This window comes from Massilia sp. LXY-6, from assembly GCF_051233485.1.
Taxonomy (GTDB): Bacteria; Pseudomonadota; Gammaproteobacteria; order Burkholderiales; family Burkholderiaceae_D; genus Telluria.
Genome location: NZ_JBKFGF010000042.1, coordinates 1 through 56,384, shown reverse-complemented (window position 1 = coordinate 56,384; position 56,384 = coordinate 1). Strand labels below are relative to the sequence as shown.

Annotated in this window: 49 protein-coding genes and 1 pseudogene (1 of these 50 running past the window's edge); 22 read left to right on the top strand and 28 right to left on the bottom strand. The window is 65.5% G+C overall.

Going from position 1 to position 56,384, the window contains the following annotated elements:
- On the bottom strand, positions 1-263 hold the 5' portion of the coding sequence (gene murB, locus ACI48D_RS18980) for a UDP-N-acetylmuramate dehydrogenase (protein ID WP_435572804.1). Its footprint begins 766 nt before the window's first position; only the first 263 of its 1,029 coding nucleotides appear in the window; it begins with the start codon at positions 261-263; its stop codon lies beyond the left edge, outside the window.
- A 120-nt stretch (positions 264-383) separates the two neighbouring features.
- On the opposite strand from murB, the gene ACI48D_RS18975 reads away from it, so the two are divergent.
- The 3 genes from ACI48D_RS18975 to ACI48D_RS18965 all read left to right on the top strand — a co-directional run bounded on the left by ACI48D_RS18975 (position 384) and on the right by ACI48D_RS18965 (position 4,698).
- Positions 384-869, top strand: coding sequence for a YajQ family cyclic di-GMP-binding protein (locus ACI48D_RS18975; RefSeq protein WP_435572803.1), 486 nt, complete (start codon positions 384-386; stop codon positions 867-869).
- 104 nt (positions 870-973) lie between these two features.
- Entirely contained in the window at positions 974-2,239 is a 1,266-nt protein-coding gene (locus ACI48D_RS18970) for a nitronate monooxygenase (protein ID WP_435572802.1), read from the top strand.
- Positions 2,240-2,304: 65 nt separating this feature from the next.
- On the top strand, positions 2,305-4,698 hold the full coding sequence (locus ACI48D_RS18965; protein ID WP_435572801.1) for a sensor domain-containing protein: 2,394 nt from the start codon (positions 2,305-2,307) through the stop codon (positions 4,696-4,698).
- 94 nt (positions 4,699-4,792) lie between these two features.
- Here ACI48D_RS18965 and ACI48D_RS18960 read toward each other — a convergent pair whose 3' ends face one another.
- A complete protein-coding gene (locus ACI48D_RS18960; RefSeq protein WP_435572800.1) occupies positions 4,793-5,746 on the bottom strand; it encodes an exopolyphosphatase in 954 nt (317 codons plus the stop codon).
- Between the two features lie 264 nt (positions 5,747-6,010).
- Between ACI48D_RS18960 and ACI48D_RS18955 the strand changes: the two genes are divergently transcribed.
- The 4 genes from ACI48D_RS18955 to ACI48D_RS18940 all read left to right on the top strand — a co-directional run bounded on the left by ACI48D_RS18955 (position 6,011) and on the right by ACI48D_RS18940 (position 10,707).
- Complete coding sequence (locus ACI48D_RS18955; RefSeq protein ID WP_435572799.1) at positions 6,011-7,420, top strand: sensor histidine kinase; 1,410 nt, start codon at positions 6,011-6,013, stop codon at positions 7,418-7,420.
- 57 nt (positions 7,421-7,477) lie between these two features.
- Positions 7,478-8,257: a LytR/AlgR family response regulator transcription factor gene (locus ACI48D_RS18950; protein WP_435572798.1), complete on the top strand. Its 780-nt coding sequence runs from the start codon at positions 7,478-7,480 to the stop codon at positions 8,255-8,257.
- Between the two features lie 75 nt (positions 8,258-8,332).
- The gene (locus ACI48D_RS18945) at positions 8,333-9,517 is read left to right on the top strand and encodes a PAS domain-containing sensor histidine kinase (protein WP_435572797.1); all 1,185 of its coding nucleotides are present in this window, start codon (positions 8,333-8,335) and stop codon (positions 9,515-9,517) included.
- A 152-nt stretch (positions 9,518-9,669) separates the two neighbouring features.
- Positions 9,670-10,707, top strand: a complete 1,038-nt coding sequence (locus tag ACI48D_RS18940) for a porin (RefSeq protein ID WP_435572796.1) — start codon at positions 9,670-9,672, stop codon at positions 10,705-10,707.
- A gap of 299 nt (positions 10,708-11,006) precedes the next feature.
- Here ACI48D_RS18940 and ACI48D_RS18935 read toward each other — a convergent pair whose 3' ends face one another.
- Positions 11,007-11,522 (bottom strand): hypothetical protein, encoded by a 516-nt coding sequence (locus tag ACI48D_RS18935; protein WP_435572795.1) that lies wholly within the window; start codon positions 11,520-11,522, stop codon positions 11,007-11,009.
- A gap of 2 nt (positions 11,523-11,524) precedes the next feature.
- On the bottom strand, positions 11,525-12,466 hold the full coding sequence (locus tag ACI48D_RS18930) for a CysB family HTH-type transcriptional regulator (protein ID WP_435572794.1): 942 nt from the start codon (positions 12,464-12,466) through the stop codon (positions 11,525-11,527).
- Positions 12,467-12,647: 181 nt separating this feature from the next.
- On the opposite strand from ACI48D_RS18930, the gene ACI48D_RS18925 reads away from it, so the two are divergent.
- Genes ACI48D_RS18925 through cobA form a run of 6 tightly spaced genes read left to right on the top strand, consistent with a single transcriptional unit; the run spans position 12,648 to position 18,740 of the window.
- On the top strand, positions 12,648-14,339 hold the full coding sequence (locus tag ACI48D_RS18925; protein ID WP_435572793.1) for a nitrite/sulfite reductase: 1,692 nt from the start codon (positions 12,648-12,650) through the stop codon (positions 14,337-14,339).
- Positions 14,332-14,898, top strand: coding sequence for a DUF934 domain-containing protein (locus tag ACI48D_RS18920; RefSeq protein WP_435572792.1), 567 nt, complete (start codon positions 14,332-14,334; stop codon positions 14,896-14,898). The genes ACI48D_RS18925 and ACI48D_RS18920 overlap by 8 nt, the downstream gene beginning before the upstream one ends.
- 16 nt (positions 14,899-14,914) lie before the next feature.
- Positions 14,915-15,631 carry a phosphoadenylyl-sulfate reductase gene (locus ACI48D_RS18915; RefSeq protein WP_435572791.1) on the top strand — a complete coding sequence of 239 codons (717 nt, stop codon included), beginning with the start codon at positions 14,915-14,917 and terminating at the stop codon, positions 15,629-15,631.
- A 41-nt stretch (positions 15,632-15,672) separates the two neighbouring features.
- Positions 15,673-16,608 carry a sulfate adenylyltransferase subunit CysD gene (gene cysD / locus ACI48D_RS18910; protein ID WP_435572790.1) on the top strand — a complete coding sequence of 312 codons (936 nt, stop codon included), beginning with the start codon at positions 15,673-15,675 and terminating at the stop codon, positions 16,606-16,608.
- The gene (locus ACI48D_RS18905) at positions 16,608-17,951 is read left to right on the top strand and encodes a sulfate adenylyltransferase subunit 1 (RefSeq protein ID WP_435572789.1); all 1,344 of its coding nucleotides are present in this window, start codon (positions 16,608-16,610) and stop codon (positions 17,949-17,951) included. Before cysD ends, ACI48D_RS18905 begins: the two co-directional genes overlap by 1 nt.
- Before the next feature lie 51 nt (positions 17,952-18,002).
- Positions 18,003-18,740, top strand: coding sequence for a uroporphyrinogen-III C-methyltransferase (cobA, locus tag ACI48D_RS18900; protein WP_435572788.1), 738 nt, complete (start codon positions 18,003-18,005; stop codon positions 18,738-18,740).
- A 486-nt stretch (positions 18,741-19,226) separates the two neighbouring features.
- Here cobA and ACI48D_RS18895 read toward each other — a convergent pair whose 3' ends face one another.
- From ACI48D_RS18895 to lptF, 4 genes are all read right to left on the bottom strand, one after another.
- Complete coding sequence (locus ACI48D_RS18895) at positions 19,227-21,911, bottom strand: DUF4214 domain-containing protein (RefSeq protein WP_435572787.1); 2,685 nt, start codon at positions 21,909-21,911, stop codon at positions 19,227-19,229.
- A 200-nt stretch (positions 21,912-22,111) separates the two neighbouring features.
- Complete coding sequence (locus ACI48D_RS18890) at positions 22,112-22,504, bottom strand: sirohydrochlorin chelatase (RefSeq protein ID WP_435572786.1); 393 nt, start codon at positions 22,502-22,504, stop codon at positions 22,112-22,114.
- A gap of 10 nt (positions 22,505-22,514) precedes the next feature.
- Positions 22,515-23,699 (bottom strand): LPS export ABC transporter permease LptG, encoded by a 1,185-nt coding sequence (gene lptG / locus ACI48D_RS18885; RefSeq protein ID WP_435572785.1) that lies wholly within the window; start codon positions 23,697-23,699, stop codon positions 22,515-22,517.
- Positions 23,696-24,844, bottom strand: a complete 1,149-nt coding sequence (lptF, locus tag ACI48D_RS18880; protein WP_435572784.1) for an LPS export ABC transporter permease LptF — start codon at positions 24,842-24,844, stop codon at positions 23,696-23,698. Before lptF ends, lptG begins: the two co-directional genes overlap by 4 nt.
- Positions 24,845-24,930: 86 nt before the next feature.
- Here lptF and ACI48D_RS18875 point away from each other — a divergent pair, with 86 nt between their 5' ends.
- A complete protein-coding gene (locus ACI48D_RS18875) occupies positions 24,931-26,427 on the top strand; it encodes a leucyl aminopeptidase (RefSeq protein WP_435572783.1) in 1,497 nt (498 codons plus the stop codon).
- A 68-nt stretch (positions 26,428-26,495) separates the two neighbouring features.
- Here the strand turns inward: ACI48D_RS18875 and ACI48D_RS18870 are convergent, their stop codons facing one another.
- From ACI48D_RS18870 to ACI48D_RS18860, 3 genes are read right to left on the bottom strand one after another with little or no spacing between them, the layout of a single operon-like run.
- Positions 26,496-26,945, bottom strand: coding sequence for a hypothetical protein (locus ACI48D_RS18870; RefSeq protein ID WP_435572782.1), 450 nt, complete (start codon positions 26,943-26,945; stop codon positions 26,496-26,498).
- Positions 26,946-26,952: 7 nt separating this feature from the next.
- Positions 26,953-27,156, bottom strand: coding sequence for a DUF1653 domain-containing protein (locus tag ACI48D_RS18865; RefSeq protein WP_435572781.1), 204 nt, complete (start codon positions 27,154-27,156; stop codon positions 26,953-26,955).
- A complete protein-coding gene (locus ACI48D_RS18860; protein WP_435572780.1) occupies positions 27,156-27,533 on the bottom strand; it encodes a hypothetical protein in 378 nt (125 codons plus the stop codon). The genes ACI48D_RS18865 and ACI48D_RS18860 overlap by 1 nt, the downstream gene beginning before the upstream one ends.
- A 454-nt stretch (positions 27,534-27,987) precedes the next feature.
- Between ACI48D_RS18860 and xth the strand changes: the two genes are divergently transcribed.
- The gene (gene xth / locus ACI48D_RS18855; protein WP_435572779.1) at positions 27,988-28,752 is read left to right on the top strand and encodes an exodeoxyribonuclease III; all 765 of its coding nucleotides are present in this window, start codon (positions 27,988-27,990) and stop codon (positions 28,750-28,752) included.
- Here the strand turns inward: xth and ACI48D_RS18850 are convergent.
- The 8 genes from ACI48D_RS18850 to ACI48D_RS18815 form a co-directional block, all read right to left on the bottom strand.
- Positions 28,749-31,649, bottom strand: coding sequence for an EAL domain-containing protein (locus ACI48D_RS18850; protein WP_435572778.1), 2,901 nt, complete (start codon positions 31,647-31,649; stop codon positions 28,749-28,751). The genes xth and ACI48D_RS18850 overlap by 4 nt on opposite strands.
- A 134-nt stretch (positions 31,650-31,783) precedes the next feature.
- On the bottom strand, positions 31,784-32,989 hold the full coding sequence (gene prpF / locus ACI48D_RS18845; protein WP_435572777.1) for a 2-methylaconitate cis-trans isomerase PrpF: 1,206 nt from the start codon (positions 32,987-32,989) through the stop codon (positions 31,784-31,786).
- The gene (gene acnD / locus ACI48D_RS18840; RefSeq protein WP_435572776.1) at positions 32,989-35,601 is read right to left on the bottom strand and encodes a Fe/S-dependent 2-methylisocitrate dehydratase AcnD; all 2,613 of its coding nucleotides are present in this window, start codon (positions 35,599-35,601) and stop codon (positions 32,989-32,991) included. Before acnD ends, prpF begins: the two co-directional genes overlap by 1 nt.
- Complete coding sequence (locus ACI48D_RS18835; RefSeq protein ID WP_435572775.1) at positions 35,598-36,134, bottom strand: N-acetyltransferase family protein; 537 nt, start codon at positions 36,132-36,134, stop codon at positions 35,598-35,600. The genes acnD and ACI48D_RS18835 overlap by 4 nt, the downstream gene beginning before the upstream one ends.
- A gap of 4 nt (positions 36,135-36,138) precedes the next feature.
- On the bottom strand, positions 36,139-37,305 hold the full coding sequence (prpC, locus tag ACI48D_RS18830) for a bifunctional 2-methylcitrate synthase/citrate synthase (protein WP_435572774.1): 1,167 nt from the start codon (positions 37,303-37,305) through the stop codon (positions 36,139-36,141).
- Positions 37,306-37,327: 22 nt separating this feature from the next.
- On the bottom strand, positions 37,328-38,218 hold the full coding sequence (gene prpB / locus ACI48D_RS18825; protein ID WP_435572773.1) for a methylisocitrate lyase: 891 nt from the start codon (positions 38,216-38,218) through the stop codon (positions 37,328-37,330).
- A 228-nt stretch (positions 38,219-38,446) separates the two neighbouring features.
- Complete coding sequence (locus ACI48D_RS18820) at positions 38,447-40,099, bottom strand: cation acetate symporter (protein ID WP_435572846.1); 1,653 nt, start codon at positions 40,097-40,099, stop codon at positions 38,447-38,449.
- A 5-nt stretch (positions 40,100-40,104) separates the two neighbouring features.
- Complete coding sequence (locus ACI48D_RS18815) at positions 40,105-40,455, bottom strand: DUF485 domain-containing protein (RefSeq protein WP_435572772.1); 351 nt, start codon at positions 40,453-40,455, stop codon at positions 40,105-40,107.
- 160 nt (positions 40,456-40,615) lie between these two features.
- On the opposite strand from ACI48D_RS18815, the gene prpR reads away from it, so the two are divergent.
- The 3 genes from prpR to ACI48D_RS18800 all read left to right on the top strand — a co-directional run bounded on the left by prpR (position 40,616) and on the right by ACI48D_RS18800 (position 45,008).
- Entirely contained in the window at positions 40,616-42,256 is a 1,641-nt protein-coding gene (prpR, locus tag ACI48D_RS18810) for a propionate catabolism operon regulatory protein PrpR (RefSeq protein ID WP_435572771.1), read from the top strand.
- A gap of 156 nt (positions 42,257-42,412) precedes the next feature.
- Positions 42,413-43,813, top strand: a complete 1,401-nt coding sequence (locus ACI48D_RS18805) for a pyridoxal-phosphate dependent enzyme (protein WP_435572770.1) — start codon at positions 42,413-42,415, stop codon at positions 43,811-43,813.
- A 1-nt stretch (position 43,814) separates the two neighbouring features.
- Positions 43,815-45,008, top strand: coding sequence for a trans-sulfuration enzyme family protein (locus ACI48D_RS18800; protein WP_435572769.1), 1,194 nt, complete (start codon positions 43,815-43,817; stop codon positions 45,006-45,008).
- A 24-nt stretch (positions 45,009-45,032) separates the two neighbouring features.
- Here the strand turns inward: ACI48D_RS18800 and ACI48D_RS18795 are convergent, their stop codons facing one another.
- The 3 genes from ACI48D_RS18795 to clpS all read right to left on the bottom strand — a co-directional run bounded on the left by ACI48D_RS18795 (position 45,033) and on the right by clpS (position 49,416).
- The gene (locus ACI48D_RS18795) at positions 45,033-46,655 is read right to left on the bottom strand and encodes a methyl-accepting chemotaxis protein (RefSeq protein WP_435572768.1); all 1,623 of its coding nucleotides are present in this window, start codon (positions 46,653-46,655) and stop codon (positions 45,033-45,035) included.
- A 161-nt stretch (positions 46,656-46,816) separates the two neighbouring features.
- Complete coding sequence (gene clpA / locus ACI48D_RS18790; RefSeq protein WP_435572767.1) at positions 46,817-49,117, bottom strand: ATP-dependent Clp protease ATP-binding subunit ClpA; 2,301 nt, start codon at positions 49,115-49,117, stop codon at positions 46,817-46,819.
- On the bottom strand, positions 49,114-49,416 hold the full coding sequence (clpS, locus tag ACI48D_RS18785) for an ATP-dependent Clp protease adapter ClpS (protein ID WP_027864722.1): 303 nt from the start codon (positions 49,414-49,416) through the stop codon (positions 49,114-49,116). Before clpS ends, clpA begins: the two co-directional genes overlap by 4 nt.
- A gap of 331 nt (positions 49,417-49,747) precedes the next feature.
- Here clpS and ACI48D_RS18780 point away from each other — a divergent pair, with 331 nt between their 5' ends.
- Positions 49,748-49,951, top strand: coding sequence for a cold-shock protein (locus ACI48D_RS18780; RefSeq protein WP_335559877.1), 204 nt, complete (start codon positions 49,748-49,750; stop codon positions 49,949-49,951).
- Between the two features lie 118 nt (positions 49,952-50,069).
- Here ACI48D_RS18780 and icd read toward each other — a convergent pair whose 3' ends face one another.
- Positions 50,070-51,329 (bottom strand): NADP-dependent isocitrate dehydrogenase, encoded by a 1,260-nt coding sequence (gene icd / locus ACI48D_RS18775; protein WP_435572766.1) that lies wholly within the window; start codon positions 51,327-51,329, stop codon positions 50,070-50,072.
- 95 nt (positions 51,330-51,424) lie between these two features.
- Between icd and ACI48D_RS18770 the strand changes: the two genes are divergently transcribed.
- Positions 51,425-52,003: a pseudouridine synthase gene (locus tag ACI48D_RS18770; protein WP_435572765.1), complete on the top strand. Its 579-nt coding sequence runs from the start codon at positions 51,425-51,427 to the stop codon at positions 52,001-52,003.
- A gap of 108 nt (positions 52,004-52,111) precedes the next feature.
- Entirely contained in the window at positions 52,112-52,312 is a 201-nt protein-coding gene (locus ACI48D_RS18765) for a hypothetical protein (RefSeq protein WP_435572764.1), read from the top strand.
- A 129-nt stretch (positions 52,313-52,441) separates the two neighbouring features.
- Here the strand turns inward: ACI48D_RS18765 and rpsT are convergent, their stop codons facing one another.
- Complete coding sequence (rpsT, locus tag ACI48D_RS18760; RefSeq protein ID WP_047823157.1) at positions 52,442-52,708, bottom strand: 30S ribosomal protein S20; 267 nt, start codon at positions 52,706-52,708, stop codon at positions 52,442-52,444.
- A gap of 200 nt (positions 52,709-52,908) precedes the next feature.
- Between rpsT and murJ the strand changes: the two genes are divergently transcribed.
- Positions 52,909-54,453 carry a murein biosynthesis integral membrane protein MurJ gene (gene murJ / locus ACI48D_RS18755; RefSeq protein WP_435572763.1) on the top strand — a complete coding sequence of 515 codons (1,545 nt, stop codon included), beginning with the start codon at positions 52,909-52,911 and terminating at the stop codon, positions 54,451-54,453.
- A gap of 25 nt (positions 54,454-54,478) precedes the next feature.
- On the opposite strand, the gene ACI48D_RS18750 is transcribed toward murJ, so the two are convergent.
- The 4 genes and pseudogenes from ACI48D_RS18750 to ACI48D_RS18735 all read right to left on the bottom strand — a co-directional run.
- Positions 54,479-55,273 (bottom strand): type II secretion system protein, encoded by a 795-nt coding sequence (locus tag ACI48D_RS18750; protein WP_435572762.1) that lies wholly within the window; start codon positions 55,271-55,273, stop codon positions 54,479-54,481.
- The gene (locus ACI48D_RS18745) at positions 55,267-55,641 is read right to left on the bottom strand and encodes a type II secretion system protein (RefSeq protein WP_435572761.1); all 375 of its coding nucleotides are present in this window, start codon (positions 55,639-55,641) and stop codon (positions 55,267-55,269) included. The genes ACI48D_RS18750 and ACI48D_RS18745 overlap by 7 nt, the downstream gene beginning before the upstream one ends.
- Positions 55,642-55,645: 4 nt before the next feature.
- The gene (locus ACI48D_RS18740; protein ID WP_435572760.1) at positions 55,646-56,119 is read right to left on the bottom strand and encodes a type II secretion system protein; all 474 of its coding nucleotides are present in this window, start codon (positions 56,117-56,119) and stop codon (positions 55,646-55,648) included.
- Positions 56,119-56,384 (bottom strand): annotated as a pseudogene (locus tag ACI48D_RS18735) (hypothetical protein); the annotation flags it as partial. The gene ACI48D_RS18740 and the pseudogene ACI48D_RS18735, both read right to left, overlap by 1 nt.

The window sequence follows — 56,384 nt, the reverse complement described above, 5'->3', positions numbered from 1 at the left end:
ACTTTATCCGGGGTCTCGCCGACGATCTCCTTGCCCATCAGGGCCATGTGCAGCACCAGCAGGTCGACATCGGCGCGCGTGATCAGGAGGTTGCTGCCGCCGCCCAGCAGCAGGCGCGGCAGCGCAGCCAGGGCCGGGTCGGCGGCCAGCGCCGCCAGCTGCGCGGGGTCGATCACGCGCAGGTAGCGCCGCGCGCGCGCGTCGATGCGGAAAGTATTGAATTGCTGGAGAGAGATGTTTTGTTCGATGGGCAATGCTTGCATGGCTGGGTCCGAGGTTGGCCCGCTGATTATAGTGGGAAACAAGCGCCTGGGCGCCAGGCGGCCGTGCCGTCCGTTACAATATCGCCATCACCACCTACGCAAAACAAAAAGGAACACACGATGCCATCGTTTGATGTGGTCTGCGAAGCAGACATGGTTGAAGTCAAGAACGCCGTCGATCAATCCAGCAAGGAAATCGAGACTCGCTTCGACTTCAAGGGCACCTCGGCCAAGGTCGAGCAGAAAGACAAGGAAATCACCCTGTTCGGCGATTCCGACTTCCAGATCAGCCAGGTCAAGGATGTCCTGCTGAACAAGATGACCAAGCGGAAGGTCGACGTCCGCTTCCTGGACGAAGGCAAGATCGAGAAGATCGGCGGCGACAAGGTCAAGCAGGTGCTGAAAGTGCGCAATGGCATCGAGAGCGAGGACGCCAAGAAGATCACCAAGCTGGTCAAGGAAAGCAAGATGAAGGTCCAGGCCTCGATCCAGGGCGAATCCGTGCGCGTCACCGGCAAGGACCGCGATACGCTGCAGGAAGCGATCGCGATGCTGCGCAAGGACGTCACGGACCTGCCGCTCGCTTTCAACAATTTCCGCGACTAGAACGCCGGTTTTTAGCGCACGAGCGTGCGATAAATGCCCCTCTCCGCCCGCCTTCTCCTAGGGTAAAATGGCGGGCGAACAGTCTTTGGTTGGTAAGGGATGCAATGAAACGTGTAGATGATTTCCGCCTGCGTATGGGCAACAAGGAATACGTGCCCATCATGATCGGCGGAATGGGGGTCGATATCTCGACGTCCGAACTGGCGCTGGAGGCGGCACGCCTCGGCGGCATTGGCCATATTTCCGACGCGATGGTCCCGGACGTCTCGGACCGCAAGTTCGATACGAGCTTCGTCAAGGAAAAGACCAAGCTCTACAAGTTCAACATCAACAACATGGACAAGTCGGTGGTCCAGTTCGACCTCGACCGCCTGGCCGAGGCGACGCGCCTGCACGTGGGCGCGACCATGCAGGCGAAGAAAGGCGATGGCCTGATCTTCGTGAACTGCATGGAAAAGCTGACCATGAACGCGCCGAAGGAAACGCTGCGCACCCGCCTGTCGGCCGCGCTCGACGCGGGCATCGACGGCATCACGATGTCGGCCGGCCTGCACCTGGGCTCGTTCGACCTCATTAAAGATCACCCGCGCTTCCGCGACGCCAAGCTGGGCATCATCGTCTCGTCCGTGCGCGCGCTGCAGCTGTTCCTGCGCAAGGTCTCGCGCCTGGACCGCCTGCCCGACTACATCATCGTCGAAGGCCCGCTGGCCGGCGGCCACCTCGGCTTCGGCATCGACGACTGGCAGCAGTACGACCTGCACACCATCATGGACGAGATCCATGCCTTCATGCGCACCGAACAGCTGGACATCCCGCTGATCGCCGCGGGCGGCATCTTTACCGGCAGCGATGCGGCCGGCTTCCTGGAAAAAGGCGCCGGCGGCGTGCAGGTGGCGACCCGCTTCACCGTCACCCACGAGTGCGGCCTGCCGCTGGATGTCAAGCAGGAATACTACCGCGCCAGCGAGGAAGACATCATCGTCAACGGGGTCTCGCCGACCGGCTATCCGATGCGGATGCTGAAGCAGACTCCGGCGATCGGTTCGGGCATCCGTCCAGGCTGCGAGTCCTACGGCTACCTGCTGGACGCCACCGGCAACTGCGCCTACATCAACTCGTACAACCGCGAAGTGCAGGCGAATCCGGACTCGAAGAACATCCGCGTGTTCGACAAGACCTGCCTGTGCACGCACATGCGCAATTTCAATTGCTGGACCTGCGGCTCGACCACCTATCGATTGAAGGACACGACCCACAAGCTGGGCGATGGGCGCTACCAGATTCTTTCTGCCGAACACGTGTTCAAAGATTACCAGTTCAGCACCGACAACCAGATCGCCTTGCCGCCGCGTGAGGAAGTGGCCGCCTGACACTCAGGCGGAACAGTTCCCCGGAACCGCTGTCCAATAGCGGTGGTCTTGCACAGGGGAACCGCATGTTCGACACCGATCCGCCCGCCCGCGCCGTCTTCATGACGGACGACGCGGGCAGCATCATTACCTGGAACCGAGGGTGCGAGGCCCTGTTCGGCATTCCCGCCGGGAGCGTCCTCGGACGTCCCGTCACCAGCCTGTTCGTCGCCAGCGCGCGCGACGCCTGGACTGCCGGCTGGGCCGCCCTCGCCCAGCATCCCGAAGGCGCGCAGTTGAACGCCGACCTGCGCTGCAGCGACAGCCGCATCTTCGCCGCCACCCTGGCACTCGCCCCGCAGTTCGATGCCGCCGGCAAGCCGCTGGGCTGCGCCATCGCCGTCACCACCGAGTTCGAACGCGGCGCGCCGGAGTCCGAGCACGTGGCGCGCACGCCGCTGTCGGCCGTCGTCGACCTGTTCCCCGGTACCTTCTATGCCCTCAACCGCGAGGGTCGCTTCGTGCTCTGGAACCGCAACGTGGAGCGCCTTTCCGGCCTGGCGCCGGAAGAACTCGCGGCCGCGCGCGCGCCCGACCTGCTCGATCTACACCAGCGCCCGCTGCTGGCCAGGGCGATCCGCCGCGTGTTCGACGAAGGCGCCGAGATGAAGCTCGAGGTAGACTACGTCGCCAAGAACGGCAAGGAAATCCCGGTGCTGCTGTGCGGCACGCGGGTGCGCTGCAACGGCGGCGAGTACGTGTTCGGCGTCGGCATCGACATCGCCGAACGGCGCCAGCGCGAGGAACAGCTGCGCCTGCGCGAGCGCGCCCTGCACGCGGCCAGCAACGGCATCGTGATTGCCCGTGCCGACGGCCGGGACAACCCGATCGAATACGTCAACCCGGCCTTCGAGCGCATCAGCGGCTACAGCGCGGCGGAAGTCATCGGGCGCGATTCCCGCTTCATGGCCGCGCCGGGCATGGATACGGGCGAGCGCGTCGTGCTGCGCGAGGCGATCGCCGCCCGGCGTGCGGTCAACGTGGTGCTGCGCAACCTGCGCAAGGACGGCGAACTGTTCTGGAACGACCTGAACATCACCCCGGTGCATGACGAGCACGGCACGGTGACCCATTTCATCGGCGTCATCAACGACGTCACCGCCGCCATACAGCGCACCGCCCACCTCGAGCACGAGGTCAACCACGACGCCCTGACCGGGCTGGCCAACCGCAACCTGCTGTGGGACCGGCTGGAGCAGGCCCTGCACATGGCGCAGCGCCAGAAGTCGCTGGTGGCGACCGTGCTGATCGACCTGAACAACTTCAAGACCATCAACGACACCCTGGGCCACGAAGCCGGCGACGTGGTGCTGAAAGTGGTCGCGCGGCGCCTGCAGGCCTCGGTGCGCGACAGCGACACGGTAGCGCGCATGTCGGGCGACGAATTCGTGCTGGTGCTGGCCAACCAGCCCTCGCTGCGCTTCACCTTGCGCATGGTGGAGCGGCTGCGCCAGAGCTTCGCGATCCCGGTCTCGTTTAACGGCCGCGAGATCCCGGTCGGCGCCAGCGTCGGCGTGGCGCTGTATCCGAACGACGGCACCACCGCCACCGAGCTGGTGCGCGCCGCCGACGTCGCGATGTACCACGGCAAGGGCAGCGGCCACAACGACGTGCACTTCTTTTCCGCCGACATGCGGTCGAGCAACGATGCCAAGCGCAAGATCGAGGAAGGCCTGTACCACGCGCTCGAGAACGACGAGCTGTTCCTGCTCTACCAGCCGCGCGTCTCGCTACGCAACGGCAAGGTGATGGGCTTCGAGGCCCTGCTGCGCTGGCGCCATCCGGACCACGGCGTACTGCCGCCGAGCCGCTTCCTGACGGAGGCGGAAGAGAACGGCGTGATCGTGCCGATCGGCCAGCGCGTGCTGGAGCAGGCCTGCGCCTTCGCCGCCCAGTTGCGCCAGCTCGAGCTGGCCGGGGTGCCGGTCACCGTCAACGTGTCCTACCGCGAGTACAGCCAGGGCAACTTCGTCCAGAACCTGTCGGCACTGCTGGCGCGCTACGCCCTGCCCGCCGGCAGCCTGGAGCTCGACCTGCCGATCGACGGCCTGCTGCGCAATCCCGGGCTCGGGCGCGACCTGTCGCGGCAACTGCGCACGCTCGGCGTATGCCTGTCCGTGGACGGCTTTGGCACCGGCCTGTGCGACCTCGCCTACCTGCAACAGCTCGAAGCCGGCCAGCTCAAGCTGTCGCGCACCACCGTGCACGGGATCGCCGACGGCACCAGCGCCCTGGTGAAGAGCCTGATCGACATCGGGCACAACCTGAACATGGAGGTGGTCGGCGAGGCCGTGGAAACCGTCCCGCAGGTGGAATTCCTGAAATCGCATGGGTGCGACCAGTTGCAGGGACTCTGGTTCTGCGAGCCGCTGGCCGCCGAGGCGGCACAGCAGATGCTCCGATCGCATCAACCCGCTTAGTTGTGCTCGTAAAGCTACTGCGCAGCCCGGGCGCGGCCTGCGGTGCTCGCTACGCTTTCCGAGCACAACCCTGCAATTTCAGTAATAAAAACCTTTAGCCTTCCGAAATAATCCGCTGAATCAGGGCGCCCAGCACGTCTTCCGCCATTTCATTCGACACCTGGCATGTCCCCGCATTTTCGTGCCCGCCACCGCCGTATTCCAGCATCAGCGTGCCGATATTCGTGTTCGAACTGCGGTTCAGGATCGACTTGCCGGTGGCAAAGACCGTATTCTGGTTCTTCAGCCCCCACAGCACATGAATCGAGATGTTGGCTTCCGGGAACAGCGCGTAGATGAGAAAGCGGTTGCCGGCATAGATCGTCTTTTCTTCGCGCAGGTCGAGCACGACCAGGTTCTTGTGGACCCTGGCGCAGCGGCGGATCTGCTGCTTGCACAGTTCCTTGTGCTCCAGGTACAGCGCGGTGCGCTCGCGCACGTCGGCGAGCTGCATGATCTGGTCGATGCCGAGGGTGCGGCAATGGCCGATCAGGTCCATCATGAGCTGGTAGTTCGAGATCCGGAAGTCGTGGAAGCGGCCCAGCCCGGTGCGCGCGTCCATCAGGAAGTTCAGCAGGTTCCAAGCCTGCGGATCGAGTACCTCCTCGCGTGAGAAGCGCGCGGCGTCGGCCTTGTCGACCGCGTCCATCATGCTGCGCCAGGCGGCCGGGAAAGCGCGCGCGCCGCCGTAGTAGTCGTACACGACCCGCGCCGCCGACGGCGCCCGGTGGTCGATCACGTGGTTTTCGCGGCGCCCGTTGTTGCGGATGGTTTCCGACAGGTGGTGGTCGAAGGCCAGGTAGGCCCCGGCCACATAGGGCAGATTGGTGGTGATGTCGCGCCGGCTGATTGCGACTTTCCCATCCTGCATGTCCTTCGGGTGGACGAACAGGATGTCGTCGATGAGGTCCAGATGCTTGAGCAGGACGGCGCAGACCAGGCCGTCGAAGTCGCTGCGGGTAACAAGACGGTAGCGTTGAGGAACGGTCGACACGGCTTTCCCTTTCATTTCATGAGGAACGAATAATGGGCTGGCGCAGCCAGGGCGTCGTTCATCATACCTTGCAAATTTGCATCTTTCAAAGCGGCAATGACCTGATTTGCAATCCACTCCCCCGTTCCTGCAGGCTGTCGCATTCCACTGGCATCGGGGGCGGCCAGCGACTAAAGTTGCAACATCCCAACAGCGACGCTAGGGTAGAGAACGGGTTTTTCCGCTGGTACAAGTGGTACCAGTTACACTCGCCGATTACTATTGATCCAGAAGAGCTCCATGCAGACCCGGCGTTCGACCCAGCAATATTTTTCCAACACCCTGTCGTGGCTGTACCACGCGTTCGACACGGTCGCGACCTGGGTCACGCAACTGTCGTGGTGGAAGTTTTTCCTGTTCGCCGCGCTGATGCTGGTGGCCGGACAAATCCTGCAGGACGAGCTGTTCTCCGGCGGCGAGGAAGAAATCTCCCGCATCGAACGCAATGCGCGCAAGACCGAGCCGGCCATCACGATCGACGACAGCGGCATCCACATCAATCCGCGCGTCAAGCAGCGCCGCGGCAACGAAGAAGATGTGGACAAGGCGGACAAGGCAGCCCAGGCGGCCGGCCGGACCGCGGAGAACGCCCTCAAGCATGCCGAAGAGGCCGGCAAGTCCGCCGTCGAGGCCGGCAGGAACGCCGCCGAAGCGGGCAAGAATGCCGAGGCAGCCGGAGAGGCGGCGGACGGCGCCGGCCCGCCGCTGCCGCCACAGCCGCCGCAGCCGCCGGGGGTGCGCGGCAAGGGCGATGCCCGTTCAGGCACCAAGCTGATCCGCGGGGCGAACGGCGAGGAAGTCCACATCGACCTGCCGCCGCAGATCGGCGAAGAATTGTCCGACGCGATCGAGGCGGCGGTCGACGATGCCGCCGAAGCCAAGGCCAGGAGCTACCACAAGCAGGCCTCGACCTGGTTCACCAGCTTCGTCTGGCTGCTGGTGATGGCGCTGTTCGGCACCAAGGCGCTGATGGGCGGCAAGAAGCGCGCCGAAGCCGAGATGCAGAGCGCCACCGCCGTCGCCGAGCGCGAATCGATGCAGCGCCAGCTGTCGGAAGCCAGGATGGCCGCCATGCAGGCCCAGGTCGAGCCGCACTTCCTGTTCAACACCCTGGCCTCGGTCGAGCACCTGATCGAGACCGACCCGCCGCGCGCATCGGCCATGCAGCGCACCCTGATCCAGTACCTGCGCGCCGTGATTCCCCAGATGCGCGACACCAACCTCAGCACCAACCTCGGGCGCGAGGTCGACATGGTGAAATCCTACCTCGACCTGCTGAAGATGCGCATGGAGGAAAGGCTGACGGTCGACCTGCAGGTGCCGGAGGGCCTGCGCAGCGCCGCCTTCCCGCCGATGATGCTGCAGTCGATGGTCGAGAACGCGATCAAGCATGGCCTGGAATGCAAGCCCGAAGGCGGCCACCTTGCGGTCAGGGCGGAGGTCGTCGACAGCAAGCTGCGCGTCACCGTGGCCGACGACGGCGTCGGCTTCGGCGTGATGCCCAGCAAGGGCACCGGCCTGGGCCTGTCGAACATCCGGGAACGCCTCAAGCTGCTGCACGGCGAGGCCGGCAAGCTGCACATCGCCGCCAACACGCCGAGCGGCGTGATCGCCACCATCGAGGTGCCCTACCAGCTGGCGTCGAAATGATTGCCTGCGGGCCGATTTCGTTGAATAATCGTCACTCTGCCACTTATCCTTTTTGCCATGCCTACCGCAATCATTGCCGATGACGAAAGACTGATGCGCGACCTGCTCCGTACCCGCCTGTCGCAGGTGTGGCCGGAATTGGAGATCGTCGGCGAGGCCAAGAACGGCGACGAAGCCGTGCAGCTGGTGTCCGCGCTCAAGCCGGACCTGACCTTCCTCGACATCCGCATGCCGGGCAAGACCGGGATGGAGGCGGCGCGCGACATCGGCGACGCCAGCCAGGTCGTGTTCGTGACCGCCTACGACCAGTACGCGGTCGAGGCCTTCGAGCGCGGCGCCGTCGACTACGTGCTGAAACCGCCCGAGCCGGAGCGCCTCCGGATCACGGTCGAACGCCTGAAGGAACGCCTGTCGACGCCGGCCGGCCAGGCGACCGGCAGCGCCAACGTCAGCGACACCGTCACCGCCATGCTGTCGCAGCTGGCCGAGAAGATCGCTGCGCCGAAGCCGAAGTACCTGCAATGGATCCAGGCCAGCATCGGCCAGGACCTGCGCATGATCCCGGTCGAGGAAATCCTGTTCTTCCGCTCCGACGAAAAGTACACCTGCGTGCAGACCGAGAAGTTCGAGGCCCTGATCAGGAAGCCGGTGCGCGACCTGGCCGACGAACTCGACCCGTCCCTGTTCTGGCAGATCCACCGCGCGACCCTGGTCAACGTCAATGCGATCGAAGGCGTGACGCGCGACATCCGCGGCCGCCACCTGGTCCTGATCAAGGGTCGTCCGGACAAGCTCGAGGTCAGCCGCAGCTTTCTGCATTTGTTCAAACAGATGTAAATCAAGCCATACCGGGGCGCCGCCGCGTAAGGTTGATGCCGGGCCCGCATAGCGGGTCGTTTTCCATAAGCATCCATGAAACGACAGCGCCTTCGCTCGACCGCATGGACCGTGACCTGCTTCCTGGTCGGGTTCGCCGCGGGCCGTCGGCTGGGCCGCCAGTCATCCGGAGAGTCCGATACCGTGCCGGCCAGCCGCCAGATCGTCCACGACGCCAACGACGCCATCGTTTCCACCGACGGCAGCTACCGCATCGTCATGGCCAACCCCGCCGCTGCCGCCCTGTTCGGCACCACCGTGGAGGAAATGGTCGGCAGCCCGCTGACGCGCTACATCGAGCCTGCCGTTACGGATGGCAATGCGGATACCGGTGTGGATGCCGAGACCGATGCCGACGAAGCGCTCGACGTGTTCCGCGCCGGCAGCGGCCGCGCCGGCCGCCGCGCCACCGACTACGCCGTGACCGGCCTGCGCGCCGACGGCCAGCGCTTTCCGATCGAAGGCTCGCTCTCACGCGCCAACGAAGGCACGCCCTACTACACCGTGATCATGCGCGACGTCTCCGAGCGCACGCGGGTGCAGGAAAAGCTGACCCGTTCGCACGACCAGCTGCGCCAGCTGTCGGCCGCCCTGCAGACCATCCGCGAGGAAGAGCGCACCCACATCGCGCGCGAGCTGCACGACGACCTCGGGCAGATCCTGGCCTCGCTGCGCATGGATCTGGCCCTGCTGCAGCAGGCCGACAGCACGCCGGACGACAGCCTGCACCTGATGCGCGGCATGGAGCAGAACCTGCTGACGGCGATCACCTCGCTGCGCCGCATCGCCACCAACCTGCGCCCACGCGCCCTCGACGAGGGCGGCCTTTACTTCGCCCTCAAAGGCCTGCGCGACGACTTCGTCGAGCGCTACGGCATCCCCTGCACCCTGCTGGCCGACGAGGCCGAGCTGCGCCTGGACGATGCCGCCAGTACGGCGATCTTCCGCATCGTGCAGGAGGCGCTGACCAACATCGCGCGCCATGCCCAGGCCAGCAGCGTCACCATGAACCTGTTCCGCTCGAACAGCGAGCTGCTGGTCACCATCCGCGACGACGGCCGCGGCATCCGCCCCGAAGACATGGAAAAGGCCGAGTCCCTGGGCCTGATCGGCATGCGCGAGCGGGTCTGGGCCATGAACGGCGAGATCAGCGTCAGCGCCGACGAACCGCCCGGGACCCGGATCGACATCGTGCTGCCGGTGCATGGGCATCTGGTATAAGGCCTGTGCAATGCCAACTGTTGCGGATTAACAACACTTCACTGTTGTCATAAGAATGAAATATCCCCCCGATAAGATGCCAAGCCATCAAGAGTCGAAGCCTGGACGAGCGGACACTCTCGATTCGCATATACCTTATTGGAGAAACCTGAATGCAACTCAAACGCCTGGCCCTCGCCCTGATCGCCGCCGCCCCGCTGTTCGCCGCCGCCCAGACCAATGTGCAACTGTACGGCGTCCTTGATGCGGGCATCGTCTCGCAAGACAGCGGTGGCCCGGAAGGCCGTCAAACCGGCATCCAGTCGGGCAACCAATCGAGCAGCCGCTTTGGTTTCCGTGGCACTGAAGACCTGGGCAATGGCCTGAAGGCCATCTTCAACCTGGAAGCCGGCACGTCGATCGACACCGGCACCAGTGACATGAGCGGGACCACGTCCGCCCTGTTCCAGCGCCGCGCCGTGGTCGGACTGGAAGGCGCCTTTGGTAGCGTGACCCTGGGCCGCGAGTATTCGCCGATCGCTTCGGTGGCCGGCGCCAGCGACGCCTTCGGCCAGGGCTTCTACGGCTCCAACCTGTCGGCCTTCACCAGCAACCGCCTGACCCGCCGCATGAGCAATTCGGTCAGCTATAAGAGCCCGGTGTTCGCCGGCTTCAAGCTGCTGGCCGCTTATGCCGCCGGCGAAGCGCAGACCGCGACCAACCCGAACGTGCCGTCGGGCGACCTGAAAGGCGTCGGCGTCGAGTACACGCTGGACAACCTGTACCTGGGCGCCGCCTACCATCGGGTCAAGCGCCTGGCTACCGACGACGACAAGGAATCGGCGGTCGGCGGCAGCTACAAGTTCGACCAGTTGGGCGGCTTCGAGATCAAGGCCAACTGGATGCAGGCCGACCGCGCAGGCTTGGTCAAGTACAAGCAGGCCAACCTGGGCGGCTCGATGCCCTTCGGCGCGCACCGCGTGTATGCCAACTTCCAGCAGCAGAAACAGGGCAATGCCAAGGGTAACAGCTGGGCCCTGGCCTACACCTACACGCTGTCCAAGCGCACCAACTTGTACGCCACCTATGCCGGCCTGAACAACAACGACACCGCCGCCTTCGGCCTGACCGCGTCGACCCCGACCGTGGCCGCGGCTTCCGCAGGCAAGGATCCGAGCGTGCTCTCGCTGGGCATGCGCCACAGCTTCTAAGCAAGGCCTGCTAAAAACGAACGCGGCGCAGGGAGCGATCCCTGCGCCGCGTTTTTTTTCTAGGATGGTAGAACTCGCTCAACGCCATTTTTCTGTCTAAAAATGGATGAGGGAGGTATCGACCATGAGTCGACGAACAGCCCGTCCGGAAGCGGTGATCGAACACACGTGACCAATTCCTCGAGGATGCAGATGCGTCGCTGCGAAGACCCTGCGTGCGAGCGTTTTCGTCACGTCTGCTCTGGACGTAATGCTGCGTGTGGGCCGATTTGCCTTCCTAGCTTTTTACGTGCCGCGTTTTATTTTAACCGGCAGGTCAGCACCCAGAAATACTCCCAGCGCGCGACCCTGATCTCTTTCGCCGCATTCGCCAGGCGCTTGCGCAGCGCGCTGTCGGTCGGATAGCTCATCAAACGTTCGACCCGCGTGCCGTCCGGCGCGCTCACCATCTCGTAGGTATTGCCCTGCGCATCCGTGCGCGCCACCGGTTCGCTGGTCCCTTCGACATACACGTCGTCCAGCAGCACCAGCAGCGCGTCCTTGCCCGCCGCCTTGCGCAGCTTCGCCAGGAAGCCGTCCTGTTCGTCACGCTTCAGGCGCGACCAGCAGAATTCGGCGACCACCGCGTCGTAGACGCCTTCGCCTTCGGGCACGTCCGGCACCGTGCCGTCCTCGCCGTTCAGTTCCAGCACGGTGTGGCCTTCGGTCAGCTGCGCCACCTGCTCGCGCACGTCTTCCAGGTCCATCTCGCGCTCCGACATGCCGTCGGCATCGTCGTCATAGTCTTCGTGATCTTCGTAATCGTCGTGATCCATGTTTACAGCTCGTAATTGTCGGCCGTCCCGCGCATCGCCGACTCGACCATCTTGCGGTTGAGCGTCGGCGCGAGCAGCTCGATGAAGGTATAAATATAGCTGCGCAAATAAGCGCCCTGCTTGACCGCCACGCGCGAAACGTTCATCCCGAACAGCTGGCCGACCGGGATCGCACGCAGGTTGCGGTCGCGCTCCGGGTCGAAGGCCATGCCGGCGATGATGCCCACGCCCATGCCCAGCTCGACATAGGTCTTGATGACGTCGGCATCGATCGCTTCCAGCAGCACGTCGGGCTTCAGGTTGCGCAGGTCGAAAGCATGGTCGATCTTGCTGCGGCCGGCGAAGGCGGCATCATACGTGATCAGCGGGTAGCCCGCGATCTCTTCCAGCGAAATCGCCTTCGAGCGCGTCAAGGGATGCTCGTGCGGCACCACCAGCACGTGTTCCCACTGGTAGCACGGCAGCGTGATCAGGCCGTCGACGGCGGCGATCGACTCGGTGGCGATGGCCAGGTCGGCCTGGTCGTTCTTGACCATCTCGGCGATCTGGCGCGGATTGCCCTGCAGCAGCGACAGCCGCACCTTCGGATATTTCACCATGAAAGCCTGTACCACCTTCGGCAGCATGTAGCGGGCCTGGGTGTGGGTGGTGGCGATGGTGAAGCTGCCGCTGTCCTGGGCCGCGTATTCCTTGCCAATCCGCTTGAGGCTGTCGATCTCCTGCATGATCAGCTCGACGGATTCCAGCACCAGCCGGCCCGGCTCGGTCAAGCCCCGAATGCGCTTGCCATGGCGGGTGAAAATGTCGACCCCGAGCTCTTCCTCGAGCTCGATGATGGCCTTGGAGACCCCGGGCTGAGACGTGAACAGGGCCTTGGCGGCGTCGGTCAGGTTGAAGTTCTGGCGGACCGCTTCGCGGACAAAGCGTAATTGATGTAGGTTCATTGCCCTTTTTGTATTGATAGAAGCCTTATTCACATTTTACAAGCATGCTTATGCCGCAGGCTCATATAAGCAAATAAATTCTCAGTAGTTTGGAATAAGGCGCCATTTTATTAAGATTCCGCATAGTCTACCGGGCCTGTCCGCGCACCCGGCGCGGATGGCCCATTCCAGGATCCTGAACATGTACCGTTACGACCAATACGACCATCTCATCGTACGTGAGCGCATCGCCCAGTACCGCGACCAGGTGAAGCGCCGCCTCAACGACGAGCTGACCGAGGAAGAATTCCTGCCGCTGCGCCTGCAGAACGGCCTGTACATGCAGCGCCATGCCTACATGCTGCGCATCGCCGTGCCCTACGGCCTGCTTTCCACCAAGCAGCTGCGCATGTTCGCGCATATCGCCCGCACCTACGACCGCGGCTACGGCCACTTCACGACGCGCCAGAACATCCAGTTCAACTGGATCGAGCTGGAGCAGACCCCCGACATCCTGACCGACCTGGCCTCGGTGGAAATGCACGCGATCCAGACCTCGGGCAACTGCATCCGCAATACCACGACCGACCAGTTCGCCGGCGTGGCCGCGGACGAGATCATCGATCCGCGTCCGTTCTGCGAGATCATCCGCCAGTGGAGCACTTTCCACCCCGAATTCATCGCCCTGCCGCGCAAGTTCAAGATCGCCGTCAACGGCGCAGTCCAGGACCGCGCCGCGATCGCCGTGCATGACATCGGCCTGACCGCGGTGCGCAACGACGCCGGCGAAGTCGGCTTCAAGTTCATGGTCGGCGGCGGCCTCGGCCGTACCCCGATCCTGGGCAGCACGATCAACGAATTCGTGCCATGGCAGCATCTGCTGACCTATACGCAAGCGGTCATGCGCGTGTACAACCAGTTCGGCCGCCGCGACAACAAGTACAAGGCCCGTATCAAGATCCTGGTGAAGGCCATCGGCGCTGAAGAGTTCGCGCGCATGGTCGAGCAGGAATTCGCCGACCTGAAGGACGGTCCGGAAACCCTGACCCGCGACGAGCTGGACCGCGTCGCCGCGTACTTCATGGCGCCGCCGTATGCCGCGCTCGAATCGATCGACCCGCGCGCCGGCCACGAAGGCGACAAGGCCTTCTCCAACTGGCTGCTGCGCAACGTCAAGCCGCACAAGATGGCGGGCTATGCCTCGGTCGTGCTGTCGCTGAAAAAGACCGGTGTGCCACCGGGCGACGCCACCGCCGAGCAGATGGATTTCGTGGCCGACCTGGCCGACAAGTACAGCTTCGGCGAACTGCGCGTGACCCATGAGCAGAACCTGGTGCTGGCCGACGTCGAGCAGTCGAAGCTGTTCGAGATCTGGCAGCAAGCCAAGGCCAAGGGCCTGGCGACGCCGAACATCGGCCTGCTGACGGACATCATCTCCTGCCCGGGCGGCGACTACTGCTCGCTGGCGAATGCGAAGTCGATCCCGATCGCGGCCGCCATCGCCCAGCGCTTCGACGACATCGATTTCCAGCACGACATCGGCGACATCGAACTGAACATCTCGGGCTGCATCAACGCCTGCGGCCATCACCACGTCGGCCACATCGGCGTGCTGGGCGTGGACAAGGACGGGTCCGAGTGGTACCAGGTGTCGGTCGGCGGCGCCCAGGGCAACCAGTCGGCGATCGGCAAGATCATCGGTCCCTCGTTCTCGGCCTCGCAGATGCCGGAAGTGGTGCAGCGCCTGCTCGACGTCTACCTGCGCGAGCGCGTCGAGGGCGAGCGCTTCGTCGACGTCGTCCAGCGCCTCGGTGTCGCGCCGTTCAAGGAAAATGTGTATGCCACGCCGATTCCGGCGGGCGAACTGGCCGTCGGAGAAGATGAATATGCCTAAGCTGCAGCACCACGAACAGATCATCAAGGGCCGCGAAGTCGTGGCCGACGACTGGACCGTCCTGCGCCTCGACGAGGGCGAAACGCCCGAGACCATCGAGGTCCCGGCCGGCAAAGTCATCGTGCCGCTCAAGGTTTGGCAGGCCCGGCGCGAGGAGTTGATCAAACGCGCCGGAGAGATCGGCCTCTGGTTCGCCTCCGACGAGCAGGCCCAGGCTGCCCGCGACGACCTGGATACATTCAGCGTCATCGCGGTCGACTTCCCGAAGTTCAGCGACGGCCGGGGCTATTCGATCGCCTTCAACCTGCGCAAGCGCCTTGGCTACACCGGCGAACTGCGCGCAATCGGCGACGTGCTGCGCGACCAGCTGTTCCAGATGTATCGCTGCGGCTTCGACGCCTATGCGACGCGCCAGGACCGCTCGGTCGTCGATGCGCTGAAGGGCCTGACCGTCTTCTCCGAAACCTACCAGGCATCGGTCGACCAGCCGCTGCCGCTGTTCCGCCGCCACCAGCGCGACGTGCCGCTGGAGCACAGCGACGTCGGCGCCGGCATCTGAGGATTGAAGGACTGACATGAGCGACCTGCACGTACGGATAGAAGAAACCCGAGGCATCCTGGAACGCATCGCACGCGATTTTTCGCCGGCCGTGTTCGCCTCGAGCCTGGCGGCCGAGGACATGGTCCTGACCGACCTGATCCTGAAGGCCGCCCTGCCGATCGGCATCTTTTCGCTGGAAACCGGCCGCCTGCACAAGGAAACCCTGGAAGTGCTGGACAAGGTCACGGCCCACTACGGCGTCGAGATCGCCCTCTTCCGGCCGCAGCCGGAGCTGGTCGAGGACTACGTGAGCAAGAACGGCCTGAACGCCTTCTACGACAGCGTCGAGATGCGCAAGGGCTGCTGCTACGTCCGCAAGGTCGAGCCGCTCGGGCGTGCCCTGGCGGGCAAGAAGGCCTGGATCACCGGCCAGCGCCGCGCCCAGTCGACCACCCGCGCCGAGCTGGCCGTGCAGGAAGACGACGCGTCCCACGGCATGGCCAAGTTCAACCCGCTGGCCGACTGGTCCGAGCAGGATGTGTGGGAATATATCCGCGCCAACGGCGTGCCCTACAACAGCCTGCACGAGCGCGGCTACCCGTCGATCGGCTGCGAACCCTGCACCCGCGCCATCCAGCCGGGCGAAGACATCCGCGCCGGCCGCTGGTGGTGGGAAAATCCCGAGTCCAAGGAGTGCGGCCTGCACCTGGTCGACGGCAAACTCATCCGCATCAAATCCGTGGCCGCCTGAGCGGCCCGGACGAACACAAGACATTGACAGGCACAGCCATCATGACGACTTTTAGTGATACCCCCGTACTCGGCGACGTGAATGCGCGCCACCTCGACGCCCTCGAATCGGAAGCGATCCACATCCTGCGCGAGGTGGCGGCCGAGTGCGCGAATCCCGCCTTGCTGTTCTCCGGCGGCAAGGATTCCGTGGTGCTGCTGCGCCTGGCCGAAAAGGCCTTCCGCCCGGGTAAATTCCCCTTCCCGCTGGTGCACATCGACACCGGCCACAACTTCGACGAGGTGATCGCCTTCCGCGACGCCCGCGTTGCCGAGCTGGGCGAGCGCCTGATCGTGGGCTCGGTCGAGGAATCGATCCGCAAGGGCACGGTGCGCCTGCGCAATCCGCAAACCGACTCACGCAACTCGGCCCAGGCGGTCACGCTGCTGGAGACCATCGCCGAGCACGGCTTCGACGCCTGCATCGGCGGCGCCCGCCGCGACGAGGAAAAGGCGCGCGCCAAGGAGCGCATCTTCTCCTTCCGCGACGAATTCGGCCAATGGGACCCGAAGGCCCAGCGCCCCGAGCTGTGGGACCTGTATAACACCCGCGTCCATCCGGGCGAGAACATGCGCGTGTTCCCGATCTCGAACTGGACCGAGCTCGACGTCTGGCAGTACATCGCCCGCGAAAAGCTGGCCCTGCCCCCGATCTACTATGCGCACGAGCGCCAGGTGATCCCGCGTAACGGCCTGCTGGTGCCGCTGACTCCGCTGACCCCGGCCCGCGAAGGCGAGCAGGTCGAGACCCGTACCGTGCGCTTCCGTACCGTCGGCGACATCTCCTGCACCTGCCCGGTGGCCTCGACCGCCTCGACCCCCGACGACATCATCGCCGAAACCGCGATCACCCAGATCACCGAGCGCGGCGCGACCCGCATGGACGACCAGACCTCGGAAGCGTCGATGGAAAAACGCAAGAAACAAGGATATTTCTGATGAACGCCGTGTCTACACCCGAACTGAATCACGAGGCCGACCAGTCCGGCCAGGCCAGCCTGCTGCGCTTCATCACCGCCGGCTCCGTCGACGATGGCAAGAGCACCCTGATCGGCAGGCTCCTGTTCGACAGCAAGGGCATCTTCGCCGACCAATTGGCCGCCGTGTCGCGCTCGAAGCACAAGCGCACCGTGGGCGACACGATCGACCTGTCGCTGCTCACCGACGGCCTGGAAGCCGAGCGCGAACAGGGCATCACGATCGACGTCGCCTACCGCTACTTCGCCACGCCCAAGCGCAAGTTCATCATCGCGGACACGCCCGGCCACGAGCAGTACACCCGCAACATGGTGACCGGCGCCTCGACCGCGGACGCCGTCATCATCCTGGTCGACGTCTCGAAGGTGAAGCTGAACGACGACGGCACGGTGGAGCTGCTGACCCAGACCAAGCGCCACTCGACCATCGCCAAGCTGCTGCAGATCGAGCACGTGATCGTGGCCGTCAACAAGATGGACCTGGTGAACTACGACCGCGCCGTCTACGAGCGCATCGTCGGCGCCTACACCGAATTCGCCAACAGCCTCGGGCTGAAGGACATCACCGCGATCCCGCTGTCGGCCCTGGCCGGCGACAACGTCGTCGAGAAGACCGACAACATGGCGTGGTACGAAGGCCCGACCCTGATCGAGCTGCTGGAATCGATCAGCGTCTACGACGAAGCCCACCACGCCCCGTTCCGCTTCCCGGTGCAGCTGGTGGCGCGCCACAACGGCCACGAGGCCAATGACTTCCGCGGCTACATGGGCCGCATCGAGTCGGGCAAGGTGTCGGTCGGCGACAAGCTGGTGGTGCAGCCGTCCGGCGTCGAGGCGACCGTCAAGGAAATCCAGACCTTCGACGGCTCCCTGCAAAGCGCGGTGGCCGGCCAGTCGATCACGCTGCTGCTGAACGAATACGTGGACATCTCGCGCGGCGACGTGCTGGCGGGCTTTGATAAGCCGGCCACCCTGCTCAAGCAGGTCAAGGCCGACGTCTGCTGGATGGCCGACGAGCCGCTGGACGTGCGCCGCAAGTACTGGATCAAGCACGGCACCCGCCAGACCATGGCCAAGGTGAAGGCGGTTGAAAGCGTCCTCGACGTGAACACGCAGCAGCGCAAACCGGCCGAAAGCCCGACCGCCGGCCTGAAGCTGAACGACATCGCCCGCATCGAACTGGCCGTGCAGCAGCCGCTGGCGGCCGACGCCTACGAGGACATCCGCGCCACCGGCGCCTTCATCCTGATCGATGAAGTGACCCATCAGACCGTTGCTGCGGGTATGATCCGCTTGAGCGAGTAAATTGACTCGTCGTCCCCGCGAAGGCGGGAACGACGTACGTAAAAGGAATCTATGCCTGTGGTGGGAAAAGTTTATCTGATCGGAGCCGGTCCCGGCGCCGCTGACCTCATCACCGTGCGCGGCGCGCGCCTGCTGGCGCAGGCCGACGTCGTGCTGTACGACGCCCTCGTTACCCCCGAGATGCTGGCGCTGTGCGAGCGGGCCGAGAAGATCTCGGTCGGCAAGCGCTCCGGCCAGCGCTCCACCGCGCAAGCCATCATCAACCAGCAGCTGGTCGAATGCGCCCAGCGCTTCGAGACCGTGGTGCGCCTGAAGGGCGGCGACCCGATGCTGTTCGGGCGCGCCGACGAGGAATTGCGCGCCCTCGAGGAAGCCGGCATCGAGGTCGACATCGTCCCCGGCATCACCACCGCGGTGGCCGCCGCCGCCGCAACCAGGCAGCCGCTTACCAAGCGCGGCGTGGCACGCAGCGTGGCCTTCTTCACGTCCAGTACCGCCCCGGATGAGCCGGAGCACCGGAGCGCCGGACCGGCTGCCCTGCCGGCAACCGACACCATGGTGCAGTACATGGGCGGGCGCGAAGCCGCCGCCACCGCCGAGCGCCTGCTGGCGCTGGGGCGCCGGCCCGAACTGCCGGTGGTCGTGATCGAAAACTGCAGCCGTCCCGACCAGCGCATCCTGCGCCTGACGCTGTCCGGCCTGGCGCACGGGCTCGACACGGCCAACGGCCCGGTGCTGGTGATGATCGGCGAAGCCCTGCAGCGCCGCGCCCACCAGGCGCCCGACTAAAAACTCCCAGGGCAAGGGATGCGGCCACCCGACGCATCGGCGAAGACAGTACGCTGATATGTATTGACCTTGTCAACGACTGCGACAAGAGATTTTGGCTTTTGCAGCGGGTTGGTAGCAGAACGGGCGGCATGCCGACGGTTGATCAGTCTGATATGCGCGGGTTGGCTACCGCATGACAACCGATTCGTCGGGGAGCTGCCTCGCTCTAGTGTGGAGGGTCATCCCATTCTGGGCGCCTCATAGCGCAACCGAGGGTTCTCCCACCGTTGCCCATTCTGCTACCGACACGCTGCTGATTCATGGTTGGCTCCGTTTATGCCTTGGCCGCCGCTTGCGGCATGGTTTGTCCGATGGCCCAGATAAAACCTGCCAGCTCGCGTGCTAAGGCCGTGCAGGTCTGCACCTTCAACTTGCCTTTTCCCTCCATGGTCAATACATGATGTCTAGTACGGCGAGCCGGATGCAACGCCGCCATGGGAGTTTTTAGCCGTGCCAGGGCGTGTAGCCGATGCCGTTCTGGATAGCGCCGATCACCTGCGCCTGGTTTTCCGCGCTTTCGCTGAAATTCACCAGCACTTCCGCACGCGGCGCGATCGCCAGGGCGTGCAGCCAGAAGTCGTAGCCCGCGGCATCCGGCGCGCGGTGCAGCACGTTCTGGTACAGCGCCTGCACATATTGGGCGTCGCCAGGATTGCTGCCGTACAGGCTGGCGAACTCCGCACTGTGAATGAAGCCGTCCGCCACCGCCTTCAGGCCGTGGCCACCGTCCAGCGAATCGATCCAGTAGCCGAGGCCGGCCTTGTCCGGCGCACGGTTGAACGCGGCCTGGTACAGGCGATAGGCTTCGCCGGCGTTGCCGTTAATGTCCAGCGCCACGTTCTGGTCGCTGAACTGGAGCCGCTCGACGCTGGACAGCTTGGTCGTGCTGCCGTTCAGGAAGTCATACACCGACATGTTGCTACCGTCGTTCGATAGCGAGTAAAAGGCGCGCTGGTTGCCGAAGACTACCTTGTCCAGGCCGGCCGTACCGACCACCTGGGGCGGCAATGGCGCGCCCGGGCTGGTCGCCACCGGCGGGGCGGTCACGACCGGCGCGGCGGGCGCGGTCACGACCGGCGGCGTCACCACGGGCGTGCTCACCACGGGGGTGCTCACTATGGGCGCCGTCGCTACTGGAGTTGTCACTACTGGAGTTGTCACTACTGGCGTTGTCACTACTGGAGTTGCCACGACAGGCGCCGGCTCGCCGACGCTGCTGCCGGCGCTCGATCCCTGCATGCCGCCCTGGACCGGGCCGGTCGCGGCGCCTGCCGCCGTGAACACCCGCGCCTCCACCGACACGCCGCCCGCCTGGCTGTCGACCCAGGCCGTGGCGAAGCCGCCGTTGGCCAAGGCAAGCACGTCGGGGCCGGTCTGGTCGCCGGCGCGCATCTGGTTGATCTCGAATTCCTGCGCATCGACCGCACTGCCGTCGGCACCGAAGCGGCGGCCGAAGATGCCGTTGCCGTCGTAGTCGCCGGTCTGCGACTGCCAGGCGAGCACGAAACCGCCGTCGGACAGCGCCGTCACCGCGGCGTCGTAATGCCCGCCTCCGGAATCCAGGTTGGCCTGCACCGGGCCGCCGAGCGCGTGGCCGGCGCTGTCGTACACCTGGAAGAAAATGTCGGACATCGAGAAGCCAAGCGGCGCATTCACATAGCTGTCCCAGGCGATGACGAAGTTGCCGTTCGCGAGCGTGGTGACGTGCGGCAGCGGCGCCGCGGTCGCCTGGCTGGCCGCGTAACCGTCGCCGTTGACGACGAAGGGCTGGCCCGCGGCGCTGGTGGCGGCATAGACGTTGCCGTCGTTGATCTCGCCCCATGACACCACGTAGCCAGCGCCTTTCAGCGCGGCGATGCTCGGGCTGAAGGCCGAGGCCAGCGCAGCGTAGACCTTCTGCGAACCGAGCAGGGCGCCGTCGGCGGCCGCCGCCTGCTGCACGTGGACGCTGCCGCCGCTGCGCCAGCCGATCGCGAACGAACCGTCGGCCAGGGTAGCGACGGTGGGCATGGCGGCATCGCCACCGGTACCGCCGTCGAGCACGTGCTCGGTCCCGGCGCTGCCGTCCGCTTCGACCACCCGGTAGGCGATGCGCGTGGCGCTGCCACCGCTCAGCGTATCGACGAGGGAATACGCGACCACGAAGCGGCCGCCCGCCAGCGCGGCGACAGCCGGCTCGCCTTCGATCCGGGCGTCGCCGTTCGGAGTCAACGCAAAGGCCGCGCCGCTGGCGCCGCCGGCGGCATCGCGCAACTGGGCCCACAGGCCTGCGCCGGCGCCGCCCGCGATGGTATCGCTGCCCTGCCAGACGGCGACGAAGCCGCCGTTCGACAGGGTCGCCAGCGCCGGATTCGCGGCCCAGGCGTTGCTGGCCGCGCCGAGTTTCAGGTCGTTGCCGAAGCCCGGCAGGTCGTGCGTGACACCGTCTTGCACCGTGTACGACAGGGTGCGGGTGACGCCCTCGCCGGCGATCGGCTTGCCGTCGGTATCGAGCTGGTAGCGGTCGTAGTAGTGGACCGTCACCGCCGCCGACAGGCCGAGCGGCGGCATCTTGCCGGCGTCGCCGACCACCAGGCGCGCACTGGTGTCGCTCGCCGGATCGTAGGCGATCGAGAACAGGCCGGGCTGCGACTGGCTGTCGATCACCCAGCGCCCGCCGGTCATCGCGCCGCTGTCCACCGAGGACAGCAGGTCGACCACGGCGCCCGCCTGCAGGGTCGAGAACATGGCGTCGTTCTCGCCGGTCAGACCGGCCGGCGGGTTGTCGACGATGACCGTATTGTCCTGCGAGACCACGCTGCCGTTCGCCAGCTGGTAATGGGCGCTGAAGACGTTCGGCGTCGACGTGTCGGCGCTGCGGTCGAGGAAGCGCCACAGCGTGCCCGTCGCCTGGACATAGGCGCCCTGTCCGTCGACCGGCACGTTATAGACGTTCCAGGTGTTGCCGTTGTCGTAGCTGTACTGCAGCTGGCCGCGCGCGAGCTGCTGGCCGGCGGCGCTGGATACGTCGAAGGCGACCGCCGTCACCGCGGACGACGAAGCGCCCGACGGTATGCTGGTGCCGGCATAAGTCCAGGTGCTGCTGCCCCAGGTCGGGCGGACGTAGATGGTGGTCGAGGGGGTAGTCATGGGGGAATCGATCGTCGAGAGGAGCCGCGCGCGCGATGCGGCGGGCCGGTGACGATAATGATTCCCTACAGCAAGTTAAAATGCAACGAGGAAATTGCTTTCCATGAGGGAATATCGCGTGCAAGCAACAGAGTATTATCCTGGAAACAACTCAGTTGGCATAAAAAGTTACCTACAAAACAACTGAGTTAACGAACGGACTAGGGGGATGGTCCGGGCAGCGCGGCCACGCAGTAGGCCGTCATTGCCGCCAGCACCCCCGGGTCTTCGCCGACCGCGGGCACGGTCGAGAACGCGATGCCCGGGTGAGCGGCGCGCAGCTCCTCGACCAGCCGCGGCAGGTCGCGCAGCAGGTGCCCGCCCTGCCCCAGGAAGATCGGCACGATGGTGACTGCGCGCACGCCGCGCGCGGCGAGAAGCGCCACTTCGTCGGGCAGGCTGGGCGTCATCAGTTCGAGGAAGGCCAGCGAGACCGCGACCTCGGGCCGCTGTTGCGCGGTCAGGTCGCGCAGGCGCTGGAAAGGCACGGCCCAGGAGGCGGCGCGGGCGCCGTGCGCGAACAGGATCAGGGCTTGGTCGAACTGCGGGTCCATGATGGATCTCCTAATGCCGCTCGACCCAGCGCAGGGCGCCGAGCGCGAGCAGCAGGAACAGCACGCTGGGCGCGGCCGCCGTCATGAATGGCGGCCAGGTCGACAGCATGCCGATGTGCGAGAACAGGTTGTTAATGAGCAGGAAGCTCACGCCGATCATGATGCCGACGAAGATCTTGAAGCTGACCCCGCCGCTGCGCACCTGCAGGTAGCCGAACGGCAGCGCCAGCGCCATCAGCACGAAGATCGACAGCGGATCGATCAGCTTGCGCCAGAAGGCGATCTTGAAGCGCTCCGTCTCCTGGCGATTTTCCGCAAGGTGACGCGTATAGACCGCCAGTTCGTTGGCCGACATGCGTTCCGGGTCCGAGCGCGACACCGCCAGGATCTTCGGCGTGATCTCCGATTCCAGGTCGAGGGTCGGCAGCTTGCGCGTGCTGACGGCGGCGGTCTCCTGGCCGAAGCTGTTCTGGATGGTCTGGCCGTTCGGCAGCGGTGCGCCGGGTGCCGGCAGGGTCCGGCTGTTGGTGAACTGGGTCTCGGTCACGTTCTGCAGGCGCCAGGTATGGTCGCCGCCGAAGACGGCGCTGGCGGCCGTGATCAGGGCGCGCATGCGCATGTTGTTGTCGAACTCGTACAGGCGCACGTCGGCCAGCTGGCCGTCCGGGCGGATCTGGCGCGCGTTGAAGAAGCGCGAGCCGGTGACCGGGCCTTTCGCGCCGCCCTCGTGGATGGTGTCCTTGGTCCACATTCCGGAGCGGAATTCGGCGGACAGGGTCGCCCCCTTGGCCGACAGGCGCAGGCGCTCGGCCAGCGGCGCGGTGCGCGGCGTGATCAGTTCGCCGAAGATGAAGGTGATGACGACGAACACGATGCCAATCTTGAACAGCATCCAGACCGCCATCCGGGTCGTCATCGAGGACGCGCGCATGATCGTGAATTCCGAGCTCTGGGCAAACTGGGCCATCGTGTAGATGGTGCCGATCAGGGCGGCGATCGGCATCACGCGGTACATATTACCCGGCACCAGCATCAGCACGTAGAGCAGCGCGTGCTGGAGCATGTAGCCGCCCTTGCCTACCGAGGGCAGCTCGCCGGTCAGGTCCATGAAGGCGGCCAGGGCCAGGAAGGCGACCAGCACGAAGGCCACCGCCTGAGCGATGTTGACGAAAAAGTAGCGCTCCAGGATCTTCATTTCGCGCCCTCCCTGGCGGCGGCGCTTTGCAGGAGGCGGCGGCGCTTCCAGGCGTTCGCCAGCAGCAGCGGGTGCCAGCGGTGGTGGATGTTCAGGCGCCAGGCGAACAGGCCCAGCGCGGCCAGCAGCACCAGCGCGTGCAGCGGCCACCAGGCGGCGCCGAAGCCGAGCTTGGCCTGCTTGACGGCCTGCTCGGCCGCCTTGGTCAGGTTCAGGTAGGTAAAGAAGATCAGCAGCGCCAGGATCAGGTTGGCCGAGGCGCCGGCGCGCGGATTCACGAAGCCGAGCGGGATCGCCAGCAGCATCAGCACCACGCACATGATCGGCCAGGTGATGCGGTACTGCAGTTCGGCATCCGCATATTGGTTCTTGGGCATCGCGAGCAGCGCCGCCGTCGACAAGCCCTCGACCTTCAGGTCGCCCATGACCGGCGCCTGCGACCCGACCCGCATGCGGTAGCGCTCGAATTCCATCGACTGGAAGTCCGGCTTGCCGGGCGTGCCCTGGTAGCGGCGGCCGTTTTTCAGCACCAGGTATTGGCCGCCCTTGCCGTCCGGTTCGATCTGGCCTTCCTTGGCGACCACGGTGGTGTTCACGCCGCTGTCGATGGTGTTGACGAATACGTTCTGCACCACGGTCGACGAACGCGCAGCCGAGCTTTCGACGAAGAACACGCGATCGGCCGCTGCCGATTCGCGGAACTGGCCGGGCGCGACGCGCTGCAGGTCTTCGCGCTTTTCGAAGCGCTCGGTGAACTCGTTGCTCTTGAGCTGGGCCCACGGTATGCCGACCAGCGAGATGACCGCCACCACGATCGCGATCGGCAGGCCGAAGCTCAGTACCGGCGCGATCCAGCGCGTGAGCGACTGGCCGGAGGCGAACCAGACGACCATCTCGGAATCGCGGTAGCTGCGCGTGACCACCACCAGCACCGAAATAAAGCTGGTGAGGATCAGGATAGTTGGCAGATAATTCAGCACCGCAAAAGCGATCAAGGCCAGCACGTCGCTGGACGCGACCTTGCCTCCCGCCGCCTTCCCGAGGATGGTGATCAAGGTCCAGGTGACGAGGATGGAAAACAGGACGGTGAAGGTTGCGCCGGCGACGCTGGCCAATTCACGCTGTAGGGCGCGTCGGAAAATCATTCGATAGTTATAATTGCAGGTTAGGCAGGCAGGCGCGCGTCGACCACGCGGATGTCGCAGCCTCGGATAGACAAACGGAGAACCAAATGGACTTTAGCATAAAAGCATTCGACACAAAAAACACGCTGGCGGCAGCCAAATCGGGCTGCATCGCAGTGGCGGTGTTCGAGAACAAAAAACTGTCGGAGGCGGCCAAAGCCCTCGACCTGAACGGCGAGATCGCAGCCGCCGTCAAGTCGGGTGATATCTCCGGCAAGGCCGGCACCACCTTGCTGCTGCGCGGCGTGGCCGGCGTGAACGCCGCCCGCGTTCTGCTGGTGGGCATGGGCCTTGATGAAGCTGTCAGCGAGAAGAGCTTTGCCGGCGCCGTCACCGCCGCCCTGAAAACCTTCTCCACGCTGGGTGCTCAGGATGCCATTATCGCATTCCCGCTGGAGAATGTGAAAGAGCGCGACCTGGCCTGGGCGATCCGCAGCATCGTGGTTGCCGCCAACGAAGCCGAATTCCGCACCGACGCACAAAAGAGCAAGAAGGACCCGGCCCCCACCGGCGTGCGCAAGCTGGCACTGGCCGTCCCCCAGGCTACGCCGCAAGTGAAGGCCGTGCTGGCACAGGCCCAGGCGATCGCCAACGGCATGAACCTGACCAAGGAACTGGGCAACCTGTCGCCTAACGTCTGCACCCCGACCTACCTGGCCAACACCGCCAAGAAGCTGGCCGCCGACTACGGTTTCGACATCGAAGTCCTGGAGCGCAAGCAGCTCGAGGCCCTGAAGATGGGCAGCTTCCTGTCGGTCACCCGCGGCAGCGAGGAAGCGCCCAAGTTCATCGTCCTGAAGCACAACGGCGGCAAGAAGAACGAAGCCCCGGTGGTCCTGGTCGGCAAGGGCATCACCTTCGACACCGGCGGCATCTCGCTGAAGCCGGGTCCGGGCATGGACGAGATGAAGTACGACATGTGCGGCGCCGGCTCGGTGCTGGGCACCTTCCGCGCGATCGGCGAGATGGGCATCAAGCTGAACGTGGTCGGCATCGTGGCCGCCTGCGAGAACATGCCGTCGGGCCGTGCCACCAAGCCGGGCGACATCGTCACCGCGATGAACGGCACCACCATCGAGATCCTGAATACCGATGCCGAAGGCCGCCTGGTCCTGGCCGACGCCCTGACCTACGCCGAGCGCTTCAAGCCGGCCGCCGTGGTCGACATCGCGACCCTGACCGGCGCCTGCATCGTCGCCCTGGGCCACCACAATTCGGGCCTGTTCACCCGCCACGACGACCAGCACAACGCCCTGGCCGACGAGCTGATGGACGCCGGCAAGCAGACCGGCGACACGGCATGGCGCCTGCCGATCGGCGAGCAGTACAACGAGCAGCTGAAGTCGAACTTCGCCGACCTGGCCAACATCGGCAGCCCGGGCGGCGCTTCGTGCACTGCAGCCGCCTTCCTGGAAAACTTCACCCGCAACTACGCCTGGGCCCACCTGGACATCGCCGGCACCGCCTGGAAATCGGGCGCTGCGAAAGGCGCGACCGGCCGTCCGGTGCCGCTGCTGACGACCTTCCTCCTGAATCGCGTGTAACCCACGCCTGGGGCAGGAACGAAAACGGACGCCATGAAAAGCGTCCGTTTTTCATTTGTGCGTGGCAGTCAAAAGATCGGCGTGCCGGCAACGGTTTCGGCGGATCCGGACTCGCCGGCCTTCGGCGCATGCATCGACACGGTCAGCGTGGCGGGATAGGAATAGCCGTTCTGGACGACATTGCCCAGGCCGGCGCTGATGAGGAGGTTGCCGATCAGGCGGTTGCGGTCGTAGCGCGCGTCCCAGCGCTCGTCGGCGCTGCCGATGCCTTCGCGCTTGCAGCTGACGGCCAGCGGCTTGCCGCTGCGGACGATCGTCACCCGTCCGGGCGCGACGACGAACCAGCGGCCGGCATCGTTCGCCAGCAGGCAGCCGACACCGGCGACTTCGCGGTGATCGAGGATGGCATGCACTTCCACCTGCTGCGCGGTGGGGTCGTCGTCGACGGCCGTGACGCAGCCGGCGAGGCCGATGCCGCACGCCAGCGCCAGCGGCGCCGGATAAAAAAATCTGTTCATGCGCTGTTTACGGCAGCGCGGGCGCGGACATGAGCGCAAAGCGCGGCACGCGCACGCCGTCCACTTCGACCGTTTCGAAAAAGACGTCTTTCGGCCGCACCCAGCTCGCGCCGTCCTCGCCCCGGTAGACGATCACCGGGGTATGGTCCGCCTCGAGCACGGCCTCGCAGACCAGCTCGTAGACCCCGCCCTTGTAGTGGCGGTAGCGCATCAGGTCTGTGCTTCGACCTGGCGGCTCTGGCTCTGGCTTTGGCTCTTTTTCTTCAGGTTCTGGATGACACGCACGAGGCCCTCGACGCCGGCGCTCTCGTCGAGCTCGCTGAAGGCATCCAACACCTCGTTCAGTACGCGGTTGCGTACCGCGGCCTCGTCGGCCAGCATGACCGGGGCCTTGTCCTCGCTCGGCGCGAATTTCTGCGCCTGCTGGGCCTGCTGCGCATCGGCAGCTTTGGCGCCATGCGTCAGCGCGGCCTGCCAGATCAGCCAGCGGCGCTGGGTTTCGTACACCAGATATTCTTCCGGCTTGTCCTCACGGCGCCGGACAATGTGGCCATCGCGTTGGGCCCATGCTTCGAATGCTTGACGCATTGCTGTCCTTTACAAAAGCTGTGTGCAAATCCTGCTTTCGGATCCGCGATCGTTACACACCTGCCAGCGGCCGAATAACGGGATCCGACCCAGGCAACCCTATCAAAGCAATGAATTGCCAAGAGATACTTGACTTCAAAGAAATATACAAATATTACAAGTAGAATTGGCGTACTGCAACATTTTCTTCCTGAAGGGAAAAAGATACGTAATCGTTCTCCCCCTTGCCGCGATTGTTACATATTGTCACAGTTCAGACGAGTTTGCCAGAGCTGGAATATGTTTTTCTTACTAAGCAATAATTCTACGACATCAACGTTGCAATTTGTGCAAATATTTGCAACTGTGTACCGGTAACGACCATTTAGGCCCATGGAACGCCATAAAACAACAGGCTGGCGGCCTCGACTGCCATGCAATAATGGCGGTCTTGCCATACCAGTCCACACGATTCATGAAGATAGCTACCTGGAACGTCAACTCGCTGAAAGTACGTCTGCCGCACCTGCTGCAGTGGCTCGCCGCCAATCCCGTCGACGTGCTCTGCATTCAGGAGACCAAGCTCACCGACGATAAATTCCCGGTCGCCGAGATCAACGCGGCCGGTTACGAGGTCGTGTTCAGCGGCCAGAAGACCTATAACGGCGTGGCCATCCTGGCCCGGCACCCGCTGAGCGACGTCGTGCGCAACAACCCGCGTTTCCCGGACGAGCAGCAACGCCTGATCGCCGCCACCGTGAACGGCGTGCGCATCATCTGCGCCTACGTCGTGAACGGCCAGGCGGTCGGCTCCGACAAGTATACCTACAAGATGGCCTGGCTGGCCGCCTTGCGCGAGTGGGTGCAGGAAGAGATGGCGGCGCATCCCGACTTTGCGATCCTGGGCGACTACAACATCGCGCCGGACGACCGCGACGTGCACGATCCGGAGGCATGGGCCGGCCAGATCCACTGCTCGGAGCCGGAGCGCGACGCCCTGCGCGCGCTGTTCGGCCTGGGCCTGACGGACGCCTTCCGCCTGTTCGAGCAGCCGGAAAAACAGTACAGCTGGTGGGACTACCGCCAGATGGCTTTCCGCCGCAACCGCGGCCTGCGCATCGACCACATCCTGCTGTCGCCCAGCCTGGCGCAGCGCTGCACCGCCTGCACGATCGACCGCGATCCGCGCAAGTGGGAGCAGCCGTCCGACCACACGCCCGTCATCGCCACCCTCGGCTAGCGCAGGCCCGCGACCATCAGCATCGGCAGGATCCCGGCGCCATCGATCGGCTTCGAGAACAGGTAGCCCTGGGCGAGGTCGCAGCCGTGGCCCAGCAGCAGCGCGAGCTGGGCCTCGGTCTCCACCCCTTCCGCCACCACCGACAGCTGCAGGCTGCCGGCCAGCGCCATGATCGCGGCGACGATCGCCCGGTCTTCGCCGCTGCTTTCCAGGTCGCGCACGAAGGCGCGGTCGATCTTGATCTTGTGGACCGGGAAGCGCTTCAGGTAGGCCAGGCTCGAATAGCCGGTGCCGAAGTCGTCGATCGACAGGCGGATGCCCATCGCCGATATCTGCTCGAGCGTCTCCAGGGTCTGGCCGCCGTGCTGCATCAGGGCGGTCTCGGTGATCTCGAATTCGAGCATGGCGGGGTCGATCCCGGTCTGCCCGACGATGCGGCGGATCGACTCGATCAGGCCGCGGTGCATGAACTGGCGCGCCGACAGGTTGACCGCCAGCGGTACCGGCCGCAAGCCGGCGCGCCACCACGCCATCGCCTGTTCGCAGGCGGCGCGGATCACCCATTCGCCGACCGGCACGATCAGGCCGTTCTCCTCCAGCATCGGGATGAAGTCGTCGGGCGCGACCAGGCCGTGGCCCGGACGGCGCCAGCGCAGCAGCACTTCGAGTGCGCGCACGGCGCCGTCCTGCGTGGCGACGATGGGCTGGTAGAACAGCGTGAACTCGCGGCGTTCGAGCGCGCCGCGCAGGCTGGTCTCGAGCTCGAACCGGCGCGCCGCCGCCACGTTCATGCGCTCTGCGAAGAACTGGTAATTATTGCGGCCGGACGCCTTGGCGTGGTACATCGCGGCGTCGGCCTTGCGCATCAGGGTCTCCAGGTCCTCGCCGTCGTCCGGGCACAGGCAGATGCCGATCGAGGGCGAGATGTGCAGGTCGCGGCCCTCGAAGCGGACCGGCTCGGCCAGCGCGGCGATGATCTTGTCGCCGACCAGGGCGCACTGCCCGGCCTCGCGCACGCCCGGGACCAGCACCACGAACTCGTCGCCGCCCAGGCGCGCCACGGTGTCGACCGCGCGCACCACGCGGCACAGGCGGTTCCCGACTTCCTTCAGCAGGTGGTCGCCGGTCAGGTGGCCGAGCGAATCGTTGATGGTCTTGAAGCGGTCCAGGTCGATGAACAGCACGGCCAGCTTGTGGCCGTCGCGGCACGCCGCCAGCATCGCCCGGTCCAGGCGCTCCGAGAGGAGTGCCCGGTTCGGCAGCCCGGTCAGGGCGTCGTGGTAGGCCATGTGGTGGACCCTGGCCTCGGCCTGGCGCCGTTCGACGATCTCGGCCTGCAGCAGCCGGTTCGCCCCCGCCAACTCGGCGGTGCGCTCCTGCACCCGCACTTCGAGCTCGTCGCGCGCGCGGCGCAAGGCGTCGGCCGCCTCGCGCTGGTCGGTCACGTCGTCGACCAGCCACACGCTGCGGCCGCTGCGCTGGGCCAGGTCGAAGGGACGGCCCGACAGGCGCGCCCAGAAGCGCGTGCCGTCGCTGCGCGCCAGCTGGTATTCGGCCATGTGCACGCGCCCGGCCGCGAAGTCGGACTGGGTCTGGCGGCGGGCCTCGTCCCAGGTGGCGGTATCCGGGTAGAGGTCGCGCACGGTGGCGCCGTCGATCGCGCCGCTCGGGTAGCCGAACAGCTCCTCCATCTTGCGGTTGCAGCGCAGCGTGCGGCCGCGCTCGACCACCGCGATGCCCAGCACCGCGTTGTCGAGGATGGCCTGGTTCTCCAGCACGGCGTTGCGCAGCGATTCCTCGTCGCGCTTCTGGTGCGTGCGGTCCTCGATCATCCAGATCACGCCCTGCGACGGCGCTTCGCGGTTGACGGCGTAGCCGATCACCTTGACCCACATCGGGGTGCCGTCCTTGCGCACCATGATGTCCTCGCCGAGGAAAGGCTTGCCCTGCCCGATCACGCCGTAGGCCATCGCGCCCAGATCGAGATAGGCCTGCTCGCTGGTGAACAGGATCCGGGTCGATTGGCCCACCGCTTCGTCTTCCTCGTAGCCGAGCATCCGGTCGAAGCAGCTGTTGCAGCGGGTGATGACGCGCTCGCGCGTGAAGAAGATGCCGATCGAGGCATTGGTCATGATCGCCTGGACTTCGGTCAGGGCGCGACGCGCCTCGGTCACGTCCTCCAGGATCCAGATCGTGCCAGCCTCGCGCGAGCTCATGTCGACCGCCTTGGAGCGGATGCGGCACCAGATCAGCGAGCCGTCGCGATGGCGCAGCTGGATCTCGGCCTTTTCGAACAGGTCGCCGTTGGTGAGGATCGGGATGGCTTCGCCGGTGAAGGCGTCGTACTCCGCCTGCGAGACGAAGAATTCGGCCGGGCTGCGGTTGACCAGCTGCTCGGGCTCGTAGCCGAGCATCTGGGCCATGCGCGGATTGCAGGACTTGACCAGGTGCGGCAGGGTCACGACGATGCCCACCGGCGCGTGTTCGAGCACCGCCGCCTGCTCCAGCAGGGTGCTGCGCGACACGCCCTCGGTGCCCCGGCCCGGGGCCGGCACGTCCGCCTCGCCGAAGACGAAGGTGGCGCCGGGAATGCCCGCATGCGGCGGCAGGGGCAGCGCCCTCACCTCGACCGGTACTTCCTTGCCGCCGGCCGCCAGCATCCCGTTCCAGCGCCGCTCGGCCGTCAGCGCCAGCCCGGCCTCGCAGGCCGCCTGTCCGGCGCAGTCCTGGCTGAAGAGAGCCGGCAGCGTCAAGCCTTCGAGCGGCGCGCCGAACAGGCGCTCAAGCGCATCATTGGCCGCCCATACCATTCCCAGCGCATCGCAGGCACATGCGGGAGCCGCAATGAGCCCCAGCGCCTCGGCCACCAGGGCCGGTTTGCTCGTTACACGATCCATCCCTGTTCCAGTCTTTGGGTCCGTCCGAGGAACCTCTTTTCACAGGGGGATCATAAACCAAAATTTACCGAAAATAACGAACAGGCAAAAAAAAGCCCGCCGTGCGCGACGGCGGGCCGGCGCTGCATCGCGTGTCAGAAGGTGTCGCCGGGGATGCGTACCCAGCCTTCCATCAGCACCCGCGCGCTCCTGCTCATCACCGCCTTGGTGACGATCCAGTCGCTGTCGACCACTTGCGCCTGGGCGCCCACGCGCAAGGTGCCGGACGGGTGGCCGAAGCGCACCGCTTCGTGCGCGCGGCCGCCGGCGGCCAGGCTGACCAGGGTGCCGGGGATCGCCGCCGCGGTGCCGATCGCCACCGCGGCCGTGCCCATCATCGCGTGGTGCAGCTTGCCCATCGAGAGCGCGCGTACCAGCAGGTCGATGTCGTCCGCCTTGACCTGCTTGCCGCTGGAGGCGAGGTAAGCGGCAGGCGGGGCGACGAAGGCGACCTTCGGCGTGTGCTGGCGCCGCGCCGCCTCTTCCACATGCGAGATCAGGCCCATGCGCATGGCGCCGTAGGCGCGGATCAGCTCGAACATCGCCAGCGCCTTCGGGTCGCCGTTGATGTCGTCCTGCAGCTCGGTGCCCTTGTAGCCGATGTCCTGGGCATTCACGAAGATGGTCGGGATGCCGGCATTGATCATCGTGACCTTGAGCGTACCGACGCCCGGCACCTCGAGTTCATCGACCAGGTTCCCGGTCGGGAACATCGCATTGTTCCCCCCCGCGCCGGTCTCACCTTCGGCTTCGGCCGCCGGGTCCATGAACTCGAGCTGGACCTCGGCCGCCGGGAAGGTCACGCCGTCCAGCTCGAAGTCGCCGGTTTCCTGCACCTGGCCGTTCCTCACCGGTACGTGGGCGACGATGGTTTTACCGATGTTGGCCTGCCAGATGCGCACCGTGACCGTGCCGTCCTGCGGAATGCGCCCGGGGTCGATGAAGCCGTTGGCGATCGCGAAGGGGCCGATCGCGGCCGACAGGTTGCCGCAGTTGCCGCTCCAGTCGACGAAGGGCTTGTCGATCGAGACCTGGCCGAACAGGTAGTCGACGTCGTGCTCCGGCTTCGTACTTGTCGCCACAATCACGGTCTTGCTGGTGCTGGAGGTGGCGCCGCCCATGCCGTCGATCTGCTTGCCGTAGGGGTCGGGGCTGCCGATCACGCGCAGCAGCAGCTTGTCGCGCGCCTCGCCCGGGACCTGCGCGGCTTCGGGCAGGTCCTGCAGGCGGAAGAACACGCCTTTGCTGGTGCCGCCGCGCATGTAGGTGGCGGGGATTTTGATTTGGGGGATGTGTGCCATTACGCAGCCACCTTCGTGGTCGCCAAGAAGTCCTGCGCAAACCGCTGCAGCACGCCGCCCGCCTCGTAGATCGACACTTCTTCCGCGGTATCCAGGCGGCAGGTCACCGGCACCTCGATGGTCTCGCCGCTGCGGCGATGCACCACCAGGTTCAGCACCGCGCGCGGCGTGCGTTCGCCCATCACGTCGAAGGTCTCGGTGCCGTCGATGCCCAGCGTCAGGCGGGTCGTGCCCGGCATGAACTCCAGCGGCAGCACGCCCATGCCGACCAGGTTCGTGCGGTGGATGCGCTCGAAGCCTTCGGCCACGATGGCCTCCACGCCCGCCAGGCGCACGCCCTTGGCCGCCCAGTCGCGCGAGGAACCCTGGCCATAGTCGGCGCCGGCGATCACGATCAGCGGCTGCTTGCGTTCCATATAGGTCTCGATCGCTTCCCACATGCGCGTCACCTGTCCCTCCGGTTCGATGCGTGCCAGCGAGCCGGCGCGCACGCTCCCATCCGGGTTGCGCACCATCTCGTTCTTCAGCGTCGGATTGGCGAAGGTCGCGCGCTGCGCCGTCAGGTGGTCGCCGCGGTGGGTTGCATAGGAATTGAAGTCTTCTTCCGGCAGGCCCATCTTGTGCAGGTATTCGCCGGCCGCGCTGTCCATCATGATGGCGTTGGACGGCGACAGGTGGTCGGTGGTGATGTTATCGCCCAGCACCGCCAGCGCGCGCATGCCCTTCATCGTGCGTTCTCCGGCCAGCGCGCCTTCCCAGTACGGCGGACGGCGGATATAGGTGCTCATCGGGCGCCACTCGTACAGCGGCGACACCGCTTCCGCCGCCGTCTCCTGGCGCGCGAACATCACGTCGTAGACATTGCGGAACTGCTGCGGCTTGACCGATTGCTCGACCACGGCGTCGATCTCGGCGTCGCTCGGCCAGATGTCGGCAAGCCTGATCTCGCGGCCGGCGGCGTCCACGCCCAGCACGTCCTTCTCGATGTCGAAACGGATCGTGCCGGCGATCGCGTAAGCCACGACCAGCGGCGGCGAGGCCAGGAAGGCCTGCTTCGCGTACGGGTGGATGCGGCCGTCGAAGTTGCGGTTGCCGGACAGGACGGCGGTCGCGTACAGGTCGCGCTCGACCACTTCCTTCTGGATGCTTGGGTCGAGCGCACCCGACATGCCGTTGCAGGTGGTGCAGGCAAAGGCGACGATGCCGAAGCCCAGCTGTTCCAGCTCCGGCAGCAGGCCCGCTTCTTCCAGGTACAGCGCCACCGCCTTGGAGCCCGGCGCCAGCGAGCTCTTGACCCACGGCTTGCGCAGCAGTCCGAGCCTGTTGGCGTTACGGGCGATCAGGCCGGCCGCGATCATGTTGCGCGGGTTGTTGGTATTGGTGCAGCTGGTAATCGCCGCGATGATCACGGCGCCGTCCGGCATCAGGCCGGGCTCGTTGTCGACCCGCTTTTCGGCAGGAATGGCGATGCCCTGAGCGGCCAGTTCCGAGGTCGGCACGCGCTTGTGCGGATTGGAGGGTCCGGCGATGTTGCGCACCACGGTCGACAGGTCGAACCGGAGCGTGCGCTCGTACTCGACCTGCTGGAGCGTGTCGGCCCACAGCCCGGTTTCCCTGGCATAGGTCTCGACCAGTTTCACCAGCTCGTCGTCGCGGCCGGTGAGCTTCAGGTACTTGATGGTCTGCTCGTCGATGGCGAACATGGCGGCGGTCGCGCCGTATTCCGGGGCCATGTTCGAGATCGTGGCGCGGTCGCCCAGGGTCAGGTTCGAGGCGCCCTCGCCGAAGAATTCCAGATAGCTTGATACCACCTTCGACTTGCGCAGGAACTCGGTCAGCGCCAGCACGAGGTCGGTGGCGGTGATGCCGGGCTGCGGTTTGCCGGTCAGCTCGACGCCGATGATGTCCGGCAGGCGCATGTAGGACGCCCGGCCCAGCATCACGCTTTCCGCTTCCAGTCCGCCCACGCCGATCGCGATCACGCCCAGCGCGTCCACCATCGGGGTGTGCGAATCGGTGCCGACCAGGGTGTCCGGGAAGGCCACGCCATCCTTCACCTGGACCACGGGGCTCATGCGCTCCAGGTTGATCTGGTGCAGAATGCCGTTCCCCGGCGGGATCACGTCGACGTTCTGGAAAGCCTTCTTGGTCCACTCGATGAAGTGGAAACGGTCTTCGTTGCGGCGGTCTTCGATGGCGCGGTTCTTCTCGAAAGCGTCGGGATCGAAGCCGCCGCATTCGACCGCCAGCGAGTGGTCGACCACCAGCTGGGTCGGCACCACCGGGTTGACCAGGGCCGGGTTCCCGCCCTGCAGGGCGATGGCGTCGCGCAGGCCGGCCAGGTCGACCAGGGCGGTCTGGCCGAGGATGTCGTGGCAGACCACGCGCGCCGGGAACCAGGGGAAATCGAGGTCGCGCTTGCGTTCGATGAGCTGCTTCAGCGAGGGCACCAAGGCGACCGGCTCGCAGCGGCGTACCAGGTTTTCGGCCAGCACGCGCGACGTGTACGGCAGGCCGTCCCAGGCGCCCGGCTGGATCTCTTCGACCGCGGCCTTGGCGTCGAAGTAGTGCAGATTCGTCCCATGCAGGGGTTTGCGGTATTGGCTGTTCATGATGTTGGTGAATCCAATAAGAGTTGGCGGTACTGCTTGGCGTAGTACCTTCCGTCGTGCAGAAAGGCGCCCGGCTCGAGGCCGAACTGCCGGAATCCGAAGGCGTCGTAGAGCTGCTGCGCGCGCGTATTGCCTTCGTGGACCGTCAGCGTGATCTGGCGGATGGTCCCAAGTGAGCGAGCGAATTCGATTAGATGAGCAAGGAGTGCGCTGCCGATGCCGCGTGCCTGCTTGTCCGGGTCGACCACCAGCGCGTTCAGGCTGGCGGAGTGGCGGATCTTGCGGCCTTCCTGCGTGCGCAGGCAGACCGCGCCGGCCAGCGCGCCGCCGTCGAAAGCGCCGAACCAGTACTCTCCCTCCTTCGCCAGGCGCTTTTCGGCCCAGGACAGAGGCTGCTGCAAGGCCTCCTCATAGTCCGGGCGGAAGGCGTGCGGAAAGGCGCGCAGGCCGGCCAGGCGCAGCGAACGGTAGGCCGGCGCGTCGGGTGGACCGAGGCGCCGTACCGTGAACTGCGAAGGCGGCCGGCCGCTCATGGCCTTATTTGCGCTCCGCCAGCGGCACGAACTGCAGGTCTTCCGGGCCGACGTAGTTCGCGCTCGGACGGATGATCTTGTTGTCGATGCGCTGCTCGATCACGTGGGCCGACCAGCCCGAGGTACGGGCGATCACGAACAGCGGCGTGAACATCGCGGTCGGCACGCCCATCATGTGGTACGAGACGGCCGAGAACCAGTCGAGGTTGGGGAACATCTTCTTGACTTCCCACATGACCGATTCCAGGCGCTCGGCGATGTCGAACATCTTCATCGACCCGGCCTCCGCCGACAGCTTGCGGGCGACTTCCTTGATCACCTTGTTGCGCGGGTCCGAGATCGTGTACACCGGGTGGCCGAAGCCGATCACGACTTCCTTGTTGGCGACGCGGTTGCGGATGTCGGCTTCGGCTTCGTCCGGGTTCTCGTAGCGCTTCTGGACTTCGAACGCGACTTCGTTGGCGCCGCCGTGCTTCGGACCGCGCAGCGCGCCGATCGCGCCGGTGATGGCCGAGTAGATGTCGGAACCGGTACCGGCGATCACGCGGCCGGTGAAGGTCGAGGCGTTGAACTCGTGTTCGGCGTACAGGATCAGCGAGGTGTGCATGGCCTTGACCCACTCGTCCGAGGGTTTGAAGCCGTGCAGCAGGTGCAGGAAGTGGCCGCCGATCGAATCGTCGTCGGTTTCCACCTCGATGCGCTTGCCGTTATGGCTGAAGTGGTACCAGTACAGCAGCGCCGAACCCAGCGAGGCCATCAGGCGGTCGGCGATGTCGCGCGCGCCCGGGATGTTGTGGTCGTCCTTTTCCGGCAGCGTGCAGCCCAGCACCGAGACGGCGGTGCGCATCACGTCCATCGGGTGCGAAGCGGCCGGCAGCGCTTCCAGTGCCGCCTTGAGGGATTGCGGCAGGCCGCGCAGCATCTTCAGCTTGGCCTTGTAGCCCTTCAGCTCGGCCACGGTCGGCAGCTTGCCATGCACCAGCAGGTAGGCGATCTCTTCGAATTCGGAGGTGTCGGCGACGTCCAGGATGTCGTAGCCGCGGTAGTGCAAATCGTTGCCGGAACGGCCCACCGAGCACAGCGCGGTATTGCCGGCGGCGACGCCGGACAGGGCGACGGATTTCTTCGGCTTGAAGGTCGGGGTGTCGTTGTGAACAGTTTGATCGGTCATCTCGAAAGTCTCCGTAGGCAAATTATTTGGCTTTGTTCTGGGCAAACAGGGCATCCAGCTTCTGCTCGAAGCTATGGTAGTCGATGCGGTCGTACAGCTCGGCGCGGGTCTGCATGGTGTCGACCACGTTCTTCTGGGTGCCGTCGCGGCGGATCGCTTCGTACACGTTCTCGGCGGCCTTGTTCATGGCGCGGAAGGCCGACAGTGGGTACAGCACGATATCGACGTCGGCGCCCTTCAGTTCCTCGACGGTAAACAGCGGGGTCGCGCCGAACTCGGTGATGTTGGCCAGGATCGGCACCTTGACCGCCTTCTTGAACTGGGCGTACATCTCGAGGCTCGTGATCGCTTCCGGGAAGATCATGTCGGCGCCGGCTTCGACGCAGGCGACCGCGCGCTCGACGGCCTTGTCGATGCCTTCGACGGCCAGCGCGTCGGTGCGCGCCATGATCACGAAGTTGTCGTCGGTGCGGGCGTCGACGGCGGCCCTGATGCGGTCGACCATCTCGCCCTGGCTGACGATTTCCTTGCCCGGACGGTGGCCGCAGCGCTTGGCGCCGACCTGATCTTCGATGTGGCAGGCGCCGGCGCCGGCCTTGATCAGCGAGCGGACAGTCCTGGCGACGTTGAAGGCCGACGAGCCGAAGCCGGTGTCGATGTCGACCAGCAGCGGCAGGTCGCACACGTCGGTGATGCGGCGCACGTCGATCAGCACGTCTTCCAGGCCGGAGATGCCGAGGTCCGGCAAGCCCAGCGAACCGGCGGCCACGCCGCCGCCCGACAGATAGATCGCGCGGTAGCCGGCGCGCTTGGCCAGCAGGGCGTGGTTGGCGTTGATCGCGCCGATCACCTGCAGCGGGTGTTCTTCCTGCACGGCCTGGCGGAATTTCGCGCCTGCGGAGAGTTGGCTCATGTGCTCTTACCTTTCAATGTTGCGTTGACGGGAATATGCCAGGAGTAATGCAAGGGGCGTGCCAAGCCGGCGGCCGGCGCCCTCCCCCCGTGTTTTCAAGCACTTGCGCGGCTTGCGACATGGCGGCACTGCCCCGGCGTTTCACCAACGTTTCATTGTGAAACACCGGCGTGAAACAGGCAATAAAAAACCCCGCACTCGGCGGGGTTTATCGGCGTTGCCGGAAGATCAGTGAGCCGAAGCCGCCGCCGCACCGATACCGGTCTCGGAACGCACTTCCTGCGCCTCGAAGCCGGCCTTGTCGATGGCGGCGCGCGGGCTCTTGTCAGTGACCGAGAACAGCCAGACGCCGACGAAGCCGACGATCATCGAGAACAGGGCCGGCGAGGTGTACGGGAAGATCTCGACCTTGTTGTGGAAGACGTCGACCCATACCGATTTCGACAGCACGGTCAGGATCACGGCGGTGGCCAGGCCCAGGAAGCCGCCGACGGTCGCGCCGCGGGTGGTGCACTTGCTCCACAGGACCGACATGAACAGCACCGGGAAGTTGGCCGAGGCGGCGATCGCGAAGGCCAGCGAGACCATGAAGGCCACGTTCACGGTTTCGAACACATAGCCCAGCCCAACGGCGATGATGCCGAGGACGATGGTGGTGATCCTCGAGACGTGCAGCTCGCTGCCGGGGGCCGGCTGGCCCTTCTTGATGACGGTGGCGTAGAGGTCGTGCGAGACGGCCGAGGCGCCCGACAGGGTCAGGCCGGCCACCACCGCGAGGATGGTCGCGAAGGCCACGGCCGAGATGAAGCCGAGGAAGACGTCGCCGCCGACGGCCTTGGCCAGGTGCACGGCCGCCATGTTGTTACCACCCAGCAGCTTGCCGGCGGCATCCTTGAAGGCCGGGTTGGTACCGACCAGCACGATCGCGCCGAAGCCGATGATGAAGGTCAGGATATAGAAGTAGCCGATCCAGGTGGTGGCCCACAGCACCGACTTGCGCGCTTCCTTGGCGCTCGGGACGGTGAAGAAGCGCATCAGGATGTGCGGCAGGCCGGCGGTGCCGAACATCAGCGCCATGCCGAAGGAGATGCCGGAGATCGGGTCCTTGATGAAGTTACCCGGGCCCATGATCGAGAAGCCCTTGCTGTGCACGTCGACGGCCTTGGCGAACAGGGCTTCGGGGCTGAAGTTGTACAGCGCCAGCACCGAGAACGCCATGTAGGAGGCGCCCGCCAGCAGCAGCACGGCCTTGATGATCTGCACCCAGGTGGTGGCGGTCATGCCGCCGAACAGCACGTACACCATCATCAGGATACCGACCAGCACCACGGCGATGCCGTAGTCCAGGCCGAACAGCAGCTTGATCAGCTGGCCGGCGCCGACCATCTGGGCGATCAGGTAGAACAGCACAGTCACCAGGGTGCCGGCCGCGGCGAACATGCGCACCGGCGTCTGGGCGAAGCGGTAGGCGGCGACGTCGGCGAAGGTGAAGCGGCCCAGGTTGCGCAGGCGCTCGGCCATCAGGAAAGTGATGACCGGCCAGCCGACCAGGAAGCCGATCGCGTAGATCAGGCCATCGAAGCCGTTGGCGAACACGGCGGCCGAAATGCCGAGGAAGGACGCGGCCGACATGAAGTCGCCGGCGATCGCCAGGCCGTTCTGGAAGCCGGTGATGCCGCCGCCCGCGGTGTAGAAGTCGGACGCCGAGCGGGTGCGCTTGGCCGCCCACTTGGTGATGAACAGGGTGAAGATGACGAAGCCCGCGAACATCGTGATCGCGGTCCAGTTGGTGGCCTGCTTGGTGGCCTGGCCCAGATCGGGCGCGGCGATGGCGGCGTTGGCGGCGGCCAGCAGGGCCAGCGCGGAAGCGTGTCGGATCATTGTTTTCATGCGCGCACCTGCTGTTTGGTTCCGGTGGTGCCGGTGTCGCCGCCGGCGGCGTTGCGCTGGATCGCATCGGTCAGCGCATCGAATTCGCTGTTGGCGCGGCGCACGTAGATGCCGGTCACGACGACCGTGAACAGGATCACGAACAGGCCCAGCGGCACGCCCCAGGACATCACGCCGGAACCGATCCGGGAACCCATGAATTCCTTGGCAAAGGAATTCAGGAGGGTGAAGCCGTAATACACGATCATCACGGCCCAGGTCAGCAGCCAGCCGTAGCTGGAGCGGGTCCTGACCAGCTTCTGGTAATTCGGGTCGCTCTTGACCCGTTGTACGACGTCTTGGTCCACTTTTTGTCTCCAATACTTTTTAATGATGCCTTTTTGGTACAGGCTGCTTGCGATCCTACGGGCCGGTCCTTACCCGATTCTTACGGCATACAGGGAGATCACGGCTGCTCCAATGTTTCAGCCTGAAACCAGTGGCTGCAATTTGCACTACACTTGCAACATGAGTCATCCCACCCGCCTTCCCGGCAGCGGCGCCCACGACGGCGTCGACAAGCCCGTGATCTGGACCGTGTCGGTCTCCCGCCTGTCCGACCTGTTCCGCGACATCACCCTCGAATACGACCACCTGGCCCAGATCGAGCCGCTGCACCTGGGCTTCGACGAGGCCGCGCGCTACATCCGCGAACGCATGGCGCTTGAGCACTGCGACGTCGTGATCGCGGCCGGCTCGAATGCCGCTTACCTGAAAGGACGCGTCTCCATACCGGTGGTGGTGGCGAAGGCCAGCGGCAGCGACGTGATGCAGGCGCTGGCGCGGGCGCGTCGCTTATCGTCGAAGATCGCGGTGATCAGCTACCAGCAGCCGATGCCGGAGCTGGCCGAATTCACCGCCACCTTCGGCCTCGGCATCGCCCAGCGCACCTACGTGACCGAGGAAGACGCGCGCGCCGCGATCGAGGAGCTGAAGTCGGACGGGGTCGAAGTGATCGTCGGCGCCGGCCTGATTACCGACCTGGCCGAGGAAGCCGGCCTGAAGGCGGTGTTCGTGTATTCGGCGGCCTCGATCCGCCAGGCCTTCGACGATGCCCTCGAGATGGCGCGCCTGACCCGACTGGAAGCCGGACGGGGACGGCGCGGCGCCCCGGACCCGCAGCGGGCGCGGCGCGGCCTGAACGACCTGCGCGGCGACTCCCCGGCCATGGAGAAACTGCGCCAGACCGTGGTGCTGTATGCGAGATCGAAGGCCACCGTCCTGATCCAGGGCGAGACCGGCAGCGGCAAGGAGCTGGTGGCCCAGGCGGTCCACCGCGAAGGTCCGCGGCGCACCGCCAACCGGCCCTTCGTCGCCGTGAACTGCGGCGCGATCGCCGAGTCGCTGCTGGAATCCGAACTGTTCGGCCACGAGGAAGGCGCGTTCACCGGCGCGCGCCGCGGCGGCCACGCCGGCCTGTTCGAGGCGGCCAACGGCGGCACCCTGTTCCTGGACGAGATCGGCGAGATGCCGCTGCCGCTGCAGACCCGGCTGCTGCGCGTGCTGGAAGAGCGCGAGGTGATGCGGGTCGGCGGCACGCGCCCGGTGCCGATCGACGTGCGGGTGATCAGCGCCACCCACTGCGACCTCGACGCCCGCGTGCGCGATGGGCGCTTCCGGGCCGACCTGTTCTACCGCCTGGCGGTGCTGCGCCTGACCCTGCCGAGGCTGGCAGAGCGCCGCGCCGACATCCCGCAACTGGCCGAATGGTCGCTGAAGAACGCGATGGCGGCGCTGGACGCCCGCCCGCACCCGAACCTGGCCGCCGAGATCGCGGCCTGCGCACCGCTGCTGCAGGGGTATGCCTGGCCCGGCAACGTGCGCGAGCTGCGCAACCTGATGGAGCGGCTGGCGCTGTTCCTGGCGGCCGAGCCGCTGCAGGCCCTGACGCCGGCCTTCCTGATGGCGGTGGCACCGGAGCTGGGCCGGGCCGCGCCCGTGACCCCGTCCGCCCTGCCCGCCCCCGGCGTCCTGCCGCCGCCGCAGGAATCGCAGCAAGCCAGCGTGGCCGAGGTGCTGGCCCGCTTCGGCGGCCAGCGCGATGCCGCCGCCCGCCACCTCGGAATCAGCCGCACGACGCTGTGGCGGCGCCTGAAAGCGGGCAACTGAGCGCGCAACTGAGCGGGCGCCTGAGCCGGTACTGAAACCGGCGACGGCCGGCCGCGTAAAGGCTTAATATTGCCCAAGTCGGGCACCCGGAATCCGTCATAAGATCACCGTTTTATTGACGGCCTGGCGCCCGCCTTGCGCCCTATCGGAGGCAATATGAACGCTTCTCAGCCCGCCGCATTTCAATCTCCATCAACGGCTGCCCTCTTTTCGCTGATCGGCAATACCCCACTGGTCGAGGTCACCCGGATGGATACCGGCCCCTGCCAGCTCTTCCTCAAGCTCGAATCCCAGAATCCCGGCGGCTCCATCAAGGACCGCATCGGCCGCGCCATGATCGAAGCGGCCGAGAAGGATGGCCGCCTACAGCCCGGCGGCACGGTGGTCGAAGCCACTGCCGGCAATACCGGCCTGGGCCTGGCCCTGGTCGCCCGCATCAAGGGCTACCGCGTGGTGCTGGTGGTGCCCGACAAGATGGCGGCCGAGAAGGTGCTGCACCTGAAGGCGCTCGGCGCCGAGATCCACCTGACCCGCTCGGATGTCGGCAAGGGCCATCCCGAGTACTACCAGGACTATGCCGCGCGCCTGGCGCGCGAGATTCCCGGCGCCTGGTTCGCCGACCAGTTCAACAATCCGGCGAATCCCTACGCCCACGAAACCACCACCGGCCCCGAGATCTGGGAGCAGATGCGGCATGAAGTGGATGCGATCGTGGTCGGGGTCGGCTCGTCCGGCACCCTGACGGGCCTGTCGCGCTACTTCGCCAAGGTGCAGCCGGCGCTGGAATTCGTGCTGGCCGACCCGGTGGGCTCGATCCTGGCCGAGTACGTGCGCACCGGGCAGGTGTCCGCGGTCTCCGGTTCGTGGGCGGTCGAAGGCATCGGCGAGGATTTCATCCCCGCGATCGCCGACCTGTCGCGGGTGCGCCGCGCCTATTCCATCGGCGACGAGGAAAGCTTCAACACGGCGCGCGCCCTGCTGCGCCAGGAAGGCCTGCTGGCCGGTTCCTCGACCGGCACCCTGCTGGCCGCCGCCCTGCGCTACTGCCGCGAACAGACCAGCCCGAAGCGCGTGGTCACCTTCGTGTGCGACACCGGCACCCGCTACCTCACCAAGGTCTACAGCGATGGCTGGATGGTCGACCAGGGCCTGCTGCATCGTCCGCGTACCGGCGACCTGCGCGACCTGATCGGCCGCCGCTTCGACGACGGCGAAGTCGTCACCGTGTCCCCGACCGACACCCTGCTGACCGCCTTCAACCGCATGCGCAGCAGCGACCTGGCGCAGATGCCGGTCATCGACAAGGGCAAACTTGTCGGCCTGATCGACGAGTCCGACATCCTGCTGCACGTCACCAGCGAGCGCGAACGCTTCGGGGCGCCGGTGTCCGGCACCATGAGTTCCGAGCTGCAGACCCTGCCGCCGTCGGGCAGCATGCAGCAGCTGCGCGAGATCCTCGACCGCGGCCTGACCGCCGTGATCGCGGAGGGCGATCATTTCTACGGCCTGATCACGCGCTTCGACCTCCTCAACCACCTGCGCCGCACCCTGAGCTGAGATGCGTGAGCCGACCATGAACGACGACCAGAACAAGCGCCACCTGGCCACCCGCGTGATCCACGGCGGCCAGGCACCCGACCCCACGACCGGCGCCGTGATGCCGCCCATCTACGCGACCTCGACCTTTGCCCAGGAAAGCCCGGGCGTGCACAAGGGCCTCGATTACGGCCGTTCGCACAACCCGACCCGCTGGGCATTGGAGCGTTGCGTGGCCGACATCGAGAGCGGCAGCGCGGCCTTCGCCTTCGCCTCCGGCCTGGCCGCCATCTCGGCCGTTCTGGAACTGCTGCCGGCCGGCTCGCACATCGTCGCCGGCGACGACATGTACGGCGGCACCTACCGCCTGTTCGAGCGCGTGCGCCGCCACAGCGCCGGCCACGAGTTCACCTATGTCGACCTGACCGACCCGCTGGCGCTGGCGGATGCCCTGCGCCCGGAAACGAAGATGGTGTGGGTCGAGACGCCGACCAACCCGATGCTCAAGCTGGCCGACCTGCACGCCATCGCCGCGCTGTGCCGGCAGCAGCACATCCTCAGCGTGTGCGACAACACCTTCGCCAGCCCGGTCAATCAGCGCCCGCTGGAGCACGGCATCGACATCGTGGTGCACTCGACCACCAAGTACATGAATGGCCATTCGGACGTGATCGGCGGAGTGGCGGTGGTGGGGGCCGAGTCACGCCACCAGCCGCTGCGCGAGCGCCTCGGCTTCATCCAGAACGCGGTCGGCGCGATCCAGGGGCCGTTCGACAGCTACCTGGTGCTGCGCGGGATAAAAACCCTGGCGCTGCGCGTCGAACGCAGCTCGGCCAACGCGCTGGAACTGGCGCGCTGGCTGGAGGGCCAGCGCAAGATCGGCAAGGTGCTCTACCCCGGCCTTGCCTCGCATCCACAGCACGAGCTGGCGCGGCGCCAGATGCACGGCTACGGCGGCATCATCTCGATCGACCTCGACACCGATCTCGCCGGCGCGCGCCGCTTCCTGGAACACTGTGAAGTCTTCACCCTGGCCGAGAGCCTGGGCGGCGTGGAGAGCCTGATCGAGCATCCGGCCATCATGACCCACGCAAGCATCCCGCCGGAACAGCGGGCGCTGCTCGGCATCGGCGACGGCCTGATCCGGCTGTCGGTCGGCATCGAGCATGTCGACGACCAGCGCGCCGACCTCGCGCGGGCGCTGGCCGCGGTGTGATTCCGCGGCGGGCGCCCGTCCGGCTCAGGCGGGGACCGGCGCCGGCAGCACCGGCCGGGCGACGGCTCCTGCCCTCGCCGCGTCGACCCTGAAGGTCCCGACGACCCCGGTCAGCTGTTCGGCCTGGGCGCGCATCGTTTCGGCGGCCGCGGCGGCCTGTTCGACCATCGCCGCGTTCTGCTGGGTCGCCTGGTCCATCTCGGCGATCGCGCGGCGCACCTGGGCGATGCCTTCTGCCTGTTCCGAGCTGGCGCTGTCGATCGCGGCCAGCAGGTCGGCGACCTGCTGCACGCGGTCCAGGATCTGGTGCATGGTGCCGCCGGCCGCGCTGGCGATGCCGGCGCCCGATGCGATGGCGCCGATCGATTCCGCGATCAGGCCCTTGATCTCCTTGGCGGCCGCCGCTGAATGCTGGGCCAGGCTGCGCACCTCGTTCGCCACCACGGCGAAGCCGCGGCCCTCGGCGCCGGCGCGCGCCGCTTCCACCGCCGCGTTCAGGGCCAGGATATTCGTCTGGAAGGCGATGCCGTCGATCATGGCGGTAATGTCGCCGATCTTCTTTGCCGACAAGCGAATGGTCTCCATGCGTTCGACCATCTGGCCGACCGCGCTCGCGCCTTCCCGGGCGACGCCGGACGCCGCCAGCGCAAGTTCGCTGGCGTCGTGCGCGTTCACGTGGTTCTGCCGGACCGCCTCGGTCAGCTCGACCATCGAGCGCACGGTCGCGTGCAGGCTGCCGGCCTGGTGCTCGGTGCGGCGCGACAGGTCGCGGTTGCCGGCGGCGATCTCGGCCGAAGCGTGGTCGATCATGCGCGCGCTGTCGAGCACCTTCACCACGGTGGCGGATACCCCGCCCGTCATGTGGTTGAGGGCGTCGAACAGCCGCCCGAGCTCATCCCCGCGGTCGTGCGCGATGCTGGCGTTGAGGTCGCCCTGCGCGACCCGCTCGGCCAGCTGCACCGCATCCTGCAGCGGGGTGACGATGCTGCGCGTGAGCAGCCAGCCGGCGGCGCCGCCGAGCAGCAGCGCGGCGGCACCGGCGACAAGCAGCAGCACGCGGCTGGCGACGGAGGCGGCGGCCGAGGCGGCGGCGATCTCGTGGGCCTGCCGGGCCTGGCTGGCCAGCAGTGCTTCCAGGGCTTTGGTATAGGCGCCGAAGGTGGCGGCAAGTTCGGTGCCCGCCAGTTGCTCGACTTCCTGAGTCTTGCCGAGGTCCTTGGCCTGGAAGACCTGTGCCCGCACCTTCAGCCAGGCAGTCTTGCGCTGGGCGGCATCCAGCGCCAGTGCGTGATCGGCCAGAGTCGCGGCCGGATTCGCGGCCGGATTCGCGGCCAGCCTGCCGAGGCGCGACTCGAGCGCGGCCGCATCTTTGTCACCTTGGGCGAGCTGGGCCTGGAAATAATCGGCCAGCTCCAGGCTGTCGCTGCGCGCGATCGAGACCGTGCGCACGCCGTTCAGGCGCGCCAGGCCGAGCAGCTCGGAAGTGAGCTGTTGCCGCGCAAGCTTGTTGTCGACCAGGTCGCGGGTGATGGCGTCGGTGGCTTGCATGCGCCACAGGGCGACCCCGGCGATCAGGACAATGGAAACGGAGACCACGGCGAAAGCGCCGAAGATCTTGGTGCCGGTCTGGAGCTTGGCGAGTCGCATGGAAGCTGGGCGGGGTTGGATTGCAGCCCAGTATAGATTTGCCTCATGACAACTCCATGACAGGCGTATGACGGGCGCATCAGGGCGCCGGGCGAAAAAAAAGCCCGCACGCGGCGGGCTCTTCGTGGCGGGCGAACCCGCGGTCGTGCCTGATCGAGCGCTTACTCGATCTCGACGGTCTCGACCGGCTCCGGCGGCGGCGGGACGTCGCCTTCCGGGAACTCGAGGAACACATCGTCCTTCTCGTTCAGGTCCACCGTCACGCGGCCACCGTTGACCAGGCGGCCGAACAGCAGCTCGTCGGCCAAGGCCTTGCGGATCATGTCCTGGATCAGGCGCGACATTGGACGGGCGCCCATCTGCGGATCGAAACCCTTCTTCGCGAGGAACTTGCGCAGTTTCTCGGTAAAGATGGCTTCCACCTTCTTCTCGTGCAGCTGCTCTTCCAGCTGCATCAGGAACTTGTCCACGACGCGCAGGATGATTTCCTCGTCCAGCGCGCGGAAGCTGATGATCGCATCCAGGCGGTTGCGGAACTCCGGCGTGAACATGCGCTTGATGTCGGCCATCTCGTCGCCTGCGGCCTTGGAGTCCACGAAGCCCACCGAACGCTTGGTCAGGCTTTCGGCGCCCGCGTTCGTGGTCATGATGATGATCACGTTGCGGAAATCCGCCTTGCGGCCGTTGTTGTCGGTCAGCGTGCCATGGTCCATCACCTGCAGCAGGATGTTGAAGATGTCCGGATGGGCCTTCTCGATCTCGTCCAGCAGCAGCACCGCGTGCGGCTTCTTGGTGATGGCCTCGGTCAGCAGGCCGCCCTGGTCGAAGCCGACGTAGCCCGGAGGCGCACCGATCAGGCGCGACACCGCATGGCGTTCCATGTACTCCGACATGTCGAAGCGCACCAGCTCGATGCCGAGGATGAAGGCCAGCTGCTTGGCGACCTCGGTCTTGCCGACGCCGGTCGGACCGGAGAACAGGAAGGAACCGATCGGTTTGTCCTGCTTGCCCAGGCCGGCACGGGCCATCTTGATGGCCGAGGCCAGCGCATCGATCGCCGGGTCTTGCCCGAACACGACGTTGCGCAGGTCGCGGTCGATGGTCTGCAGCTTGCTGCGGTCGTCCTGGTTGACGGTTTGCGGGGGAATCCGCGCGATCTTCGCGATGATGTCCTCGATTTCCGTCTTGCCGATGGTCTTCTTCTGCTTCGACTTCGGCAGGATGCGCTGGGCCGCGCCCGCTTCGTCGATCACGTCGATCGCCTTGTCCGGCAGGTGGCGGTCATTGATGAAGCGCGCCGCCAGCTCGGCCGCGGTCGACAGCGCCGACGACGAGTACTTCACGCCGTGGTGCTCTTCGAAGCGCGACTTCAGGCCGCGCAGGATCTGCACGGTCTGCTCGACCGACGGCTCGTTGACGTCGACCTTCTGGAAGCGGCGGCTCAGCGCGTGGTCCTTCTCGAACACGCCGCGGAATTCCGTGAACGTGGTCGCGCCGATGCACTTGAGCTGGCCGTTCGCCAGGGCCGGCTTCAGCAGGTTCGACGCGTCGAGCGTGCCGCCCGATGCCGAACCGGCGCCGATGATCGTGTGGATCTCGTCGATGAACAGGATGCCGTTCGGGGTATCCTTCAGCTGCTTGAGCACGGCCTTCAGGCGCTGCTCGAAGTCGCCGCGGTACTTGGTGCCGGCCAGCAGCGCGCCCATGTCCAGCGAATACACGACGGCATTCTGCAGGATTTCCGGGACGTCTTCCTGGACGATGCGCCATGCCAGGCCTTCGGCGATCGCGGTCTTGCCCACGCCGGCCTCGCCGACCAGCAGCGGGTTGTTCTTGCGGCGGCGGCACAGGATCTGGATCACGCGGTCGACTTCTTCTTCGCGGCCGATCAGCGGATCGATCTTGCCGTCGGCAGCCGACTTGTTCAGGTTCTGCGTGAACTGGTCGAGCGGGCTTTCCTTGGTCTGCCCTTCGACCTGCGCTTCTTCCACGCCTTCCGACGCCTTCTGGCTGTCGATCTGCTGGTCCTTGCGCACGCCGTGCGAGATGAAATTGACCACGTCGAGGCGGGTCACGCCCTGCTGGTGCAGGTAGTACACGGCATGTGAGTCCTTCTCGCCGAAGATCGCCACCAGCACGTTAGCGCCGGTCACTTCCTTCTTGCCGTTGGACGCCGACTGCACGTGCATGATCGCCCGCTGGATCACGCGCTGGAAGCCCAGGGTCGGCTGGGTGTCGACCTCGCCCGTGCCAGGCACGGTCGGGGTGTTGTCGCCGATGAAATTCGTCAAGGTCTTACGCAGATCTTCGATGTTGACCGCGCACGCACGCAGGACTTCAGCGGCCGACGGATTGTCGAGCAGCGCCAGCAGCAGGTGCTCGACCGTGATGAACTCGTGCCGAGCCTGCCGCGCTTCGACAAAGGCCATATGTAAAGAGACTTCTAATTCCTGCGCAATCATACTTCCTCCATCACGCACTGCAGGGGATGCCCTGCCTTACGCGCATGCGTTAATACAAACTCCACTTTGGTACACGCTATATCTTTGGAAAACACGCCGCACACCCCTTTACCATGGCGATGTACGGAAAGCATGATCTGCGTCGCCGTCTCGCGATCCTTATTGAAGTACTCCTGGATGATGGCGACCACGAACTCCATCGGCGTGTAGTCGTCATTCAGCAGCGCCACCTGGTACAGGGGAGGTGGCTTTACGGTCTGCCGCTCCAGCAGCTGTTCGGTATCGTGCTTGGTTGCCATAAGAGTATTCTAAAATGCTTTCGCCGTTCGTGCGTACGTTAACAATCAGGGACATTTCGAGGAATCCCATCTGCTTTCCATCTTACGCGTTTTCCCAACTGCGCGCAGATGGCGGCCCGATTGCGAAAATCAAGAGCTTGTTGCAAAGCAGTTGTGAACGTTTTTACAACACGCGCTCAAAACCGCTTGACTTACAAGATTATTGCACCAACAATGCAAACATTGACATGTACTTATGTACTTGTTGATAAGAAGTGAGCAGGCTGAGGAGGGGGCAAGAAGCTTCTTGCTTTTATGGCTCGTGTGATTAGTTTTTATTTGAAAGTTTTTTATGGCAACTGGTACTGTTAAATGGTTCAATGATTCCAAGGGCTTTGGCTTCATCACTCCTGATGACGGCGGCGAGGATCTGTTCGCACACTTCTCCGCAATCAATATGGCCGGTTTCAAGACCCTCAAAGAAGGTCAGAAAGTCCAATTCGAAGTCACGCAAGGCCCTAAAGGCAAGCAAGCTTCCAACATCCAGGGCGCGTAATTCGCCTTCGGAAGCAAAAGCCCCGCTTCGGCGGGGCTTTTTTTTGCTTAAGCGCAAACTTCATCCGCTGCGCCAGCCGGGCGGCATACGCCGCCCTCCTCCCGCATCGACGACGCTATCAGGCGCCCATGTTCTCGATCATGACCTCGCCGAAGCCCGAACACGATACCTGGGTCGCGCCCTCCATCAGGCGCGCGAAATCGTAGGTCACGCGCTTCGAGGTGATCGCCTTCTCCATCGACGAAATCAGGAGGTCGGCCGCCTCGATCCAGCCCATGTGGCGCAGCATCATCTCGGCCGACAGGATCAGCGAGCCCGGATTCACGTAATCCTTGCCCGCGTACTTGGGCGCGGTGCCGTGGGTCGCTTCGAACATCGCCACCGAATCCGACATGTTGGCGCCCGGCGCGATGCCGATGCCGCCCACCTGGGCCGCCAGCGCATCGGAGACGTAGTCGCCGTTCAGGTTCAGGGTCGCGATCACGCTGTACTCGGCCGGACGCAGCAGGATCTGTTGCAGAAAAGCATCAGCGATCGAATCCTTGATGACGATGTCGCGGCCGGTCTTCGGATTCTTGAATTTGCACCACGGGCCGCCGTCCACCAGCTCGGCGCCGAACTCGCGCTGTGCCAGCGCATAGCCCCAGTCGCGGAAGCCGCCTTCCGTGTACTTCATGATGTTGCCCTTGTGGACCAGGGTCACCGAGGGCTTGTCGTTGTCGATCGCATACTGGATGGCCTTGCGCACCAGACGCTCGGTGCCTTCGCGCGAAACCGGCTTGATGCCGATGCCCGAGCTCTCCGGGAAGCGGATCTTCGTGACGCCCATCTCGTTCACCAGGAAGTCGATGATCTTCTTCGCGCCGTCCGACTCGGCGGCCCACTCGATGCCGGCGTAGATGTCTTCCGAGTTTTCGCGGAAGATCACCATGTCGGTCTTCTGCGGCTCCTTCAGCGGCGACGGCACGCCGGCGAAGTAGCGCACCGGGCGCAGGCAGACGTACAGGTCGAGTTCCTGGCGCAGCGCCACGTTCAGCGAACGGATGCCGCCGCCGACCGGCGTCGTCAGCGGACCCTTGATCGACACCACATAGTCGCGCACCGCGTCGAGCGTCTCGGGCGGCAGCCAGACGTCGGGGCCGTAGATGCGGGTCGACTTCTCGCCGGCGAAGATTTCCATCCAGCTGATCCTGCGTTTGCCGCCATAGGCTTTCGCCACCGCCGCATCGACCACCTTGCGCATGACCGGGGTGATGTCCACGCCCGTGCCGTCACCCTCTATATAAGGGATGACCGGCTGGTCCGGCACGTTCAGCGAATAGTCGGGGTTGACGGTGATCTTTTGACCCTCGGTAGGTACGTTGATATGTTGGTACATCGTGTTCTCCGAATTGGACGCACTAAGTGGACGCACTGAGCTGCGATAATCACAATATTGATGACGATTGCTATTTTGCTCCAAAACCTCCCCTCATGTCCCTCATCTTATTCAACAAGCCATTCCAGGTGCTCTGCCAGTTCAGCGCCGAGCCGGGTCGCGCCTCGCTCGCGGACTACATCGACATTCCGAACATCTATCCGGCCGGCCGCCTCGACGCCGACAGCGAAGGCCTGATGCTGCTCACCGACGACGGCCGCCTGCAGCATCGCATCGCCCATCCGGATCAGAAGGAAGCGAAGACCTATATCGTGCAAGTGGAAGGCAGGGCCGACGCGGCGCTGCTGGCGCGCCTGCAGGCGCCGCTCGACCTGGGCGACTTCGTCACCAAGCCCTGCCGCGCGGTGCAGATCGCGGAACCGGAATGGCTGTGGCCGCGCAATCCGCCGATCCGGGTACGCCAGGACAAGCCGACCGGCTGGATCGCGATCACGCTCGAGGAAGGCAAGAACCGCCAGGTGCGCCGCATGACGGCCGCGGTCGGGCTGCCGACCCTGCGCCTGGTGCGCACCAGCATCGGCCCGTTCTCGCTGGCCAGCCATCCCTTGATGCCGGGCGAATGGATGGAAGTGCCGGCCGAGGCCGTCGGCGCCGGCAAGGCCAGCAAAGGCTGAGGCGTTTGTCTTGCCTCAAACAAAAAATGTCATCCGGAAATGAATTTTGCCGTTAACGAGCCAGATCCACATCGTGGATCGACTTTCTTAACGAAAAGGAAACCCGACATGTCCAAACTCATCGCCGGTCTGCTCGCTTCGCTGTTCGCCGTCTCCGTCTTCGCAGCCGCCCCGGCTGCACCCGCTGCCGCACCGGCTGCTGCCGCCACCGAACCGGCCGCCGTCGCGCCGAAGAAAATGAAGAAAGTGAAGAGAGCCAGGAAGGCCGCCGCCGTCGAAGCGACGGCCGCCGAGCCGGCCACGAAGTAAGCAGCGCAAAAACCGGGGTCAGACTCCGGTTTGTGGAAATTGATCAACGAAAAAACCCGCCGGACCGAAGTCGGGCGGGTCTTTCATCCTTCAGAACCTGCGCGGCAGAGGCCGCGCCGATGGTGTCGCTTAGGCCGACAGGGCCTTGATGGCGGCAGCCAGGCGGCTCTTGTGGCGAGCAGCTTTGTTCTTGTGGATGATTTTCTTGTCAGCGATGCTGTCGATGGTCGACACGGATTGCTGGAAAATGGTGGTCGCAGCGGCCTTGTCGCCAGCCTGGATGGCCTTCTTGACAGCCTTGATCGCGGTGCGCAGGGTCGAGCGCTGAGCCGAGTTGTGAGCGTTTTGCTTAACTGCTTGACGAGCGCGCTTGCGCGCCTGTGCGGTATTTGCCATGGAAATTCCTAATCGGTGTAAGTTGCGTCCGCAAACACCTCAAACGATTAGTGTCTGCCAACTGAATTCAATACAGCCCTCGATTATAGCGAAGGTTTCATCGCAGGGCAATTCCAAATTGTCCCTCGTGGCCGCTTTGTCCCGCAAAAAGCGACGTACGGAAGTTTCCGGCGGCTATTGCCCAGCTATAATCGCGGGCTATGAACCTACTCCGAACCCTGGCAGCCATCTCGAGCATGACGATGGTTTCCCGCATCACCGGCCTGCTGCGCGACACCCTGTTTGCCCGCGCCTTCGGTGCCTCGCCCTATACCGACGCCTTCTATATCGCGTTCCGCCTGCCGAACCTGCTGCGACGCCTGTTCGGCGAAGGCGCCTTTTCGCAGGCCTTCGTGCCGATCCTGGCCGAATACAAGACCCAGAAGGGCGAGGCCGCCACGCACAGCCTGGTCGACCACGTCGCCACGACCCTGGTCTGGGCGACCGTACTGGTCAGTGTCGTGGGGATCGTCGCCGCGCCGCTGATCCTGATGGGCATCGCCAGCGGACTGGACGGCGATGGCTTTGACAAAGGCGTCGTCATGACCCGCCTGATGTTCCCCTATATCGCCTGCATGTCCTTCGTGGTGCTGGCCGGGGCCGTGCTGAACACCTGGCGCGAATTCAGGATTCCGGCCTTCACGCCGGTGCTGTGGAACCTGTCCTCGATCTTCTTTTCGCTGTTCCTGGTGAAGTACTTCCAGGTGCCGATCTATTCGATGGCGGTGGCCGTGATGGTCGGCGGCGTGCTCCAGGTGGGCATCCAGATCCCGGCCCTGAAGCGCATCGGCATGCTGCCGCGCCTGTCGCTCAACCCCATCGCCGGCCTGCGCGACCCCGGCGTGCGCCGTATCCTCAAGAAGATGGGCCCGGCGGTGTTTGCGGTGTCCGCGGCCCAGATCAGCCTGCTCATCAACACGAACTATGCCTCGAACATGGGCGGCGGCGCCGTCTCCGTACTGCAGTATGCCGACCGCCTGATGGAATTCCCGACCGGGATGCTGGGCGTGGCGCTGGGCACCATCCTGCTGCCCAGCCTATCCAAGGCGAATTCGGATGGCGACGTCGCCGAATACTCGGCCCTGCTGGACTGGGGCCTGCGCCTGACCCTGATGCTGGCCCTGCCCGCCGCGGTGGGCCTGGCCGCCCTGTCGACGCCGCTCATTGCGGCTTTGTTCAACTACGGCGAGTTCAGCGCCGCCAACGTGGCCGCCGCCACCGCGCCGCTGATGGCCTATGCCGCCGGCCTGCTGGGCATCATCCTGGTCAAGATCCTGGCCCCGGCCTTCTATGCGCGCCAGGACATCCGCACGCCGGTGAAGATCGCGGTCGGCGTGCTGATCGCGACCCAGCTGATGAACCTGGTATTCGTGCCGCTGCTGGGCGTGGCCGGCCTGGCGCTGTCGATCGGCATGGGCGCGTGCATCAACGCCCTGTTCCTGTACATGGGCCTGCGCCGGCGCCGCATCTACACGCCGCATGCCGGCTGGATGGTGTTCTTCCTGAAAGTCGTGCTGGCGTGCGGCCTGATGGGCGCCGCGGCCTGGTTCAGCCAGGCGCAGCTCGACTGGGCGGCGCTGCGCGCCCACCCGGTGCTGCGCATCGGCGCCCTGCTGCTGATCATCGCGCTCAGCGCCGTGGTCTACTTTGCCGCGCTGTTCGCGCTGGGCTTCCGTCCGCGCGATTTTACGCGCCGCGCAAAGTGAGACTGGGACGCCCTCGCGGGGCACGCTAGCGGCGCTTGCCGTCGCGCGCCTCGCCGTCGCCGTCTGTTCCGCTGTCCTTCTCCCCTTTCTCGTCCTTGCCGTCCTTGTCGCCGTCGCCCGAGGCTTCGGAGGGCGGCGCTTCCTGCGGCGCCGGCTCGGGCGGCGGCGATGGCGGCTCGGCCGGGGACGGTTTCAGGGTGCCCGGATTGCCGCGTTCGGGGAACAGCGAAGGCTGGGGCTCGGCCGGATTCCGCACCGGCTGCCCGGCGCCGGGCTGACCCGGCTGGCCCGGCTGCCCCTGCGCCACGCCCTGCCCGGTGACGCCGAACTTCCACTCCGAAAGATGTTCGCGGTTCTCGAAATTCTGGAAGCGCGCATCGAAGTTTGCCTGTTTCAAGGGCTTCGAGCCGGACAGGCTGTACACGGCCACCACCCCGCTGCCGCCGCTGCCCTTGATGCCATTGCCCTTGTTCAGCCAGACGATGCCCCACTCGGCCTTGCCGGTGACCGGGTCGACGAAGATCTTGCGCAGGTGGCGGCGGATGCCGGGGACGCGCGGATCCTTCAGCAGCTCTTCCAGCGAAGGCGGCTGCGGCGGCTGGCCGCGCGGGGTCGCCTCGGCATAGCTGGTGAGCGCGGCGCTAAAGGCGGCGCCGATCTCCAGCAGCTCCTGCTCGGCAGCGGCGCGCCGCAGCAGGGCATCGGCCTTCAGCGTGGCCGCGCCGACCAGCCCGATGATGGTGACCAGCACGATCAGGCCGACATAGGTGAAGCCGCCATCACGGCGGCGGCGCGCAGCGGGACGCCGGCGCGCTACCATTCCGAATACGGCTTGCCGTTGCGGCCCTTGCCCTCGGCGCCGCTGTGGAGGTCGTAGACGTTGCCGCGCGACGGATCCTCGGGCGGCACGATGACCCAGCCGGCGTCGCTCTCGAGCACCGGATCGAACGGCAGGCGCGGCAGGTATTTTTTCTCGACCAGCTGGTCGAGCGAATCCGGATAGCGTCCGGTGTCGGCATAGAACTGGTCGATCACGGTGCGCGCGGTGCGCAGGTTCTCGGCCAGGATCGTTTCCTTGGTCTTGTCCACGCTCGGGAAGAAACGCGGCACGGCCAGGGTCAGCAGCAGCGCCACGATGCCCAGCACCACCAACAGTTCGATCAGTGTGAATCCGCGGGTCCGTCTCATCTGCTCACCACCTGCCATAGGGAATGCCGTTCAAGCCCACCCGACCCGAGAGCGAATACACGTCGTACACGTCGTCGCCCTCCTTCGGTTCTTTCGCCTCGCTGGCGTAGCTGCGCTTGCCCCAGGTCTGGGCGTCATCCAGCGCCGGATCGGCGCCGAAGGGGTCGCGCGGCAGGCGGCGCAGGAAGTGGATCCTGGTCTTCTTCGGACTGCGCTGGTCGACTACGCCGTCCACCAGCAGCTCCAGCTTGGGCGGATAGCCGGTGGCACCGGCCGCCTTGGCGATGCGGCCCTCGTCGCTGGCCTTCTTGTAGGCGTCGATCGCCTGGCGGATCTCGCGCAGGGCCAGGCGCAGGTCCTGCTCGTGGCGGCGCTGCACGGCCATGCTGACGCTGGGTGCCACCATGGCCCCGAGCAGGGCCAGGATGGCGAGCGTGACCAGCAGCTCGATCAGCGTGAAGCCGCGCGCGCGACGCATCAGCGCTGGGCCGGCAGTGGCGTCACGTCGGGCGTGGGCAGCGGCACGGCCTGCACGCCGGGGGCGGGCGGCAGCGCGGTCGCCGGGCTCGATGGCGGCGCGGCCGGCGGCGGACCGCCCATGCTGACGCTGGTGGCCGGGACCATCGCGCCCTGCGCCGGGGCCGGGGCCGCTGCCGGCGCTTGTGCCGGCGCTGGTACCGGTGCGGCCGGAGCGCCCGGCTGGCCCGCCGGGACGCCGGCCGGCGCCGGCAGCTGGGCCGGCG

Excerpts from the sequence above, each read along its gene's own strand:
- ACI48D_RS18975 (WP_435572803.1), top strand. The coding sequence starts at position 384 with ATGCCATCGTTTGATGTGGTCTGCGAAGCAGACATGGTTGAAGTCAAG.
- ACI48D_RS18970 (WP_435572802.1), top strand. The coding sequence starts at position 974 with ATGAAACGTGTAGATGATTTCCGCCTGCGTATGGGCAACAAGGAATAC.
- ACI48D_RS18965 (WP_435572801.1), top strand. The coding sequence starts at position 2,305 with ATGTTCGACACCGATCCGCCCGCCCGCGCCGTCTTCATGACGGACGAC.
- ACI48D_RS18960 (WP_435572800.1), bottom strand. The coding sequence starts at position 5,746 with ATGAAAGGGAAAGCCGTGTCGACCGTTCCTCAACGCTACCGTCTTGTT.
- ACI48D_RS18955 (WP_435572799.1), top strand. The coding sequence starts at position 6,011 with ATGCAGACCCGGCGTTCGACCCAGCAATATTTTTCCAACACCCTGTCG.
- ACI48D_RS18950 (WP_435572798.1), top strand. The coding sequence starts at position 7,478 with ATGCCTACCGCAATCATTGCCGATGACGAAAGACTGATGCGCGACCTG.
- ACI48D_RS18945 (WP_435572797.1), top strand. The coding sequence starts at position 8,333 with ATGAAACGACAGCGCCTTCGCTCGACCGCATGGACCGTGACCTGCTTC.
- ACI48D_RS18940 (WP_435572796.1), top strand. The coding sequence starts at position 9,670 with ATGCAACTCAAACGCCTGGCCCTCGCCCTGATCGCCGCCGCCCCGCTG.
- ACI48D_RS18935 (WP_435572795.1), bottom strand. The coding sequence starts at position 11,522 with ATGGATCACGACGATTACGAAGATCACGAAGACTATGACGACGATGCC.
- ACI48D_RS18930 (WP_435572794.1), bottom strand. The coding sequence starts at position 12,466 with ATGAACCTACATCAATTACGCTTTGTCCGCGAAGCGGTCCGCCAGAAC.
- ACI48D_RS18925 (WP_435572793.1), top strand. The coding sequence starts at position 12,648 with ATGTACCGTTACGACCAATACGACCATCTCATCGTACGTGAGCGCATC.
- ACI48D_RS18920 (WP_435572792.1), top strand. The coding sequence starts at position 14,332 with ATGCCTAAGCTGCAGCACCACGAACAGATCATCAAGGGCCGCGAAGTC.
- ACI48D_RS18915 (WP_435572791.1), top strand. The coding sequence starts at position 14,915 with ATGAGCGACCTGCACGTACGGATAGAAGAAACCCGAGGCATCCTGGAA.
- cysD (WP_435572790.1), top strand. The coding sequence starts at position 15,673 with ATGACGACTTTTAGTGATACCCCCGTACTCGGCGACGTGAATGCGCGC.
- ACI48D_RS18905 (WP_435572789.1), top strand. The coding sequence starts at position 16,608 with ATGAACGCCGTGTCTACACCCGAACTGAATCACGAGGCCGACCAGTCC.
- cobA (WP_435572788.1), top strand. The coding sequence starts at position 18,003 with ATGCCTGTGGTGGGAAAAGTTTATCTGATCGGAGCCGGTCCCGGCGCC.
- ACI48D_RS18895 (WP_435572787.1), bottom strand. The coding sequence starts at position 21,911 with ATGACTACCCCCTCGACCACCATCTACGTCCGCCCGACCTGGGGCAGC.
- ACI48D_RS18890 (WP_435572786.1), bottom strand. The coding sequence starts at position 22,504 with ATGGACCCGCAGTTCGACCAAGCCCTGATCCTGTTCGCGCACGGCGCC.
- lptG (WP_435572785.1), bottom strand. The coding sequence starts at position 23,699 with ATGAAGATCCTGGAGCGCTACTTTTTCGTCAACATCGCTCAGGCGGTG.
- lptF (WP_435572784.1), bottom strand. The coding sequence starts at position 24,844 with ATGATTTTCCGACGCGCCCTACAGCGTGAATTGGCCAGCGTCGCCGGC.
- ACI48D_RS18875 (WP_435572783.1), top strand. The coding sequence starts at position 24,931 with ATGGACTTTAGCATAAAAGCATTCGACACAAAAAACACGCTGGCGGCA.
- ACI48D_RS18870 (WP_435572782.1), bottom strand. The coding sequence starts at position 26,945 with ATGAACAGATTTTTTTATCCGGCGCCGCTGGCGCTGGCGTGCGGCATC.
- ACI48D_RS18865 (WP_435572781.1), bottom strand. The coding sequence starts at position 27,156 with ATGCGCTACCGCCACTACAAGGGCGGGGTCTACGAGCTGGTCTGCGAG.
- ACI48D_RS18860 (WP_435572780.1), bottom strand. The coding sequence starts at position 27,533 with ATGCGTCAAGCATTCGAAGCATGGGCCCAACGCGATGGCCACATTGTC.
- xth (WP_435572779.1), top strand. The coding sequence starts at position 27,988 with ATGAAGATAGCTACCTGGAACGTCAACTCGCTGAAAGTACGTCTGCCG.
- ACI48D_RS18850 (WP_435572778.1), bottom strand. The coding sequence starts at position 31,649 with ATGGATCGTGTAACGAGCAAACCGGCCCTGGTGGCCGAGGCGCTGGGG.
- prpF (WP_435572777.1), bottom strand. The coding sequence starts at position 32,989 with ATGGCACACATCCCCCAAATCAAAATCCCCGCCACCTACATGCGCGGC.
- acnD (WP_435572776.1), bottom strand. The coding sequence starts at position 35,601 with ATGAACAGCCAATACCGCAAACCCCTGCATGGGACGAATCTGCACTAC.
- ACI48D_RS18835 (WP_435572775.1), bottom strand. The coding sequence starts at position 36,134 with ATGAGCGGCCGGCCGCCTTCGCAGTTCACGGTACGGCGCCTCGGTCCA.
- prpC (WP_435572774.1), bottom strand. The coding sequence starts at position 37,305 with ATGACCGATCAAACTGTTCACAACGACACCCCGACCTTCAAGCCGAAG.
- prpB (WP_435572773.1), bottom strand. The coding sequence starts at position 38,218 with ATGAGCCAACTCTCCGCAGGCGCGAAATTCCGCCAGGCCGTGCAGGAA.
- ACI48D_RS18820 (WP_435572846.1), bottom strand. The coding sequence starts at position 40,099 with ATGATCCGACACGCTTCCGCGCTGGCCCTGCTGGCCGCCGCCAACGCC.
- prpR (WP_435572771.1), top strand. The coding sequence starts at position 40,616 with ATGAGTCATCCCACCCGCCTTCCCGGCAGCGGCGCCCACGACGGCGTC.
- ACI48D_RS18805 (WP_435572770.1), top strand. The coding sequence starts at position 42,413 with ATGAACGCTTCTCAGCCCGCCGCATTTCAATCTCCATCAACGGCTGCC.
- ACI48D_RS18800 (WP_435572769.1), top strand. The coding sequence starts at position 43,815 with ATGCGTGAGCCGACCATGAACGACGACCAGAACAAGCGCCACCTGGCC.
- ACI48D_RS18795 (WP_435572768.1), bottom strand. The coding sequence starts at position 46,655 with ATGCGACTCGCCAAGCTCCAGACCGGCACCAAGATCTTCGGCGCTTTC.
- clpA (WP_435572767.1), bottom strand. The coding sequence starts at position 49,117 with ATGATTGCGCAGGAATTAGAAGTCTCTTTACATATGGCCTTTGTCGAA.
- clpS (WP_027864722.1), bottom strand. The coding sequence starts at position 49,416 with ATGGCAACCAAGCACGATACCGAACAGCTGCTGGAGCGGCAGACCGTA.
- ACI48D_RS18780 (WP_335559877.1), top strand. The coding sequence starts at position 49,748 with ATGGCAACTGGTACTGTTAAATGGTTCAATGATTCCAAGGGCTTTGGC.
- icd (WP_435572766.1), bottom strand. The coding sequence starts at position 51,329 with ATGTACCAACATATCAACGTACCTACCGAGGGTCAAAAGATCACCGTC.
- ACI48D_RS18770 (WP_435572765.1), top strand. The coding sequence starts at position 51,425 with ATGTCCCTCATCTTATTCAACAAGCCATTCCAGGTGCTCTGCCAGTTC.
- ACI48D_RS18765 (WP_435572764.1), top strand. The coding sequence starts at position 52,112 with ATGTCCAAACTCATCGCCGGTCTGCTCGCTTCGCTGTTCGCCGTCTCC.
- rpsT (WP_047823157.1), bottom strand. The coding sequence starts at position 52,708 with ATGGCAAATACCGCACAGGCGCGCAAGCGCGCTCGTCAAGCAGTTAAG.
- murJ (WP_435572763.1), top strand. The coding sequence starts at position 52,909 with ATGAACCTACTCCGAACCCTGGCAGCCATCTCGAGCATGACGATGGTT.
- ACI48D_RS18750 (WP_435572762.1), bottom strand. The coding sequence starts at position 55,273 with ATGGTAGCGCGCCGGCGTCCCGCTGCGCGCCGCCGCCGTGATGGCGGC.
- ACI48D_RS18745 (WP_435572761.1), bottom strand. The coding sequence starts at position 55,641 with ATGAGACGGACCCGCGGATTCACACTGATCGAACTGTTGGTGGTGCTG.
- ACI48D_RS18740 (WP_435572760.1), bottom strand. The coding sequence starts at position 56,119 with ATGCGTCGCGCGCGCGGCTTCACGCTGATCGAGCTGCTGGTCACGCTC.